Annotated in this window: 65 protein-coding genes and 1 tRNA gene (1 of these 66 running past the window's edge); 34 read left to right on the forward strand and 32 right to left on the reverse strand. The window is 62.5% G+C overall.

Going from position 1 to position 52,823, the window contains the following annotated elements:
- Positions 1 to 411 precede the first annotated feature (411 nt).
- On the reverse strand, positions 412 to 1,770 hold the full coding sequence (glmU, locus tag JQ609_RS21520; protein ID WP_212274881.1) for a bifunctional UDP-N-acetylglucosamine diphosphorylase/glucosamine-1-phosphate N-acetyltransferase GlmU: 1,359 nt from the start codon (positions 1,768 to 1,770) through the stop codon (positions 412 to 414).
- A 235-nt stretch (positions 1,771 to 2,005) separates the two neighbouring features.
- On the opposite strand from glmU, the gene JQ609_RS21525 reads away from it, so the two are divergent.
- Positions 2,006 to 3,439, forward strand: coding sequence for a hypothetical protein (locus JQ609_RS21525; RefSeq protein ID WP_212274882.1), 1,434 nt, complete (start codon positions 2,006 to 2,008; stop codon positions 3,437 to 3,439).
- Positions 3,440 to 3,580: 141 nt separating this feature from the next.
- Positions 3,581 to 3,961, forward strand: a complete 381-nt coding sequence (locus tag JQ609_RS21530) for a hypothetical protein (RefSeq protein ID WP_212210358.1) — start codon at positions 3,581 to 3,583, stop codon at positions 3,959 to 3,961.
- Here JQ609_RS21530 and JQ609_RS21535 read toward each other — a convergent pair.
- The gene (locus JQ609_RS21535; RefSeq protein WP_212210359.1) at positions 3,921 to 5,546 is read right to left on the reverse strand and encodes a beta-(1-6) glucans synthase; all 1,626 of its coding nucleotides are present in this window, start codon (positions 5,544 to 5,546) and stop codon (positions 3,921 to 3,923) included. The two genes, JQ609_RS21530 and JQ609_RS21535, sit on opposite strands and share 41 nt — an antisense overlap.
- Before the next feature lie 305 nt (positions 5,547 to 5,851).
- On the opposite strand from JQ609_RS21535, the gene JQ609_RS21540 reads away from it, so the two are divergent.
- From JQ609_RS21540 to JQ609_RS21555, 4 genes are all read left to right on the forward strand, one after another.
- Positions 5,852 to 6,427 carry a beta-1-3, beta-1-6-glucan biosynthesis protein gene (locus JQ609_RS21540; RefSeq protein ID WP_212210360.1) on the forward strand — a complete coding sequence of 192 codons (576 nt, stop codon included), beginning with the start codon at positions 5,852 to 5,854 and terminating at the stop codon, positions 6,425 to 6,427.
- A gap of 207 nt (positions 6,428 to 6,634) precedes the next feature.
- Positions 6,635 to 9,313 (forward strand): glycosyltransferase, encoded by a 2,679-nt coding sequence (locus tag JQ609_RS21545; protein ID WP_212274883.1) that lies wholly within the window; start codon positions 6,635 to 6,637, stop codon positions 9,311 to 9,313.
- A 148-nt stretch (positions 9,314 to 9,461) separates the two neighbouring features.
- Positions 9,462 to 9,537 (forward strand) — tRNA-Lys (locus JQ609_RS21550).
- Positions 9,538 to 9,717: 180 nt separating this feature from the next.
- Positions 9,718 to 10,062 (forward strand): hypothetical protein, encoded by a 345-nt coding sequence (locus JQ609_RS21555; protein WP_212274884.1) that lies wholly within the window; start codon positions 9,718 to 9,720, stop codon positions 10,060 to 10,062.
- A gap of 262 nt (positions 10,063 to 10,324) precedes the next feature.
- Here JQ609_RS21555 and JQ609_RS21560 read toward each other — a convergent pair whose 3' ends face one another.
- Both JQ609_RS21560 and JQ609_RS21565 read right to left on the reverse strand, forming a co-directional pair.
- Positions 10,325 to 10,783: a hypothetical protein gene (locus JQ609_RS21560; protein WP_212274885.1), complete on the reverse strand. Its 459-nt coding sequence runs from the start codon at positions 10,781 to 10,783 to the stop codon at positions 10,325 to 10,327.
- 826 nt (positions 10,784 to 11,609) lie between these two features.
- Entirely contained in the window at positions 11,610 to 11,783 is a 174-nt protein-coding gene (locus JQ609_RS21565; RefSeq protein WP_192736054.1) for a hypothetical protein, read from the reverse strand.
- A 332-nt stretch (positions 11,784 to 12,115) separates the two neighbouring features.
- Here JQ609_RS21565 and JQ609_RS21570 point away from each other — a divergent pair, with 332 nt between their 5' ends.
- Together JQ609_RS21570 and JQ609_RS21575 are read left to right on the forward strand one after the other, a co-directional pair.
- Complete coding sequence (locus tag JQ609_RS21570) at positions 12,116 to 12,433, forward strand: antibiotic biosynthesis monooxygenase (protein ID WP_212210364.1); 318 nt, start codon at positions 12,116 to 12,118, stop codon at positions 12,431 to 12,433.
- Between the two features lie 163 nt (positions 12,434 to 12,596).
- On the forward strand, positions 12,597 to 12,794 hold the full coding sequence (locus JQ609_RS21575) for a hypothetical protein (protein ID WP_212274886.1): 198 nt from the start codon (positions 12,597 to 12,599) through the stop codon (positions 12,792 to 12,794).
- Positions 12,795 to 13,204: 410 nt separating this feature from the next.
- Here JQ609_RS21575 and JQ609_RS21580 read toward each other — a convergent pair whose 3' ends face one another.
- The 9 genes from JQ609_RS21580 to phnG are packed head-to-tail and all read right to left on the reverse strand — an operon-like array spanning position 13,205 to position 20,134.
- A complete protein-coding gene (locus tag JQ609_RS21580; protein ID WP_212274887.1) occupies positions 13,205 to 13,816 on the reverse strand; it encodes a pyridoxamine 5'-phosphate oxidase family protein in 612 nt (203 codons plus the stop codon).
- A 13-nt stretch (positions 13,817 to 13,829) separates the two neighbouring features.
- Positions 13,830 to 14,420, reverse strand: a complete 591-nt coding sequence (gene phnN, locus JQ609_RS21585; protein ID WP_212274888.1) for a phosphonate metabolism protein/1,5-bisphosphokinase (PRPP-forming) PhnN — start codon at positions 14,418 to 14,420, stop codon at positions 13,830 to 13,832.
- Positions 14,417 to 15,574: an alpha-D-ribose 1-methylphosphonate 5-triphosphate diphosphatase gene (locus JQ609_RS21590; protein WP_212274889.1), complete on the reverse strand. Its 1,158-nt coding sequence runs from the start codon at positions 15,572 to 15,574 to the stop codon at positions 14,417 to 14,419. Before JQ609_RS21590 ends, phnN begins: the two co-directional genes overlap by 4 nt.
- Positions 15,575 to 15,588: 14 nt before the next feature.
- Positions 15,589 to 16,287, reverse strand: coding sequence for a phosphonate C-P lyase system protein PhnL (phnL, locus tag JQ609_RS21595; protein ID WP_212274890.1), 699 nt, complete (start codon positions 16,285 to 16,287; stop codon positions 15,589 to 15,591).
- Positions 16,288 to 16,296: 9 nt separating this feature from the next.
- Complete coding sequence (gene phnK, locus JQ609_RS21600) at positions 16,297 to 17,088, reverse strand: phosphonate C-P lyase system protein PhnK (RefSeq protein WP_212274891.1); 792 nt, start codon at positions 17,086 to 17,088, stop codon at positions 16,297 to 16,299.
- A complete protein-coding gene (locus JQ609_RS21605; protein ID WP_212210371.1) occupies positions 17,081 to 17,965 on the reverse strand; it encodes an alpha-D-ribose 1-methylphosphonate 5-phosphate C-P-lyase PhnJ in 885 nt (294 codons plus the stop codon). Before JQ609_RS21605 ends, phnK begins: the two co-directional genes overlap by 8 nt.
- Positions 17,962 to 19,065: a carbon-phosphorus lyase complex subunit PhnI gene (locus JQ609_RS21610; protein ID WP_212274892.1), complete on the reverse strand. Its 1,104-nt coding sequence runs from the start codon at positions 19,063 to 19,065 to the stop codon at positions 17,962 to 17,964. The genes JQ609_RS21605 and JQ609_RS21610 overlap by 4 nt, the downstream gene beginning before the upstream one ends.
- Positions 19,066 to 19,067: 2 nt before the next feature.
- Positions 19,068 to 19,676, reverse strand: coding sequence for a phosphonate C-P lyase system protein PhnH (gene phnH / locus JQ609_RS21615; protein WP_212274893.1), 609 nt, complete (start codon positions 19,674 to 19,676; stop codon positions 19,068 to 19,070).
- The gene (phnG, locus tag JQ609_RS21620; protein ID WP_212274894.1) at positions 19,676 to 20,134 is read right to left on the reverse strand and encodes a phosphonate C-P lyase system protein PhnG; all 459 of its coding nucleotides are present in this window, start codon (positions 20,132 to 20,134) and stop codon (positions 19,676 to 19,678) included. The genes phnH and phnG overlap by 1 nt, the downstream gene beginning before the upstream one ends.
- Positions 20,135 to 20,252: 118 nt before the next feature.
- On the opposite strand from phnG, the gene phnF reads away from it, so the two are divergent.
- A complete protein-coding gene (gene phnF, locus JQ609_RS21625; protein WP_212274895.1) occupies positions 20,253 to 20,981 on the forward strand; it encodes a phosphonate metabolism transcriptional regulator PhnF in 729 nt (242 codons plus the stop codon).
- Between the two features lie 103 nt (positions 20,982 to 21,084).
- Here phnF and phnE (JQ609_RS21630) read toward each other — a convergent pair whose 3' ends face one another.
- The 4 genes from phnE (JQ609_RS21630) to phnC all read right to left on the reverse strand — a co-directional run bounded on the left by phnE (JQ609_RS21630) (position 21,085) and on the right by phnC (position 24,731).
- Complete coding sequence (gene phnE, locus JQ609_RS21630; protein ID WP_212274896.1) at positions 21,085 to 21,933, reverse strand: phosphonate ABC transporter, permease protein PhnE; 849 nt, start codon at positions 21,931 to 21,933, stop codon at positions 21,085 to 21,087.
- Positions 21,930 to 22,814 (reverse strand): phosphonate ABC transporter, permease protein PhnE, encoded by an 885-nt coding sequence (gene phnE, locus JQ609_RS21635; protein ID WP_212274897.1) that lies wholly within the window; start codon positions 22,812 to 22,814, stop codon positions 21,930 to 21,932. Before phnE (JQ609_RS21635) ends, phnE (JQ609_RS21630) begins: the two co-directional genes overlap by 4 nt.
- Positions 22,815 to 22,896: 82 nt before the next feature.
- On the reverse strand, positions 22,897 to 23,835 hold the full coding sequence (phnD, locus tag JQ609_RS21640; RefSeq protein WP_212274898.1) for a phosphonate ABC transporter substrate-binding protein: 939 nt from the start codon (positions 23,833 to 23,835) through the stop codon (positions 22,897 to 22,899).
- An 80-nt stretch (positions 23,836 to 23,915) separates the two neighbouring features.
- On the reverse strand, positions 23,916 to 24,731 hold the full coding sequence (gene phnC, locus JQ609_RS21645; RefSeq protein WP_212274899.1) for a phosphonate ABC transporter ATP-binding protein: 816 nt from the start codon (positions 24,729 to 24,731) through the stop codon (positions 23,916 to 23,918).
- A gap of 198 nt (positions 24,732 to 24,929) precedes the next feature.
- Here phnC and JQ609_RS21650 point away from each other — a divergent pair, with 198 nt between their 5' ends.
- The 3 genes from JQ609_RS21650 (at position 24,930) to JQ609_RS21660 (ending at position 27,577) form a co-directional block, all read left to right on the forward strand.
- Entirely contained in the window at positions 24,930 to 25,598 is a 669-nt protein-coding gene (locus JQ609_RS21650) for a chloramphenicol acetyltransferase (protein ID WP_212274900.1), read from the forward strand.
- Positions 25,595 to 26,788 carry an alpha-D-ribose 1-methylphosphonate 5-triphosphate diphosphatase gene (locus tag JQ609_RS21655; RefSeq protein WP_212274901.1) on the forward strand — a complete coding sequence of 398 codons (1,194 nt, stop codon included), beginning with the start codon at positions 25,595 to 25,597 and terminating at the stop codon, positions 26,786 to 26,788. The genes JQ609_RS21650 and JQ609_RS21655 overlap by 4 nt, the downstream gene beginning before the upstream one ends.
- A gap of 81 nt (positions 26,789 to 26,869) precedes the next feature.
- The gene (locus JQ609_RS21660; protein ID WP_212274902.1) at positions 26,870 to 27,577 is read left to right on the forward strand and encodes a DUF1045 domain-containing protein; all 708 of its coding nucleotides are present in this window, start codon (positions 26,870 to 26,872) and stop codon (positions 27,575 to 27,577) included.
- A gap of 31 nt (positions 27,578 to 27,608) precedes the next feature.
- On the opposite strand, the gene JQ609_RS21665 is transcribed toward JQ609_RS21660, so the two are convergent.
- Entirely contained in the window at positions 27,609 to 29,210 is a 1,602-nt protein-coding gene (locus JQ609_RS21665; protein ID WP_212274903.1) for an alkaline phosphatase, read from the reverse strand.
- Positions 29,211 to 29,632: 422 nt separating this feature from the next.
- Here JQ609_RS21665 and JQ609_RS21670 point away from each other — a divergent pair, with 422 nt between their 5' ends.
- Both JQ609_RS21670 and JQ609_RS21675 read left to right on the forward strand, forming a co-directional pair.
- Positions 29,633 to 30,007, forward strand: coding sequence for a hypothetical protein (locus JQ609_RS21670; RefSeq protein WP_212274904.1), 375 nt, complete (start codon positions 29,633 to 29,635; stop codon positions 30,005 to 30,007).
- 406 nt (positions 30,008 to 30,413) lie between these two features.
- Positions 30,414 to 30,596 (forward strand): hypothetical protein, encoded by a 183-nt coding sequence (locus tag JQ609_RS21675; protein ID WP_212037414.1) that lies wholly within the window; start codon positions 30,414 to 30,416, stop codon positions 30,594 to 30,596.
- A gap of 72 nt (positions 30,597 to 30,668) precedes the next feature.
- On the opposite strand, the gene JQ609_RS21680 is transcribed toward JQ609_RS21675, so the two are convergent.
- A complete protein-coding gene (locus tag JQ609_RS21680; RefSeq protein ID WP_212274905.1) occupies positions 30,669 to 31,073 on the reverse strand; it encodes a hypothetical protein in 405 nt (134 codons plus the stop codon).
- 145 nt (positions 31,074 to 31,218) lie between these two features.
- Between JQ609_RS21680 and JQ609_RS21685 the strand changes: the two genes are divergently transcribed.
- The 6 genes from JQ609_RS21685 (at position 31,219) to JQ609_RS21705 (ending at position 34,040) form a co-directional block, all read left to right on the forward strand.
- Entirely contained in the window at positions 31,219 to 31,461 is a 243-nt protein-coding gene (locus tag JQ609_RS21685) for a hypothetical protein (protein ID WP_212274958.1), read from the forward strand.
- Positions 31,462 to 31,566: 105 nt separating this feature from the next.
- Positions 31,567 to 31,788 carry a hypothetical protein gene (locus JQ609_RS35165; protein ID WP_249128270.1) on the forward strand — a complete coding sequence of 74 codons (222 nt, stop codon included), beginning with the start codon at positions 31,567 to 31,569 and terminating at the stop codon, positions 31,786 to 31,788.
- A gap of 6 nt (positions 31,789 to 31,794) precedes the next feature.
- Positions 31,795 to 32,205: a hypothetical protein gene (locus JQ609_RS35170; protein ID WP_249128272.1), complete on the forward strand. Its 411-nt coding sequence runs from the start codon at positions 31,795 to 31,797 to the stop codon at positions 32,203 to 32,205.
- Positions 32,206 to 32,353: 148 nt separating this feature from the next.
- Positions 32,354 to 32,953 (forward strand): formyltransferase family protein, encoded by a 600-nt coding sequence (locus JQ609_RS21695; RefSeq protein ID WP_212210387.1) that lies wholly within the window; start codon positions 32,354 to 32,356, stop codon positions 32,951 to 32,953.
- Positions 32,954 to 33,181: 228 nt separating this feature from the next.
- Positions 33,182 to 33,538: a hypothetical protein gene (locus JQ609_RS21700; protein ID WP_212210388.1), complete on the forward strand. Its 357-nt coding sequence runs from the start codon at positions 33,182 to 33,184 to the stop codon at positions 33,536 to 33,538.
- Positions 33,483 to 34,040 carry a hypothetical protein gene (locus JQ609_RS21705; protein WP_409363423.1) on the forward strand — a complete coding sequence of 186 codons (558 nt, stop codon included), beginning with the start codon at positions 33,483 to 33,485 and terminating at the stop codon, positions 34,038 to 34,040. Before JQ609_RS21700 ends, JQ609_RS21705 begins: the two co-directional genes overlap by 56 nt.
- An 88-nt stretch (positions 34,041 to 34,128) precedes the next feature.
- Here the strand turns inward: JQ609_RS21705 and JQ609_RS21710 are convergent, their stop codons facing one another.
- Entirely contained in the window at positions 34,129 to 34,347 is a 219-nt protein-coding gene (locus tag JQ609_RS21710) for a hypothetical protein (RefSeq protein WP_212210390.1), read from the reverse strand.
- A 58-nt stretch (positions 34,348 to 34,405) separates the two neighbouring features.
- Positions 34,406 to 34,804: a RidA family protein gene (locus tag JQ609_RS21715; RefSeq protein ID WP_212274906.1), complete on the reverse strand. Its 399-nt coding sequence runs from the start codon at positions 34,802 to 34,804 to the stop codon at positions 34,406 to 34,408.
- 167 nt (positions 34,805 to 34,971) lie between these two features.
- Here JQ609_RS21715 and JQ609_RS21720 point away from each other — a divergent pair, with 167 nt between their 5' ends.
- Both JQ609_RS21720 and JQ609_RS21725 read left to right on the forward strand, forming a co-directional pair.
- Positions 34,972 to 35,850: a DMT family transporter gene (locus JQ609_RS21720; protein WP_212274907.1), complete on the forward strand. Its 879-nt coding sequence runs from the start codon at positions 34,972 to 34,974 to the stop codon at positions 35,848 to 35,850.
- Between the two features lie 198 nt (positions 35,851 to 36,048).
- Positions 36,049 to 37,464, forward strand: a complete 1,416-nt coding sequence (locus tag JQ609_RS21725) for a caspase family protein (protein WP_212210393.1) — start codon at positions 36,049 to 36,051, stop codon at positions 37,462 to 37,464.
- A 50-nt stretch (positions 37,465 to 37,514) separates the two neighbouring features.
- On the opposite strand, the gene JQ609_RS21730 is transcribed toward JQ609_RS21725, so the two are convergent.
- From JQ609_RS21730 to cysK, 3 genes are read right to left on the reverse strand one after another with little or no spacing between them, the layout of a single operon-like run.
- On the reverse strand, positions 37,515 to 37,877 hold the full coding sequence (locus JQ609_RS21730; RefSeq protein WP_249128274.1) for a hypothetical protein: 363 nt from the start codon (positions 37,875 to 37,877) through the stop codon (positions 37,515 to 37,517).
- A gap of 23 nt (positions 37,878 to 37,900) precedes the next feature.
- Entirely contained in the window at positions 37,901 to 38,140 is a 240-nt protein-coding gene (locus tag JQ609_RS21735; protein ID WP_192736086.1) for a BrnA antitoxin family protein, read from the reverse strand.
- A gap of 2 nt (positions 38,141 to 38,142) precedes the next feature.
- Positions 38,143 to 39,120 (reverse strand): cysteine synthase A, encoded by a 978-nt coding sequence (cysK, locus tag JQ609_RS21740; RefSeq protein WP_212274908.1) that lies wholly within the window; start codon positions 39,118 to 39,120, stop codon positions 38,143 to 38,145.
- Between the two features lie 231 nt (positions 39,121 to 39,351).
- Between cysK and JQ609_RS35175 the strand changes: the two genes are divergently transcribed.
- The gene (locus JQ609_RS35175) at positions 39,352 to 39,564 is read left to right on the forward strand and encodes a hypothetical protein (protein WP_249128275.1); all 213 of its coding nucleotides are present in this window, start codon (positions 39,352 to 39,354) and stop codon (positions 39,562 to 39,564) included.
- A gap of 5 nt (positions 39,565 to 39,569) precedes the next feature.
- Here the strand turns inward: JQ609_RS35175 and tgt are convergent, their stop codons facing one another.
- Complete coding sequence (gene tgt, locus JQ609_RS21745; RefSeq protein ID WP_212274909.1) at positions 39,570 to 40,703, reverse strand: tRNA guanosine(34) transglycosylase Tgt; 1,134 nt, start codon at positions 40,701 to 40,703, stop codon at positions 39,570 to 39,572.
- A 275-nt stretch (positions 40,704 to 40,978) separates the two neighbouring features.
- Here tgt and JQ609_RS21750 point away from each other — a divergent pair, with 275 nt between their 5' ends.
- From JQ609_RS21750 to JQ609_RS21765, 4 genes are all read left to right on the forward strand, one after another.
- A complete protein-coding gene (locus JQ609_RS21750; RefSeq protein ID WP_212274910.1) occupies positions 40,979 to 42,004 on the forward strand; it encodes an aspartate-semialdehyde dehydrogenase in 1,026 nt (341 codons plus the stop codon).
- Positions 42,005 to 42,108: 104 nt separating this feature from the next.
- Positions 42,109 to 42,750 carry a glutathione S-transferase family protein gene (locus JQ609_RS21755; protein ID WP_212274911.1) on the forward strand — a complete coding sequence of 214 codons (642 nt, stop codon included), beginning with the start codon at positions 42,109 to 42,111 and terminating at the stop codon, positions 42,748 to 42,750.
- Between the two features lie 129 nt (positions 42,751 to 42,879).
- Entirely contained in the window at positions 42,880 to 43,041 is a 162-nt protein-coding gene (locus JQ609_RS21760) for a hypothetical protein (RefSeq protein ID WP_212274912.1), read from the forward strand.
- 240 nt (positions 43,042 to 43,281) lie between these two features.
- Complete coding sequence (locus tag JQ609_RS21765; protein ID WP_212274913.1) at positions 43,282 to 43,872, forward strand: DedA family protein; 591 nt, start codon at positions 43,282 to 43,284, stop codon at positions 43,870 to 43,872.
- A gap of 75 nt (positions 43,873 to 43,947) precedes the next feature.
- Here the strand turns inward: JQ609_RS21765 and queA are convergent, their stop codons facing one another.
- The 5 genes from queA to coaD all read right to left on the reverse strand — a co-directional run bounded on the left by queA (position 43,948) and on the right by coaD (position 47,142).
- Positions 43,948 to 45,024, reverse strand: a complete 1,077-nt coding sequence (gene queA, locus JQ609_RS21770) for a tRNA preQ1(34) S-adenosylmethionine ribosyltransferase-isomerase QueA (RefSeq protein ID WP_212274914.1) — start codon at positions 45,022 to 45,024, stop codon at positions 43,948 to 43,950.
- A 123-nt stretch (positions 45,025 to 45,147) separates the two neighbouring features.
- Positions 45,148 to 45,612, reverse strand: a complete 465-nt coding sequence (locus tag JQ609_RS21775; RefSeq protein ID WP_212210403.1) for a peptidylprolyl isomerase — start codon at positions 45,610 to 45,612, stop codon at positions 45,148 to 45,150.
- On the reverse strand, positions 45,588 to 46,028 hold the full coding sequence (locus JQ609_RS21780) for a hypothetical protein (RefSeq protein ID WP_212210405.1): 441 nt from the start codon (positions 46,026 to 46,028) through the stop codon (positions 45,588 to 45,590). The genes JQ609_RS21775 and JQ609_RS21780 overlap by 25 nt, the downstream gene beginning before the upstream one ends.
- Positions 46,029 to 46,031: 3 nt before the next feature.
- Positions 46,032 to 46,595: a peptidylprolyl isomerase gene (locus JQ609_RS21785; protein ID WP_212210407.1), complete on the reverse strand. Its 564-nt coding sequence runs from the start codon at positions 46,593 to 46,595 to the stop codon at positions 46,032 to 46,034.
- Positions 46,596 to 46,644: 49 nt separating this feature from the next.
- Positions 46,645 to 47,142 carry a pantetheine-phosphate adenylyltransferase gene (gene coaD, locus JQ609_RS21790; RefSeq protein ID WP_212210409.1) on the reverse strand — a complete coding sequence of 166 codons (498 nt, stop codon included), beginning with the start codon at positions 47,140 to 47,142 and terminating at the stop codon, positions 46,645 to 46,647.
- A 358-nt stretch (positions 47,143 to 47,500) separates the two neighbouring features.
- Between coaD and JQ609_RS21795 the strand changes: the two genes are divergently transcribed.
- Positions 47,501 to 47,758, forward strand: a complete 258-nt coding sequence (locus tag JQ609_RS21795) for a hypothetical protein (RefSeq protein WP_212210411.1) — start codon at positions 47,501 to 47,503, stop codon at positions 47,756 to 47,758.
- A gap of 408 nt (positions 47,759 to 48,166) precedes the next feature.
- On the opposite strand, the gene JQ609_RS21800 is transcribed toward JQ609_RS21795, so the two are convergent.
- On the reverse strand, positions 48,167 to 48,490 hold the full coding sequence (locus JQ609_RS21800) for a hypothetical protein (RefSeq protein WP_212274915.1): 324 nt from the start codon (positions 48,488 to 48,490) through the stop codon (positions 48,167 to 48,169).
- A gap of 126 nt (positions 48,491 to 48,616) precedes the next feature.
- Positions 48,617 to 49,573: a formylglycine-generating enzyme family protein gene (locus JQ609_RS21805; RefSeq protein WP_212274916.1), complete on the reverse strand. Its 957-nt coding sequence runs from the start codon at positions 49,571 to 49,573 to the stop codon at positions 48,617 to 48,619.
- 84 nt (positions 49,574 to 49,657) lie between these two features.
- Here JQ609_RS21805 and JQ609_RS21810 point away from each other — a divergent pair, with 84 nt between their 5' ends.
- From JQ609_RS21810 to JQ609_RS35630, 6 genes are all read left to right on the forward strand, one after another.
- Positions 49,658 to 50,518 carry a hypothetical protein gene (locus JQ609_RS21810; protein ID WP_249128279.1) on the forward strand — a complete coding sequence of 287 codons (861 nt, stop codon included), beginning with the start codon at positions 49,658 to 49,660 and terminating at the stop codon, positions 50,516 to 50,518.
- Positions 50,519 to 50,671: 153 nt separating this feature from the next.
- Entirely contained in the window at positions 50,672 to 50,848 is a 177-nt protein-coding gene (locus JQ609_RS21815) for a hypothetical protein (protein ID WP_212274917.1), read from the forward strand.
- Complete coding sequence (locus JQ609_RS21820; protein ID WP_249128281.1) at positions 50,845 to 51,201, forward strand: hypothetical protein; 357 nt, start codon at positions 50,845 to 50,847, stop codon at positions 51,199 to 51,201. The genes JQ609_RS21815 and JQ609_RS21820 overlap by 4 nt, the downstream gene beginning before the upstream one ends.
- Before the next feature lie 112 nt (positions 51,202 to 51,313).
- On the forward strand, positions 51,314 to 51,955 hold the full coding sequence (locus JQ609_RS21825) for a bifunctional 2-polyprenyl-6-hydroxyphenol methylase/3-demethylubiquinol 3-O-methyltransferase UbiG (RefSeq protein ID WP_212210420.1): 642 nt from the start codon (positions 51,314 to 51,316) through the stop codon (positions 51,953 to 51,955).
- 133 nt (positions 51,956 to 52,088) lie between these two features.
- Positions 52,089 to 52,580, forward strand: a complete 492-nt coding sequence (locus JQ609_RS35185) for a DUF5939 domain-containing protein (RefSeq protein ID WP_249128283.1) — start codon at positions 52,089 to 52,091, stop codon at positions 52,578 to 52,580.
- Positions 52,577 to 52,823 carry the 5' portion of an adenylate/guanylate cyclase domain-containing protein gene (locus JQ609_RS35630; RefSeq protein WP_283813877.1) on the forward strand. The gene runs 455 nt beyond the window's last position, so 247 of the gene's 702 nt are visible here — the first part of the coding sequence; the start codon lies at positions 52,577 to 52,579; the stop codon falls past the right edge of the window. Before JQ609_RS35185 ends, JQ609_RS35630 begins: the two co-directional genes overlap by 4 nt.

Raw genomic sequence — 52,823 nt, forward strand, 5'->3', positions numbered from 1 at the left:
GTGCAGCTTTTTTAGCACAATCGCACATGAGACCGCGGGTGCAGCGCGCATCCGGCATTCCCTGCGCCCTCTGAATTGAGAGGGTGGGAAGTTTTCAGCAAACCTCGGGCGCAATGCGTCGCGAGAATGCGAACACACGCTCAGTTGTCATCGCCCGGCTTGACCGGGCGACCCAGTATCCCAGAGACGCCAATGATAGAACCGAGAAGCCGCGGCGTACTGGGTCCCCCGCTTTCGCGGAGGACGACAGCGTTGTGCGGAGCTGCTCTATCGCCGTCATTGCCTGCGACAAACGCGAAGCGTTTGCGCAAGGGAGCGACAGCGACGAAGCAATCCATGCCGCAGCTAGCCGAGCTATGGATTGCTTCGCTTACGCTCGCAATGACGTGGAGAGAGCTCGTGCCCTCGCCCTCAACCTTCCTTCTTCGCCTTCGCCCGCAGCTTCATCTCGCGGTAGCGCGCCGCGCCGCCGTCGCGGTTGTTCTGCGGGCTGCGCTCGACGGCCAGCGCATCGTCGGGCACGTCCTTGGTGATGACCGAGCCCGAACCGATATAGGCGCCCTTGCCGATTTTCACCGGCGCCACCAGCGACGAATTGGTGCCGACGAAAGCGCCCTCGCCGATCGTGGTCTTGTGCTTGAAGAAGCCGTCATAGTTGCAGGTGATGGTGCCGGCGCCGATATTGGAATTGGCGCCGACATGGGCGTCGCCGATGTAGGAGAGATGGTTGACCTTGACGCCGGCTTCGAGGTGAGCGGCCTTGGTCTCGACGAAATTGCCGATCCGCGCACCATCGCCGAGCGATGTGCCCGGCCGCAGCCGCGCATACGGGCCGACGGACGCCTTCTTGCCGATCGAGGCCTGCACGATGTGCGAGAACGAATGGATCACCGCGCCGTCGGCGATGCTGACACCGGGGCCGATCACCACGAACGGCTCGATGGTGACGTCGTTGCCGAAGGTGGTGTCGGCGGCAAGATGCACGGTTTCCGGCGCGATCAGCGTCACGCCGGCGTCGAGCGCTGCCTTGCGCAGCCGCGTCTGCATGACCGCTTCGGCTTCGGCGAGCTGCGCCTTGGTATTGATTCCGCGCACTTCATCCTCGCTGGTCTCAATCACGACGGCCTCCAATCCCATGTCCCTGACGAGTGCAACCGCATCGACGAGATAATACTCGCCCTTGCTGTTGGCATTGCCGATCCGATCGAGGATCGAGAGCGCCTTCTTGCCGTCGAACGCCATCACCCCGGCATTGCACAGCGTGACCTTGCGCTCCTCGGCGCTGGCATCCGAATGCTCGCGGATCGTCACCAGATGCTCGCCCTCGACGAGCAGCCGGCCGTAACCGGTGGGGTCGGCGGCGCGGAAGCCAAGTACGGCGATCGCGGCCCCCTTCTCCAGCGGCGCGCGCATTCGCGCAAACGTCTCGGCCGATATCAAAGGCGTATCGCCGAAGGCGACGATCAGGTCGTCGGCGTCGCGCGCCAGCGCCTCGCGCGCCGCCAGCACCGCATGCGCGGTGCCGAGGCGTTCGCGCTGGACGAAGGTCGCGGCATCGGGACGCCTCCGTGCAACCTCGTCGGCGACCGCCTTGTGATCGGGACCGATCACGACGGCGAGCGAGGCGCCCGCGCCTTTCGGGGCGGCATCCAGCACATGCGCCAGCAGCGACTGGCCGGCCACCGGGTGCAGCACTTTCGGCAGCGCGGACCGCATCCGCGTCCCCTCGCCGGCCGCGAGCACCACCGTCAGGCTGGATCGAGCAGTCATGAGAAGTCCTCTACTAGAGCGTTTTCCAGCGAAGTGGCATCCGGTTCGCGTGAAGAAAACGCGTCAAAACAAAAATCCCTATCGGGGCCAAAAGCAACGGCGCCGTCTTTAGGTGTTTTCGCTGTGAGTGGAAACCCGATTCGGCGTCCCGCAAAGTTCCGGATTCAAGATCATGGCAGAATTCCTGTTAATGTTTGACCTGTGATTCGGCAGGCCTCGGGAGGGCCAAAGACGTTTGGCCAAGAATTCCGACCATCGCGCTGGCGGCCTCGGGACGGACGATACCGGCGGCGTGCTGAGCGGTTTGCTGGCCGAGGAAGAGGATCTCGACCGCCGCGCGCTGTGGCGGCTCGGATCGTGGGGCGTCGGTGCGGTGGCCGCGGTCGTCGTCGCCGTGATGGCCAACCAGACCCAGTTTGGATGGAAGCGCGACCAGATGGCCGCGACCGATCTCAACCAGCGAGCACAGCAGATCCAGAATATTGCCAGTCAAACGGAACGCGAGGCGCGGCGGCTCGCAGCGGCCATCGATACGCTCAACAGCGATCGCGACCGGCTCTATAGCCGCGTCACCGGCCTGGAACGCGGGCTGGACTCCGTGACCGGATCCATCGCCCGCCAGAATTCCGCCGCGGCATCGCCCGCCCCGGCAGCGCCTTCGCCTGCCGAGCCCCAAGCTTCCCAGGCCGCGCAAACTCCCGCCCCCACCGTCGCGCCGGTGACGACGCAGACTGCTGCGGCCGCGCCTGACAAATCCGGTTCCAATCCGATCCCCGCCGAACCGGGTCCGGCGGCGGTTTCATCCGTTGCCAAGGATTCGGCCAAAGAACCTGGCAAGGAAACGGCCAAGGAAACCATCAAGCCCGAGTTACCGAAGATCGAAGCAAAGAAGACCGACCCGATAAGGCCTGAAGCCGCCAAGCCTGAATTGGCCAAAGCTGAGGCGGTAAAGCCTGAGACGGGCAAGCCTGAAGGGATAAAGTCCGATACGGCGAAAATCGATACCGTGAGGATCGAGGCTGCGAAGGCCGACGCTGCGGCGCCGGCGACGCCGCTGGTCGCCTCACAGTCCTTCATGGCGCCGCCCGATCCCTCCGCCACGAAACTGATCGAACCCGCCAGGCCCTTGAGTCCGGTGACAGCGAGCCCGATCCCGGAAGTGATGGCGGCCGCACCGGCCACGGACGCCGAGGCGGACGAGGAAACCGGCCCGAGGGTCCCGGTCCAGCGGACCCAATTCGGGGTCGATCTCGGCACCGCCAATTCGGTTCCCGGCCTGCGCGCGCTGTGGCGCGGGCTGTTGAAATCGAGATCGAACGCGCCGCTCGCCGCGCTGCGCCCGATCATCGTCATCAAGGAAAGCGCCAACGGGCTTGGTATGCAGCTTCGACTGGTGGCCGGTCCCATCAACGACGCCGGAGCTGCCGCCCGGATCTGCGCCGTCCTGACCGAAAACAAGCGGAACTGCGAGACGGCGATCTTCGACGGCCAGAGGCTGTCGCTGACCGGCGACAACCCATTGCCCGCGCCGAGCGCAAAACCCGCGCCGCACCGGCGGGGTGCGGTGGCGAAACGCGCCACTGTCGGAGCCGTGGAGGAGCCGGCAAGGAAGCCGGAAACAGCGGCAACGACCTCAGTCTCGTCCTGGTTCAGCAAGCGGGGCCAATAGATATTTACTTATAATACAAAGGGTTGCGGAAAAATTATGAACTGTTTTTGATGCCCCTTAATGTCCTGCAGTGACTTGTCCCGGCGGCCATTCCCGACCATATTCGCCCCGCCATCCCTCCGAGCTCGAGAAAATGCCGCTGTGAAAAAAACTCCGTTCCGCCTGACGCCCTATCAGGTGCAGTTCCTGTTGGTGGTCGGTTTCGTCACCGTCGGCTACGCGCTCTATCTGCGCTATCTCGCGGTCGAGTTCTCGACCGTCGCGCTGGCGTGCGACGCCGGGCTGCAGACGATGATCTGCAAGGCCCGCACGCTCGCCACCACGCTGTTCAAGAATTCGGTGTTCGGCATCGTCGCGCTGATCATTGCGGTGCTGCACGTGATGCGGCCGTCGATCGTGCTGTTGACCGGCGGGCTGATCGCGGCCGGGCTCGGGATCGTGCTCTATAATGTCGTGCTGTCGGGGCTCGCGATCGGGCTGCTTATTTTGGGCTTTGCGCGGCCCGCGCCCGCCACAGCGTAAGCGCGAGCAGGAAGTAGATCGCGCAGGTCCACATCGCCTGCCAGTTCTGCGGGCCTTCGTTGATTCCGATATAGAGCGTGGCCACCACGAGCAGTCCGGCAAAGGCCGATTCGGCGATCGGGCGAGTGCCCTCCTTCGGCCGGTTGACCAGCATCAAGGCGGCAAACGGCACCACGGCCATGGTCAGCGAAGCGAACGGAAAATCGCGATAGCGCGGATCGAACGCAAAACCGAGCGCGGTCTCCGCGCCGATCACCGTGGCGACAACCAGCGTCAGGCCGAGCAGCACTGACAGCACCGATCCGGTCCGGCCATCGCGCGGGCCGAGCAATTCGAGGAAGGTCGGCAGCGGCCGTCCCGACATCGCAGCGTTGGCGCAGAGCATCGGGGACGCGATCGCGGCCGCCAGCAGCGCCCCCCATTGCAGCCAGCCGCCGGTCCCGTAGCTCTCATAGAACATCTTGTCGGCGGCGACGCCGAGCAGCATGCCGGAAATCGTCGCCGAGGTGCCGACCGCGAGCCAGGCGGCCAGCCGCGGCTGCCATGGCCGCCGCCGCAACGTCAGCCAGCCCGCGAGAAACACGAAAAAGCTCAGCGCCATGCCGCATCCCATCTGCAGCTTCCAGAACGGAAAATTGCTGATGGCCTCGCCCGGCGGATATTTCACCGCCCGCTGCGCGGCGTCGATCAGGCCCCAATAGCCGCCGACGGTGCCCTCGAGCTGGCGCTTCCACGGCTGGTCGTAGGCCTCGATCAGGTTGACGCGAAAGCCTTCGCGCTTGGCGAGATCGAGAATTTCGGAAACCACCCGCGCCTGGTTGGTGCGCGACGGCAGCGCGCCCTCGCGCATCCGCCCGGCGCTCGGCCACCCGGTCTCGCCGATCAGGATCTCCTTGCCCGGAAAGGCGATCGCCATCCGCTTGCGGATCGAATCGACATGGGAGGCGGCGAACTTCGCGCGCACCGGCATGTCCTCCCAGTACGGCAGGATATGAATCGTGACGAAATCGACCGCGTCGTAGATCTCGCGGTTGCGCAGCCAGAATTCCCAGACATCGGCATAGGTGACGGGAATGGTGACCTGCGGCTTGACCGCACGGATGTAGGCCGCAAGATCCGACGTCGTCATCTCGCCGCGCAGCAGCACTTCGTTGCCGACCACCAGCGCGGTGATGACCCCCGGATATTCCTTGGTCAGGCCGACTGCGACGGCGATCTGCGAATAGTTCTTGATCCGGTTGCTGCTGAGCCAGATGCCCTGAATGACCTTGAGCCCGACCTTGGCGGCGATGGCGGGAACCTGGTCGAGCCCGTTCTCGATCGAATAGGTGCGCACGCAGTCGGTGATCTTGGCAAGTTGCGTCAGATCCTGCGTGATCTGTTCGGCATCGATATGCGTGGTGGGAATCAGCGGCGTCTGCTCGCCTCGGAACGGCGCATAGGAGACGCATTGCAGTTTGGCGTTGGGGTCGATCGGCGCGCGCACGAGCGTGATCGGGGTGGCCAGCCACCACCACAATGCTGCGATCATACCTAGCGATGTCAGGAGAAGCGCCAGCGGCGTACGAAAAGAAATCGGTTCCATCCTCCGGGCGGGGACCGTCGATTAGCCGGTCACCGGCGTTCTGCCAAGAGTGATCTATCAGGAGGATAGACCTAATCCAAACAGCTAGTCCAAAGTCCGCCCCGAGGTACTCCCTGCGACGATTTTACCACGCGACGATAAAGTTGTGACTTTGCTGGACAAAATCCGAAATAACCGTCATGGGAATCCGGCAGCGTCTCCGCCGCAATGGAGACCTATTTGGACGGCAACTAGCCAAGCCATCACGAGCCGTGGGAATTGCCTTTTCGGGAATTCCAGCGGCCATGTAACAAGTCGGGGAATGTATGCGTCGAAGTGGGCCTGATCTCAAAAGTGCGGTTTTGCGCCACCTCGCCGTTGCAGGCCTTGTCCTCCTGATCGGATCAGGCGGGGTTTTGGCCCAGAGCGGCACCCCTGCCCCGGACCAGCCCGGCAAGCCCCCGGCGGCCAATTCGGCAGACGTGAACCGGGACAACCAGCGCAAGACCGACGAATTCGTCGAAGCCACGCAGGCCATCAACGGTCCGGCCGGAAACCCGGAATGCGTCTGGCTCGGCCGCCGCGTGGTCCGCCTGATGTGGCTCGACGACCTCGATACCGCGTTCCGGCACCTCGACCTCTATGACCGGTTCGGCTGCCCCGGCGGCCATGTTCAGGCCACCTTCCGCTGTCTGACCCGGTTTGGCGGCCAGATCGACCCCAAGGTCGCCGAAACCCTGTCGAGCCGGATCCATGCCTGCTGGATCAATCCGGGCGCCCAGCCCCAGGCGGCGGCAGCTGCCGCCGGCCCGGCCGCGCCTGCGGCCGCCGGCAATGCGGCGCCAGCGCCAGCCGCATCCCCCTCGCCGGCCCCCAGCGCCAGCCCCGCACCGGCGAAGTAAATCGCCAGTCGGATCAACGGCAACGCTCGCGCGGAACGAACGGGATTATTCAGCGTTTGTTCAAGTCCGCGCCCTTAAAACGCCATCGCGTCATATCAGTTGTGAATTCGTGCGGCAGGATTATCCTTAATCTCGCCGCCGTGCCGGTCGAACCTAGGGGACGGGTTCGCTTTCCCACATGCAGGCCCCGTTATGGTTTAACCACCGATGCGCGCCGTCGTCGCCGTTCTGCTGTTTGTAACCGCAGCTCATGCTGCGTTGTGGGGTCTGTTCCAGGAAAAGCAGCCGGCGCCCGATTTCCGCGGCATTTTGCCGAGCGTCTCCTACGCACCGTTTGAGGGATCTGCGCATCCCGACGTCGACAATATTCCGCAAGTCGAGAAAATCCGCGCCGACCTGAAGAAGCTGTCGACGATGACGCGGGCGATTCGCCTTTACTCGTCGACCGGCGGCGTCGAACTGGTTCCGCCGATCGCTGCTGAGTTCGGCCTCAAGGTCACCGTCGGCGCCTGGATCGACAAGAATTCCGACCGCAACGAACGCGAAATCGACGCGGCGATCACCCTCGCCAAGCGCAACAGCAACGTCATCGGCGTCGTCGTCGGCAACGAAGTGATTTACCGCGGCGAGCAAAAGGTCGAGGACCTGATCGACCTCATCAAGCGGGTCAAGAAATCGGTCAATGTTCCCGTTACCACGGGCGAAATCTGGAACATCTGGCGCGACAATCCGGAACTGGCCTCCTCCGTCGACTTCATTGCCGCTCACGTGCTGCCCTATTGGGAAAATTTCACGGACAAGCAGGCCGTCGATCAGGCGGTCTACCTCTACCAGCTGCTGCGCGAGAAATTCCCGGGCAAGCGGATCGTCATCGCCGAATTCGGCTGGCCGAGCGCGGGCTATAATTTGCGGAATGCCGAACCCGGCCCGTTCCAACAGGCTTCCGTGCTGCGCAACTTCGTCGCCAGGGCCGATGCCATCGGCATGGATTACAACATCGTCGAGGCGATCGATCAGCCCTGGAAATTCTTCGAAGGCGGCGTCGGTCCCTATTGGGGCATCCTGAACGCGTCGCGCGAGCCGAAATTCGCCTGGACCGGCCCGATCGTAAACGAGAACTACTGGAAGCTCGCACTGATCGCCGTCCTCGTCGGCATCCTGCTGTCGCTGCCGATCCTGCGCCTCGACCGGCCGACGGTCATGCAGACCGTCATGCTATCGGCCGCGGCAAACGGTGTCGGCGCCTGGGTCGCCACCGTATTCGCCTATTGGGACGGGCACTATTTCGTGTTCGGCTCGGCCTTCGCGCTGACGCTGGGCCTGATCCTGCTGGTACCGCTGGTCCTGATCGCGATGGCGCGGATCGAGGAAATCGCGGCGGTCGCCTTCGGCCGCCGCCCGCGCCGGCTGATCACCAAGAGCGCGCCGCTGGCGCCCGCCACCATCGGCGAGAACGTAGCCTTCCCCAAGGTATCGATCCACATTCCCGCCTATTTCGAGCCGGTCGAGATGCTGAAGCAGACGCTCGATGCGGTGTCGCGGCTCGACTATCCGAACTTCGAATGCGTCTGCATCATCAACAACACGCCCGATCCGGCATTCTGGCAGCCGATCCAGGATCATTGCCGAACGCTCGGTGAACGCTTCAAGTTCATCAACGCCGAGAAGGTGCAGGGCTTCAAGGCCGGCGCGCTGCGCATCGCGATGGAGCGTACCGCAGCGGACGCCGAAATCATCGGCATCATCGATGCCGACTATGTCGTGCATCCGGACTGGCTGAAGGATCTCGTCCCTGTGTTCGCGGACTCACGCGTCGGCCTGGTGCAGGCGCCGCAGGAGCATCGCGACGGTGACCTGTCGCTGATGCACTACATCATGAACGGCGAGTATGCCGGCTTCTTCGACATCGGCATGGTCCAGCGCAACGAGTTCAATGCGATCATCGTGCACGGCACGATGTGCCTGATCCGCCGTTCCGCGATGGATATGGCTGGCGGCTGGTCCAGCGACACCATTTGCGAGGACACCGATCTCGGGCTGACCATCCAGCAACAGGGCTGGCTGACGCACTACACCAACGTCCGCTATGGCGAGGGTCTGCTGCCCGACACCTATGAAGCGTTCAAGAAGCAGCGCCATCGCTGGGCCTATGGCGGGTTCCAGATCGTCAAGAAGCACTGGCGGCGCTTCCTGCCCGGCGCGAGCCGGCTTACCCCCGATCAACGCCGGGAATTCTCGCTCGGCTGGCTGAACTGGCTCGGCGCCGAGAGCCTTGGCGTGGTGGTTGCGATCCTCAACCTGATCTGGGTTCCGATCGTGGCGTTTGCCGACATCGCCGTTCCTGACAAGATCCTGACGTTTCCGATCATCGCCTCGTTCGTCGTCTCGCTGGTGCATTTCATTGCGCTCTATCGCCTGCGCGTGAAGATCAAGGCCGGCCAGATGCTGGGCGCCATGATCGCGGCGATGAGCGTGCAGTGGACCGTGTCGCGCGCCGTTGCCCAGGGCCTGATCACCGAGCACCTCGCCTTTGCCCGCACCTCCAAGGGCGGTCTGTCGCGGATGTCGATCGAATTCCAGGCGTTCTGGGAAGCCGTGATCGGCGTGCTGCTCCTGATCGGCGCTGCCGTGCTGGTGGTCACGAACGGGTACAAGCAGGTGCACGAAATCTACGTGTTCGCTGCCGTGCTGGTGTTGCAAAGCCTGCCGTTCCTGGCCGCGGTCGCGATCGCGCTGTTGGAGAACTCCCGCACCAACTCGTTCGCCTTCTGGCGCAACAGCGCGGTGCGGACGGCGGAACTGATCGGCATCCGCCCGGTCCGGCTGCCGACGGTCGCGCGCCCCTCCCAGCCGGTCGCATCCGAGATTCGCCGGGAAGCCAATTAACGGACGGTGAATCGATCAGCGCAGCCTGCTTGAAGAAGCCGGACTAACCGCAAGCCGAACCTCAGGAATTTGGATCGCACGGCCCAACATTTTCTGGCGCCGGCGCTATTGACCCGCAGGGGCCCGCCCCCTACACAGCGCGTCGAGTGAGCGCGTAGCTCAGGCGGTAGAGCACGTGACTTTTAATCATGGGGTCGAGGGTTCGAGTCCCTCCGCGCTCACCATGAAATCGGGCAAAACTTGAATTTTCGCGGTTTTGCCGAACGTGCTGTGTCGGCACTGTGTCAGCACCCGACATCTCGCCCCATGAATCCAGGAACAGGTTCTTTTGATCTACATCAATGCCCCGCACTGACAGCGCAGCAATTTCCTGTCCGGCAGGGTTTGTAGAAAGAGGTTCGGCCATGCTTCGCTATGTTCTTGCGGCTTTGGCGGCACTTGTTCTGCTCGCCGCCAGTTTGATCCCAGACGATGCCGACGCCCGCGGTCGCGGCGGTGGCGCTTATCGCGGTGGTGGCGGATTTCACGGTGGTGGCTACCGCGGCGGCGCGGTCGCAGTTCGAGGTGCTCGGGGTAGCGCTGTCGCAGTGCGCGGCGGTCGCTACGGTTATGCCGGCTACGGGTATCGTCGGGGCTACGGTGCGGCAGCGGTCGGCGCGGCTGCTGTTGGCGCTGCGGCGGCTGGGGCCTATTACGGCGGCGGCTGCGGCTACGATACCTACGGCAACTGGGTTTGCCCGCGCTACTAATCCGTGTTGAGGCGGCCGTGCGCCAATGGCACGGCGCTCGGCTGCCAGCGTTAAGTCAGGCACCATCCGAGACCCCGCCTATCGCGGTGGCCGTTTGGACGCCAAGAGCGGGTGCATCCGGTGGCGAGCCGCGAGTTTTAAGTCGCCGGCTGCCGCTTTAGCCGCCTGCGAACAATAGGACAGCAACCAGCCCGACGTTCATCAGGCCAAGGGCGATGATGCCTGCGCGATAGAGGAATTCGACTGCCATGGCAGGGTGCTCTCACGGGGCATTGCTCGCGAATTCAACACGATATACCCGCTTGCATCCCTTGGCATGTGCAGTTTGTGCCATTCGCTGTTGAGGCAAAACAACAAAAAATTGGCGCACTTTAACAAGCGCGTTTGGCGTAATTCTGCTCATATCTGCGCGCGCTTCGAGCGCGCAATGACAGCCGCGCGGGGGTGGATAGGGACCATGTCTTCCATCGATCTGATTGCTATCGCGATCGATTGGCTCGATGCCTATCGCGCGGGCGACCTTTTCATTGTTGATTGTTATGCCGATGATGCTTCCCTGCAATGCGACTGCGGGGACAAGAAAGAATTGCGCGGCGCGCACGCTATCGCTGCGTACTGGCACCAACGGTTCGTTGAAACGTGTGCCGGCGATCTCATCGATCTGCAATGGAACGGCAGCGATGTTGTCCTGCACTTCCGCGCGTCGGATGAGATTTTGCAAGCGGTTCTCACGTTCAATCCCGACGGGTCGCTTCAGCGTAGTCGGTGCGCTTTGTTCAATAACCAGGCAGCTATAGGGACTGAAAACCCATGAAGGATTATCAAGCCTCTCGAAAACTTCCTAGGGACGCAGCCGAAGCGGAATTGATCCGCGATCTTGCCACCGCAGAAAACGAAGCGCGACACGTTTGACCGGCTGCATCGGCAATTGCCAAGCTCATTCCGATGATGACTTCACCTATCACTTTAAGTCCGGCTCCCGACATAACAAGTTAGGGCAACTTTGAAGCGGCCGGGCGGCAGTTGCCGGCCGTCTGACGGCAAAAGGCGTTGCGGCGGCGCTATTGCTTTTCTGTCGACACGAAGGTTGACGACCCGAGCGTGGCGGCACGCGGCGGTGGATTGCTGTGGACAACCGACCTTCATCCTTAACTTTGTCGCCCGGGGCAACAGTTGTTGCCCATTTACGCCTCACGAAACCGGCGCTCCGTACCCTACCCTTTGTGGGAAGGGGGCGTCATGGAGTTATTTCGAGCTGAGAAGATCGCCACTGCTCGGGATCAATCAAACCACGACTGCCGCTTCTGCGCAGGAAAACTCACGCTTCTCAAAACGATCATGGAATCTGAAAGCGGAGTGGTCACTCATATGTTTGAGTGCAAGCAGTGCGGAGAGCGCATTTGGACCGAATAGGCCGGCAGGCACGGGGCACGTAGCCAATAGCCCGGCAACCCACCGACGCCCCTCGGGAACGATAGCATCCGCATTTGCGCCGACGACAACTTGTAGACGCTCAGCAGCACAGGTGTCTGGCTGATCAATCGGAGCTAACCGAAGTTGCGGAATCCCCACATCAGGATTCCCAACGTCACCACCAAAATGCACAGACTGCCGACTGCGACCATGAGGAAGACCTCCCAGCCGGAGAGGCCTGCCTTTTTGGCTTTGACAGCCCCGACGCCCAGCAAGACAAACAACAGTGGGGCGACGAGCAGTGTCATTTGCGCTTCTTGGGCGCCTGTACCGGCAGATCGAGCACGCCAAACAATGCGAGCAGCAGGGCAACTTCTTCCTTCGAGCTAACTTTAATCATCGTCATCATCTCCTGTTCGATGGTTAGTCGGCCTAGGATTTCGCGGGGTTCATGGCGATTTGGTTTCGCGATTGTTTCAACCGCGTTTCGTCGGCGGAATTCTTAACAACCGGTTCATGTGCCTGGATGGCAGGCCCCCAACAAGGAGGGGTCAACTCCCTCCGCGCCCGGCATGAATAGAGCAGCCGTTTAGATTGGAACGGTTTATCCGCATGCGGGTTTTCCGACCGGAGGCCGTACATGACCAAACCCCAGATCGCCCGCGTTTGGCGCGGAAGGACCACTCCAGACGTGGCAGACGAATACGAGGCCTATAATTACGAGGTCGGCATCAAGCCGCTGATCGAGAAAGCCCTCGCCGTCCAGACGTTCAGGGAGGACAGACAAAACGAGACCGAGTTCGTCACCATCTCGTATTGGGAAAGCCTGGAATCGATGAGCGGGTTCACGGGCGGAGACCCATCCAGGATCCATCACCTGGAGCGCGACAGGGTTTTTCTGATCGAGCTTCCGAAGTCAGTTCAGATTCTGAAGATACGGCATAGCCACGGAATCTAGCGCCCGTCCTGCGGACCCATTCAGAACACTCAACCGGGCAAGAAACGTGAAAGAAGCCACCACTCCGGCAGCCTCCTTCGTTTCGTGATTTACGTCACATCTCCGTTGATTGTGGTCCGCCATGATCGCAGCCTGCGAGACATCGCAAAAATGGTGCGAGACAATGACCAGTGAAAATCACGAACTGAGCGTTGAGGAACTTGGGTCCGTTGTGGGTGGCGGGCTTGTGGACAATGTCTTGCCCGAAGCCGAGGCGAGCACGGCCGAGTTTCTGAAGAGATTTGCCGAGGCCTCCTTGCGGTTCAATGCATTCATCAGCAGCGCCGCAAGTCAGGGTCCCGCAGCAACTAATCAAGGGTAGTACCCGACGAAAATGGGCTCACCGGCATGGCCGGCGAGCCCAGGACAGCCAGCGCTACGCACTGGCCGATCGAAATCAAATCAGCATTTTTGTCCGTTTGAAAGCCGGCACTGGCCGCTACCGGGCTGGCTCTTTGGGTCTGAGGCCTTCTGGGCCTGCGCAAGCGATCCCCCGACGAAAACAGCAAGCGCGAACGTAATTGCAACGACAGCTGAAAAACGAACCATCAAAACCTCCCTGTTGGAAATACCACCTCCGCCCCTTCGGAGACTGGTGATCCGAAGTGTCACGATAATCGTGAGGCCGGGTCAAGCCGGGCGGCTTCCTTCAAAGAGTGAAGGGAAGCCGACCTGCCGGAGTAGAGGCCGGATTGCTAAACCGGAAAGCGAGCGGCGCTTGCGAACCAGCAATCACCACATCGTCTGCCGCGCGCGCTCCGGCCATTCCCGGTCGTATTTCTCGCCGCCCACGGTGTTGTCGCTCATCTCGGCCAGGATATCGCCTGGTGTCGGCAAGGTCTTCGGATCGACGCGCTTGTCGGGATTCCAGAGATCGGCGCGGACGATGGCGCGGGCGCACTGGAAATAGATCTCCTCCACCGTCATGACGATCACGGTGCGCGGCGCCTTGCCGTCCATCTTGAACGACGCCAGCAGCTCGGGCTCGGCGGAAACATGCGCGCGGCCGTTGACGCGCAGCGTGCTGCCCGAGCCCGGAATCAGGAACAGCAGCGCGATCCTCGGGTCTCGCACGATGTTGCGGAGGGAGTCGCAGCGGTTGTTCCCGCGCCGGTCCGGCATCATCAGCGTCTTTTCATCGTGAATACGCACGAAGCCGGCGAGATCGCCGCGCGGCGAGCAATCCAGCCCTTCCGGCCCGCAGGTCGCCAGCGCCGCGAACGGCGACTGATCCATCAGCGCCCAGTAGGACGGGGTCACGCGGTCGGCGACCTTCACCGTCGAAGCGTCGTTGGGAAAGCCGTAGATGGCCTCGAGTTGTTCGATCGTCGAGACGACGGTCATTGCTTCTCCTATTCTACTCGTCCCACTTCTCGCCCTTGATCGCGCGCACAAGCTGACGTGCGTGAAATTCGGCGCTGCCGGTATTGACGATGGTGACGTCGGGCGCGGCTTCATCGACCGTGCGGCTCAAGCGCTGTTCGATCCTGCCGTCGCTGCTGCGGTTTCGCATCGCCAGCCGGTCCGCAAGCACGTTCGGCGGCGCGGTGATCGAGATCACCGTGACGTCGGCATAGGCCTGGCGCATCGCTGGAATGATGGTGCGCGAAACATTGGCGACAACAGTGTGCCCGGCGCGGATTTCGTCGTCGATGGCGCGCGATATTGCATAGCGGTGGCCGTGCGCTTCCCAATGCATGGCGTATTCGTCGCGCGCCAGCGCCGCCTCGAAAGTGCCGGCGCTGACCTCTTCATTGTCCTCGGAGGCCGAGGCCTGCCGCGTGATCACGCGGCGCGGGAATGCGATGGTGCCATCGTCGGCGCAGGCGGCCCTGGCAAGCCCGAGCAGCGTATCCTTGCCGGCGCCGCTCGGTCCGACCAACAGAATGAGTCGGCCCGGCCCGATTGCGTCCGCATGGCCCGTTGATGTCGTGAGTATGTCGCTCATGCCACACGCTGCCCTTCCCGCCAGACGCTGCGCACCACCGGGATGTCGCGCGCCACATGGACTCGGATCAGGTCGGCGCGCTTGCCGACCGCGATTTCGCCGCGGTCCGAAAGCCCCACAGCCTCGGCCGGCGTCTTGGTGACGGTGCGGACGGCGGAAGCAAGATCAATGGCGGGAACATGCCGCGACAATTGCAGGGCTGCCATCAGCAGGCTCGAGGGAATGTAGTCGGACGACAGGATGTCCAGCAGTCCCTCGCGGGCGAGATCGACGGCGGCGATGTTTCCGGAATGCGAACCACCACGCACCACATTCGGCGCGCCCATCAGGATGCCGATGCCGGCCTGGTGCAGGCCGCGCGCGGCTTCCATCGTGGTCGGAAACTCGGCCACCGCGACGCGGTCGCGCACGGCGTCGATGACGTTTTCCTCGGTCGTGTCGTCATGGCTGGCGAGCGGTATTTTGTACTGATGCGCCAATGCTACGATCTCGCGCATGTTGGCCGCGGCATAGGTCTTCTGGTAGGCAAAGCGCCGCTCGAACAGCACGTCGAGCTCGGCGTCGGTCATGCCGCCGCCCTTGCCGCGGTAATAGTCGCGCAGCTTGACCTCGTCGCGGAACTGGCGCTGCCCCGGCGTGTGGTCCATCAACGACATCAGCCGGATGTCCGGCCGGTCGATCAGTTCCTTTGCCTCCTCGACGACGCTCGGCATTGGTATTTCGCAGCGCAGATGCAGGAAATGATCGGCGCGCAGCAGGTTTTCCTCACGCGCCGTTGTGATCGCCTTCGCGAGCACGCCTGCCCTGCCATCGACCTCCTCGGCGCCGTCCTCGCGCCAGACCCGCAGCGAGTCCAGCACCGTGGTGATGCCCGAAGTCGCCAACTGTCCGTCATAAGAGACGACCGCGGCGATCGGATCCCAGAACACTTTTGGTCGCGGCACGTAGTGCGCTTCGAGATGGTCGGTGTGCAGCTCGATCAAGCCGGGCATGATCAGATCGCCGGCGGCGTCCTCTGCTTGCCCGGGGGCATCGCCTTCGCCGAATTCGGCGATACGGCCATCTGATATGGCGACCCAGCCGCGCGCGATCACGCGATCGGCGAGGATGATGCCGGCATTGCCCAAAATGGTTTCGTGCTTCGTTGCGCTCATCTCACGTCTCTTCCCTATGCCGCCGAGGCAAACGACGTCACATCGACGATCCGGTCCGCGATCAAATGGCGTATCTCGTCGTCATGGACGATCGCCACCATCGCCACCCCCTGATGTTTCTTCTGATCGATCAATTCGACCACGACCGCGCGATTGGCGGCGTCGAGCGATGCCGTCGGCTCGTCCAGCAGCAGGATCGGCAGATCGGATATGAAGCCGCGCGCGATATTGACGCGCTGCTGCTCGCCGCCCGAGAACGTCGAGGGCGGCAGCGCCCACAGCCGTTCGGGGATATTCAGCCGGCGCAACAGGGAGCCGGCCTGCTCGCGCGCTTCTGCGCGGGCGATCCCGTTCACGATCAGGGGCTCGGCCACCACGTCGATGGTCGCTACCCGCGGCACCGCCCGCAAGAACTGGCTGACATAGCCGATGGTGGAACGGCGCACGCTCAGCACCTGCCGCGGTTCGGCGGTGGCGAGATCGATCACGGTGCCCTGGTGGCGGATGCCGATCCGGCCGCCGTCGCAGCGATAATTGCCGAAGATCATCTTCAGGATCGAGGATTTGCCGGCGCCCGACGGGCCCGACAGCACCACGCATTCGCCTGATACAACGTGGAACGAGACCCCGCGTACGACGGGCAGCTCGACCCCGCCCTGCAGATGCATGGTGAAGGTTTTTTCGGCGTTGGTGATGTCGATCATCGCGTTCATTGGCCTAACTCATGCCGGCAAAATCGAGGAGACGAGCAACTGGGTGTAGGGTTCGCGGGGATCGTCGAGCACCTGATCGGTCAACCCGGTTTCAATCACCCGGCCCCCCTTCATCACCATCACGCGATGCGACAGCAGCCGCGCCACCGCAAGATCGTGGGTGACGACGATGGCTGCGAGGCCCAATTCGCTGACGAGGTTGCGCATCAGGTCGAGCAGCCGCGCCTGCACCGATACGTCGAGGCCGCCGGTCGGCTCGTCCATGAACACCAGCCGCGGTTCTGTGACGAGGTTGCGCGCGATCTGCAGGCGCTGGCGCATGCCGCCGGAATAGGTCCGCGGCGCGTCGTCGATACGGTCGTTGTCGATCTCGACCCGCTCCAGCCAGGATGACGCGGTGTCGCGGATGCGGCCGTAATGATTCCAGCCCACCGCCATCAGCCGCTCGCCAACATTGGCTCCGGCCGAGACCGCCATCCGCAGGCCCTGCGCGGGATCCTGGTGCACAAAGCCCCAGTCGGTACGGAACAGGAAGCGCCGCTCGGCTTCGCCCAAAGCAGCAAGATCGCGCAGCACGCCGTCACGCATCCGGTACGCGACGCTGCCCGCGGTCGGCGCCAGTTGCGCTGATAGCAATTGCAGCAGCGTCGACTTGCCCGAGCCGGACTCGCCGACCACGGCCAGCACCTCGCCGGGATAGAGCGCAAAGGAGACGTCGCGGCAGGCAATCAGCTTCCCATAGGTCTTGCCGAGGTCTTCGGCGACCAGCAGCGGTTGATCGTCGAGGGTTTGCTCAGCCATGCGCCCTCTCCTTGTGCGGTGCCGCGCTTTCGCTGCCGCGATGGCCGGCCGATTGGCGGCTCTCGCAATAATCGGTATCCGAACAGACGAACATCCGGCCGCCCTTGTCGTCGGTAACGATTTCGTCGAGGTAGGAATCGCCGGCGCCGCACAACGCACAGGGCGCGTCGAAACGGTAGCGCGTGAAGGGATGGTCCTCGAAATCGAGCGAGACCACTGACGTATGCGGCGGGATCGCATAGATCCGCTTCTCGCGCCCGGCGCCGAACAATTGCAACGCCGCGCAATTGTCCATCTTCGGATTGTCGAATTTCGGCGTCGGCGACGGGTCCATCACGTAACGCGCGTTCACCTTGACCGGATAGGCGTAGGACGTCGCGATGTGGCCGAAGCGCGCGATGTCTTCATACAGCTTGACGTGCATCAGGCCGTATTCGCCAAGGGCATGCATGCGCCTCGTCTCGGTCTCGCGTGGCTCGAGGAAGCGCAACGGCTCGGGGATCGGCACCTGGTAGACCAGCACCTGACCGCCATGCAGCGCCGCTTCGGGAATCCGGTGCCTTGTCTGGATCACGGTGGCATCCGCCGTGGCGGTCGTGGTCGCCACGCCGGCGGTCTTGCCGAAGAATTTTCGGATCGAGATCGCGTTGGTGGTGTCATCGGAACCCTGGTCGATCACCTTCAGCACGTCCTCGGGTCCGAGGATCGCGGCCGTGACCTGCACGCCGCCGGTGCCCCAGCCATAGGGCATCGGCATTTCCCGGCTGGCAAACGGGACCTGATAGCCGGGGATCGCGATCGCTTTCAGGATCGCGCGGCGGATCATCCGCTTGGTCTGTTCGTCGAGATAGGCGAAATTATACGTCGGCGCGTTCATTCGGCGGCCTCCTGCATCGGCGGCGATTCCGTGGCCTCAGTGAACTCCTTGCGCAGTTTGCGCAGCAGGCCGAGTTCGGACTGGAAGTCCACGTAATGCGGCAGCTTGAGATGTTCGACGAAACCGGTCGCCTGCACATTGTCCGAATGCGACATCACGAACTCTTCGTCCTGGGCGGGTGCGATCACCTCCTCGCCGAGTTCCCGGGCACGCAGCGTACGGTCGACCAGCGCCATCGACATGGTCTTGCGCTCGCTCTGCCCGAACGCCAGCCCATAGCCGCGCGTAAAGCACGGCGCCTCGGTGGCCGAGCCCTTGAACTGGTTGACCATCTGGCATTCGGTCATCGCAATCGCGCCGAGCGGCACGGCGAAACCGACATCCTCGGCCATGAATTCGATCTCGACTTCGCCGAAGCGGATTTCACCGGCAAACGGATGGTTGCGGCCATAGCCGCGCTGCGAGGAATAGCCAAGCGCCAGCAGAAAGCCTTCGTCGGCGCGCGCCAGGTTCTGCAGGCGCAGGTCGCGATCCGCCGGGAAGCTGAGCGGCTCGCGCGTGAGATCGCCGACCGGCGTCTCGGCATCCGCTGCCGGCGACGGCTCGATCAGGCCGTCACGGCCAAGAATGTCGGTCACGCGCGGCGTCGCCGCGAGCGAGGCTTCGCTGGTCTCCGGCGTTTCCGGAGAAAACCCCTCAGCAAGCTGTGGGTCCAGCAAACGATGGGTATAATCGAACGTCGGGCCGAGGATTTGCCCGCCCGGAATGTCCTTGAAGGTCGAGGAAATCCGCCGCCGCACCTGCATCGCGCCGGTATCGACCGGCTCGGTGGTGCCGAAGCGCGGCAGCGTGGCGCGGAACGCGCGGACCAGGAAGATCGCCTCGATCATGTCGCCGCGCGCCTGCTTGATCGCGAGCGCCGCGAGCTCGCGATCGTACAGCGAACCCTCGGTCATGACCCGGTCGACGCCGAGCGACAACTGCTCGGAGATCTGGGACAGCGAGACCTCGGGAACGTCACGGTCGCCGCGCCGCTCATGCGCCAGCAGCCGATGAGCGTTCTCGATGGCGCGTTCGCCTCCCTTGACGGCAACGTACATAACTAGCCTCCCCTCGCTACCAGCCGCGTGGTGCGCGGTATCGCGACGATCGCATCGTCATGGACCAGCACCACGTCGATGCCGCGCGGAAACAGCGCCACGTTGGTGGCGAGCCGTTCGAACAGATCATGCGGCTGGATCGCGGCTTGCAGGATCGCTGTGCCGTCGATGCCGGGGCCGCGCAGCTCGAGGGCGGGACCCTGCGTCAGGCTGTCGATCTGCAGGATCAGCGTCGTCGAACGATCCGGGTATTCATTGCTGCCGAACGCGAAGCGGTCGAGCGCCGGAAGTTCGCGGGGGCTGCCGATCAGGGCAAAGCTGCTGATCGAGGAATCCGCGATCACAGGCGCGCTGGTGTGGAACTTGAGCCATTTGGCAACGTCGGATATTTCCGACATCCGGCTGTCGAGCCAGATCGGCGTATCATGGTCGAACAAGGTCAGCGCAATAGCCGCGGTGCCGCGCATCATGGCGGCGGGCGTGCCGGCGACGGCCGCAATGCGCTGCACGCTGCCGGGACGCGCCATCGCGTCCATCACGGAGCGGAAGGTTGATTGCGCCGACAACACCTTGTCGGCAAATCCTGCGGGCAGTTCGGCAACCGTCGTCATCAGCCCTCTCCCCGCACCAAGGTGTAGAAATCGACCCGCGTCGCCGCGGCCTCGGCCGCCTTGCGGCTCCGTTTCGCAGATATCGCCGCGCGCAGCGGCGCGATCACCTTCGTCTCAATGAGGCCAGCGAATTCATCCGACTGCACCATGGCGTCGCACAGCGCGATCATGCGCGCCTTTTCCCTGTCGCGGCCGAGCGTGTAGCCGAAGCCGACCTGGCCGGTCGAAAGCCGCACCGCCGCGCGCGATACCGTGGCTTCGCCGAGATTGAAGGCAGAGCCGTCGCCGCCGATACGGCCGCGCACCATCACAAGGCCGTTCTCCGGCTCACGCAGATTCTCGTGATCAGGCAGCGTGATCGCCGCCAGACGGCCGGATATCTCTGATGGATCGGAATGCGCCAGCACCGCCATGACCGCCTTGCGCTGCGCCTGCTTGTCGTTCTCGGTTGCCGTCATATCCACCTTGCCGGAATCAAGTTGTCTATGCTAATAGACAACTTCATAACCAAACGCCATGACTGTTTGGTGACAACAGGGTTGTTTTTCGGATGACCGTCCCGGATATATTTGCAGCATGAGCATGCAGGATGCGGCCACCGGTGTGGCGTTGTGGCGGCAGGTCGCCGACGGGATCGAACGCGGCATTGCCGAGGGCCGCTTCGCCGCGGGTGAGAAGCTGCCGGGCGAGATGGAGATCGCCGAGACCTATCGGGTCAACCGCCATACCGTGCGCCGAGCGCTGGCGACGCTCGCCGAACGCGGGCTGGTGCGCGCCGAGCGCGGCAGCGGTACTTATGTCGAGGCCCAACGCCTCGCCTATCCCTTGCGCTCGCGGACGCGGTTTTCCGAAATCGTCGGCGCCGGCGGCCATGAACCGCGTGGCCAGTTGATCGCAGCGTCCGACGATGTCGCTACACGTGAACTGGCGCGGGAACTCGGACTGAAGACGGGCGCACCCCTGGTCCGGATCGAGGCGCTGCGGCTGGCCGACCGGACGCCGATCTGCGTCAGCACCTCATGGCTCTCCGCCGTGCGCTTCCCTGACGCGGGACGGGTCTTTGCCAGCGTGCGCTCGATGACCAAGCTGGTCGCACATTACGGCATCCGCGATTACCGCAGATCTTCCACCCGCATCACCGCCGCCATAGCCGACGCCAGCGACGCCGCACGGCTCGATCTCGCGCTCGGCCGCCCGGTGCTGGTGGTCGACAGCACCGACGTCGATCCTGACGGCAGGCCGATCGTTACCAAGCGCTCACGCTTTGCCGCCGAGCGCGTCGAGTTCCTGGTGGAAAGCGATTAGGCTTGTAGGGTGGGCAAAGCGAAGCGTGCCCACCTCTTGCTTCCCCAACAAAGGATTGGTGGGCACGGCGCAAGTGCGCCTTTGCCCACCCTACGGGCTGCCATCAAACCACCGCGCGCTGGCCGATGATCGCAAACCGCAGCTTGCCCGAAATCCAGTCGATGGCGGCGACTGCCACCAGGATCATCAGGATCAAGAATGAGACTTTCTGCCATTCCAGCACCCGGATCTGCTCGGCCAGCTGCAATCCAATGCCGCCGGCGCCGACGATGCCGATGATGGTGGCCGAGCGGGTGTTCGACTCGATGAAATAGAGCACCTGCCCTGCGATCACAGGCAGCACCTGCGGCATCAGCCCAAACCGTATTTCGTGCAGCGCATTGCCGCCGGAGGCCCGGATGCCCTCGACCTGTTTCTTGTCGGCGGCCTCGATCGCTTCGGAGAACAATTTGCCGAACGCGCCAAAGTCCGCCACCGCAATCGCCAGCACGCCCGCGAACGGCCCAAGCCCGACAACGTTGATCCAGACCAGCGCCCAGATCAGCGTGTCGACGCCGCGGATCGAATCGAGAAAGCGGCGGACCGGGAAGCGGAAGATGCTCGACGGCACGATGTTCTTTGCCGCCAGCAGACTGACCGGCAGCGCGAGCAACGCGGCAAGGGTGGTGCCCAGCAGCGCGATCGACAGTGTTTCACCGAGCGCAACGAGATAGACCGGGAGCGAACCGCCGGGATCGGGCGGGATCATCATCATCGTGATCCAGCCGAGCTGGCTCAACCCGGCCAGCATCCGCGCCGGCGAAAACTCCAGCTCTACCAGCCCGAACACGAAGATCCCGAATGCTGCGAGCAGCATCGCGGGGATCGCGAGACGGGAGGAAACCGGCCGGTCAAAAACCTCGGGATAGCGGCCGCGCAGCTCTCCGGAGTCCGGTGCAGGAAACCGTGTCATGCCCGTGCCTCCTTGCCGAACAGCCGCCCGCGCGCCCATCCGGTGCCGATATCAATCAGGAACACGGTGACAATGATCATCAGCAGGATCGCACTGACGTCGGAATAAAAGAACTTTCTGACGGCGACGACGAGTTCCTGGCCGATGCCGCCGGCTCCGACGAAACCCATCACCGACGCGCCGCGCACATTGATCTCAAAGCGCAGCAATGTGTAGCTGGCAAAACCCGCCGCGACCTGCGGCACGACGGCGAAGCGGATGCACGCGATCCAGCTCGCGCCGGTCGATCGCACCCCCTCGACCGGCTTCATGTCGATGTTCTCGACGATTTCGGAATACAATTTGCCGAGCGCGCCGACCGAATGGATCATGATGGCGAGAACCCCGGCCATCGGCCCGAGACCGAACGCAATCACGAAGATCAACGCGAACACGATGTCCGGAACGGTACGGCAGAATTCCATCAGGCGGCGAATGGTAAACCGCAGCCATGGCGCCGGCGAGGTATTTTCGGCGGCCAGAAAATTGAGCGCAAAAGCAAGGATCGCCCCGGCCAGGGTACCGACGTAACTGATCAGGACGGTCTCGCCGAGCAGCGCCAGCCATTTTTTCCAACCCCAGAACCACTCGCCGATATCGGACCAGACCCGCGCGCCGCTTTCCAGCGTGCCGATGCGGTCGAAGTAGCTGACGAAATTTCCGATCTTGTTGACGAACGTGACCGGATTCACCTCGGCGCCGATGGCGGCGATGACGAGAACGGCAAAGAATACCGCCGTTGCCAGCGTCATCCGCAGCCGCTTGCGCGCCACCGCCGCACGATAAGCGTCGTTGAGCACCGCGAGTTGCTGGGCTGGAAGGATGGATACGGCTGATGTCATGGAAGGCTGCTGTGCCGGTTATGTCCTGAACGGAAAAAGGCCGGGTCGCATGGACCCGGCCTGGTCTCGCTCCGCCGATCGATCAGGACGCCTTCTTCTTGCGAAGATTGTCCACGAACTTGATCAGGTCGATCATGCCGTCCCAATCCTTTGTCGTGGCGGGATTGAAGGCCTTTTTCTGGCCGTCGGAAAGACGCTCAAAGGCGGCCTTGTCCTTGGTCGGTGCATCCGCAAACGCCTTGGCGATGGCGGCCTTCAAATCTGCCGGAAGGTCCGAATTATAGGCATAGGGCCCATTGAGAATGGGCGCGGACTTATGGACGATCCGGAAATCATCCTTCTTCATCGCTGTGCCGTCGGCGTTCTTCAGCATGCCCTTGGTCAGCATCTGGGCCAGCGTGGAGTCGTCGTCGGTGGTCCATTGATTGGCGGCGACTTCGACGGTGCCCTGCGTGAGTGCCAGGATGGCATTCTCATGGCTGCCGCTGAACACGACCTTGCCAAAATACGTGTCGGCATCGGAGACGCCCAGCTTGTCGAGTTCGAAGCGCGGCACGTTGTTGCCCGACGTCGAATTCGGATCGACCAAAGCCAGATTCTTGCCCTTCAGCTGGTCGATGTTCTTGTACGGGCTCGACGCCTTGACGAAGAACACCGAGTAATAACCCGTAGAGCCATCGGCATTGATGTCGTTGGCGAACGCGTCGGTCTTGACGCCGGTCATCCGCGCGCGCGCGAACGACGCCGAGCCGTAGCTGGCGATATGGATGTTGCCGGAACGCTGCCCTTCGATGACGGCGGCATAATCGTTGGCAATGCGCAGCGTGACTTTCACGCCGAGCTCCTTGGAGAGATAGGCGACGAACGGCGCCCAGCGTTCGGTCACGCCCGAAGCGTTTTCCGCCGGCACGACGGCGAAGGTCAGTTCCGGATATTTGCCCTTCCAGTCCTGCGCAGAAGCGGCGGAGGCCGAAAACGCCAGCGCGGCCGCGCCGGCCAGAACGATACGACGATTGATCATGGTGTGCCCTCTTGTTGTGTTACGCATTTTTTCGGCGGTTTGCAGCTTTGCAAGCGGCCGCCCTGTTACAGACGAAACGCTCAGGCCGCCGCCGCAGTGCCCAGCTCAGGGACGGCGGCTCCATCGGGCGCATGTGCGGGTGCTGCGCCCATGACGTCGTTGGCTTCGAGATCGTAAAGCTCGCGCGCAATGAGGTCGGTCAGCGTCGCCGGCGCCCCGTCGAACACGATGCGACCCGCGGACATGCCGATCAGGCGGTCGCAATAGGCTCGCGCCAGATCGAGTGAATGCAGATTGCAGATCACGGTGATGCCGAAATGCTTGTTGATGCGCAGCAGTGCATCCATCACGATCCTCGTGTTGCGTGGATCGAGCGAAGCGATCGGCTCGTCGGCGAGAATGATATCCGGCTCCTGCACCAGCGCACGCGCGATCGCGACCCGCTGCTGCTGACCTCCGGAGAGCTGGTCGGCGCGCTGGGCTGCAAGCGAAGCCATGTCGAACTGCTCGAGCGCCGACATCGCCAGCGCCTTGTCCCGTTCGGGCCAGGTTTGCGTCAGCGAACGCCAGGACGGGATTTCGGCGAGCCGCCCCATCAGCACATTGGTCAGCACATCGAGCCGGCCGACCAGATTGAACTGCTGAAAGATCATCGCCGAGCGCGCGCGCCACTGCCGCAAATCCTTGCCGCGCAGCGCGGTCACGTCGACGCCTTCAAACAGGATGCGGCCTTCGGAAGGCTCCGCGAGGCGATTGATCATCCGCAGCAGCGTCGACTTGCCGGCGCCGGAGCGGCCGATCACGCCGACGAAGCTGCCGGGCGCGATTGAGAATGACGCATCATCCACTGCGGCTTTTGTGCCGAAACGGCACGTCAAACCTTCCACTACCAGCATGCAATGCTCCAGAATCCCACTCGTGGATCATCGCTAGCGATTGGACTTTACAGTTGTGTGACAATCACGCTGCGGTGCGGCGTCGTCCACACCCTCATCGCCCACGCGATATCCGTCATGCAACCGTCACGAAGATGTCATCATGCCCATTGATGACGTGCCATCGTGACACCACCTTTGTCGCGGAGAGACGCCCGTATGGCCGGCAAAATGCTTTCAGTCGACCCGACCGTCGATCCCACGGCGAAATTGCACGACACCCGGCTCGGTGCCTATTGCGAAGTCGGCGCGCGCACGATCCTGCATGAAGTGTCGATAGACGACTATTCCTACGTCGTCAATGACGCCCAGATCACCTACACTTCCATCGGCAAATTCTGCTCGATCGCGGCAATGACCAGGATCAATCCGGGCAATCACCCGATGCACCGCGCGACTCAGGCGCACTTCACGTACCGGGCCAGGGCCTATTTTTCCGGCGAGAGCGACGACGCCGCGTTCTTCGAATGGCGGCGCGCGCACCAAATCCATATCGGCCATGACGTCTGGATCGGCCATGGCGCGATCATCCTGCCCGGCCGCAACGTCGGCACCGGCGCCGTGGTCGCCGCCGGCGCGATCGTGACCAAGGACGTCCCGGCCTACACCATCGTCGGCGGCAATCCGGCGCGGCCGATCAAGCGGCGGTTTTCGGAAGAGGTCGCCGGCCGGCTCGCCGAGCTTGCCTGGTGGAATTGGGACCATGAGACGCTGCGCTGCGCCCTGCCCGATTTCCGCAAGCTCACGGTAGAGGATTTTCTGGCAAAATACGAAGCAGGCACGGGCTCGGTCCGCGCGCAGATCAGGCATCAGGGGGCAGCATCGTGACTGACATTTTCATCGAAGGCGGCCGGGCCCTGCTCGGCCAAGAAATCCACGAGGCCTCGCTGCGGATCGCTGGCCGTGACATCAGCGCCATCGGCGTCGACCAGGGCCGCGCTTCGCTGGGCATCGACGCCGGCGGCTTGCTGGTGTTGCCGGGGATCGTCGATCTTCATGGCGATGCGTTCGAACGGCAGATGATGCCGCGCCCGGGCGTCGATTTCCCGATCGACGTCGCCCTTGGTGACAGCGACCGGCAGGCGATCAGCAACGGGATCACCACCGTCTATCACGGCACGACGTGGTCGTGGGAGCCGGGCCTGCGCTCTGGCGATAATGCAAGGCGGCTCCTGGAAGCGATCGAGTCGATGCGGCCGCAGCTTTCGGCCGACACCCGCTTCCATCTGCGTCACGAGACCTACAATCTCGACGCCGAAGCCGAGATCATCGAATGGTTGTCGGACGGGCGCATCGACCTGTTCGCGTTCAACGACCATATGGATGCGACGGTCGCCAACCTCGACAAGCCGCAAAAGCGCAGCCGCATGGTCGAGCGCACCGGGCTTTCGAACGAGGCGTTCGATTTGCTGGTGGCGAGCGTCGTCGGCCGCGCGCACGAGGTGCCGGCCTCGATCGCCCGGCTGGCGAAAGCGGCGCGTGACGCCAACGTGCGCATGCTTTCGCATGACGACGAGAGCCCCGAGATGCGGAAGGCGTTTCGGGCGCAGGGCGTCGGCATCGCCGAGTTTCCGGTCAACGAGGAAACCGCACGTGAGGCGGCAGAGGCCGGCGACTTCATCGTGTTCGGCGCGCCCAATGTCGTCCGCGGCGGCAGTCATACCGGCTGGACCAAGGCCTCCGACATGATCGCCAAGGGCTTATGCTCGGTGCTGGCGTCGGACTATTATTATCCGGCGCAGCTATTGGCAGCGTTCCGTCTTGCTGCGGATGGCGTGCTGCCGCTGGCCGAGGCCTGGCAGCTGACATCGTCAGCCCCCGCCCGCGCCGCCGGCCTCACCGATCGCGGCGTTCTCGCCGCCGGCCAGCGTGCCGACATCATCTTCGTCGATGACAGGGTGCCGTTGCGGCCGCGTGTCGTCGCCGTCATGGCCGCGGGACGCCTCGTGCATCTGACAGAGGCTGGCCGCCTGCGCAGTCCCTCAACGGCGCCGCGCAAGACGGTTGCGGCCGCCTGACGCGCCGAGTCTTTTGTCTTGACGCGTTTTCTTCACGCGAACCGGGCTCCACTTCGCTCGAAAACGCTTTAGTCTGCACCGATGTCGAATTATCCGCGTTACGCGATCTACTACGCCCCGGCGCAGGCCAGCGATCTCAACCGCTTCGGCTCGCAGTTGCTTGGCTATGACGCCTTCGGCGGCGAAGACCTGCCGTTTCCGGTAGATGTCGCCAGCGCTGCGCCGGATTGGCAGGACCTGACCGCCGATCCCCGCAAATACGGCTTTCACGCCACGCTGAAGGCACCCTTCTCGCTGGCACAAGGCAGGACTGAAGCAGAACTCCTCGCGGCGTGTGCCGCCTTCGCCGCAACGGCCCGGGCGATTCCAGTGATCAGGCCGGTGGTCGGCTCGATCAGCGGCTTCATTGCTGTCATCCCGGCAGAGCCGCCGCGTGATTTGATCCGGCTTGCGGCCGACAGCGTCAGCGAATTCGATATGTTCCGTGCGCCGCTCACTGAAGCGGACCGTGCGCGCCGCAATCCTTCCCGCCTGACATCGGCGCAGCGCGCTCATCTCGACCGCTGGGGCTATCCCTACGTGATGGAAGAGTTTCGATTCCACATGACGTTAACAGGCCGGCTTGACGCAAGCCGGCTGGAGACCGTTCTGGCGATGCTGAGGAATAGGTTTTCCACGCTCGGCCTCGATACGCTCGCGATCGACCGGCTCGCGCTATTCCGTCAGGACAGCGCGGATTCCCGCTTCCGGATCGCCAGGCAATTCGTCCTCATGCCAGGCCAGGGTTAGGCGCAACCGCATTGCCGCCGCGTCAGGCGGATCAGATGTGTTGAGACAGCACTTGCTTCTGCCGTCCATCCGGCCGCGGGTCGATATCCACCGACCATAGATCCAGATTGTCGACATCCTTCAAGGTCACCGTCATGACCTCCGATTGGCCATCGATATCAACCCGGCCGAAGAACTGAAGTCCGAAACACGGCGCGAGGTTTTCGCCCTGCTCCGCGCTGCAGCCTTTTTGGAACGCCACCGCCGGTCCGAACGTATTGTCCAGCGGGGCCGGCGCCCAGGTCCCCGCATGCAGCGGTCCGGAGACGAACTCCCAGAACGGCTCGAAATCCTGAAACACCGCGCGGTTCGGATGGTAGCGATGTGCGGCCGTGTAATGCATGTCGGCCGTCAGCCACACGGTGTTGCTGATGCCCATGCGTTTCATGAAGGACAGCAGATCGGCAATCTCGCATTCGCGCCGCTCCGGCGGGCCGTCGCCAAGCGCGATCGCATCCTCGCTGATCAATCCGATCGGCATGTCGGCGGCGATGACCTTCCAGGTCGCATCGGACGCCGTGAGTTCACGCTTCAGCCAGGCCAGTTGCGCCGGGCCGAGAATGCAGGTGTCGCTGCGGTCGTCGCGATTATTCCACGTCGAATCGCGGTAGCTGCGCATGTCGATCAGAAAGACGTCGAGCAGCGGCCCATAGGCGACCTTGCGATAGATCCGCCCCGCCTGCCCAGCCAGGTTGCGGATCGGCATGAATTCATGGAACGCGCGGGCCGCCCGCGCCACCAGGTGAGAGCTGCCGTCTTCGGCGTAGCCGGTCTCGTCGGCGGTGCCGATCGGCGCCCAGTCATTGGTCACTTCATGATCGTCCCACTGCGCGAGCATCGGCACTTGCGCGTTGAAGGCGCGCAGATTCTCGTCGAGCAGATTGTATTTGTAGTTGGCGCGATATTGCGCGAGGCTGTGGGCAACGACGGATTTGTCCTCGGTGACGATGTTCCGCCACAAGCCTCCGTCCGGCAGCTTCAATTCGGCTTCGATCGGACAGTCGGCGTAGATGTGATCGCCGGAATGGATGAAGAAGTCCGGGCGGTTTACGAGCATGGTCTTGTAAGTCCGCATGCCGCCGCGGGCGGGATCGATGCCCCAGCCCTGGCCAGCGGTATCGCCCGACCACACGAACGAGACCGCATGTCGCGCCACCGGCGCGGTACGGAAATGGCCGACCTGTGCCTCACCCGAAACCCCGAACTCGCCGATATCAGCGAAACGCACCCGGTAGAAAATATCCCGCCCCGGAGGAAGGCCATCGAGCAAAAGCTTCGAGGTGAAGTCATGCTCGGGCAGCGCTTCCGACCATGCGACGCGAAGGATGGACTTGAAGCTCTCGTCGATCGAGCACTCCACCTGCATGCGTGCGGCCCGATCGGCCCTTGCCCATATCACCGCGGAATCGGCCGAGACGTCGCCTGACGCGATCCCGCCGGCGATGTGCGGACGATCCGCGGCGCGGCTGACATAGGGCTTGGCAACACTTCCCAACGCTGCGACCGCGGCGGTGGATGCGGATCGAACCAGCAATTGACGTCTGGTCAAGCCTTGTCCAGTCAGGTCTTGCGTCGCGCGTATTCCAATCGGCATTCAAGGCATCCTCGTCGAATCGCGACGAAGGGTGCCTGTCCAAATTGACCGCAGCCCGAAGGTTTTGCGACAGTCGGATGAACCGCGCGGCCGCTACAGAATGAAGGTGTTCGCAATCTCAGCGGTGAACTCGCCGTCGGTTGCTGAGCGGATGTGCGGATGTGTGGGGGAGGTAGACGAGGCCCGGAGTGCCTAGGAGTCCGGGCCTCGTGAGCCTCCAGTGGAATGGCGTTCACTGTGATGAGCGAACGCCCTGCCCCCCGCTGTTAGCGAGGCCGTTATAGATTGCGAAACCGCGCGCCGCTAACCCGGACGAATACGGATGTCCAAATTGCGATCATCGTGCGCTGCGTGAGAGGACCGCCAACGCAAAGGTTGCTAAACGCGTCGCCGCACGCCTTGTGCCGCCAGGAGCATTTCAAATGAAAACGATTTTATCCGTGTTGATTGTGCTTGGACTATCGCTCGCCGCCGCGCCCGCCTTGGCCGCCGACAACCGCAACGTCTCGGTCATCAACGAGACCGGCTATGCGATCAAGTTTTTGGGTTTCAATTCGCCCGATGACGGCCTCGACGAATGGGAGAACGAACTCGACAAGACCCTGAAGAACCAGGACACCGCTTACGTTGAATTCGATGAGGACGAGGATGAGGACGGCTGCGTCTGGAACATCAAGGTGGATTGGGCGAATTACGATGAATCGGTGCTCTGGAAGAACGTCAATCTGTGCAAATTCAACGTGCTCAGGCTGCGCTACGATTCCGGGACCAAGACGACGTCATTCATCGCGGAGTAATCGATTGGTCGAGTGTGCACGAAACGCAGGCAGCATTGCTTACAAAATCGTCTTGCCCGGAACTGTTCGATAGGGCTGATTTCACGCGGGTCCTTGGCGCGACACCTGGGCACCGCCCAGCCTCGCACCATCTTTCCCATACCCCCCGCCATCCTCAGGGACGGCGGGGGTTTCATTCTTGGAATCTCCGGAATCCGCAGCGGCGGGCAACAACACCGTGCCCCGTTGAGCCAGCCCCCACGATCCGCAATCAAGCCTGCGAATCGGATATTTTGGAAGAGAATCGGCCATAACGCGTTGAACGTTCCTCCCGCTCTCAATCGGAGCAGCGCACGCCATGAACCGAAACATGCATTGCCCGCATTTTCTTTGGAATAATGGGCCCCGCGCGGTGTTCCGGCCTCCGATGCTGCAATTTGTGATCTTCAAGCGCCGCCGGAACTTTTGCTGGCAAGTGCGCGATCAGAGCGGGAAAATGATTGCAGGCGGACGGGAGAAAACCCGGCCCGCCGCCCGCTATCACGCGTATCGCGCCTTGTTCCTTGTGCTTTCCACCGGCTGGAAGGCGAACGATCTGCAACCGCATTAGGCAGGGCTCCTGCCGATCGCATGGCCTTGTCCCAAGGCAGCGTCAAGGCAGCGTCCCGAGGCAACGCGCCCCCTAGCAGCCCCGACATATCCCGGTGAACTTGCTGGTCTCAACCCGGCCGCGCGGGCGCACGGGTGGCCTCTTTGACCTTGCCTGGCGCGGAACGGTGATCCGTTGCGACGCCCCCGCATAGGGCGGCACGACGACGCGCGAACCCGACGGCGACGCATTGACCGAACCGTAGCTGGGGGACGGCGCAGGACTGTTGGTGCCGGGCGGCGGGATCCGGGAGGCGTTTCCGATTCCGCTGGGGTCGCCGACCGCGCTGGGATTGGCCGGACCGTAAGGTATGCCGCTGATCGCAGAACGGCCCGCTCCGGCCGAGCCGGCGGGCGGCGGGAACTGCGCGAACGCGGTGCCGGGCACGATCAGGCTGACAAGCATCGCAAAGCCAACAAGCGCCGAATGGCCGGACATTGAATCTCCAGGGAAAGCTGTGGGCCCAACGTTCATGTGGGGCGCTCGTTCCGGGGGTAAGGTCGCGCCCGTCAATTACCGGAGTAGGCATCTGTAAACGAATCAGACCTAACTTGGCGGCGATCACATCTGGAGATTCGGCGGCATGAACCAGCCCGTAATCCTTGATAATGATATCCGCGCCCTGCAGGAATGGCTGCGCTCGGCCTGGCAGCAACTGGCCGATCCCTCCCTCACCGCCTTTACGCGCCGCGAACTGCGCAATCAGATGAAGCAATGCAGCGCCGACCTGCGAACCCAGCTTCAATTGGTGGCGACGCGCCAGTCACAGCCGGCCAAGGACCAGCCCCGCACCCGCGGCCGGCCGGAGCTTCGTATCCTCACTTGACCCCTTGGGGATCCCATTGGGATCACGCGCCAACCGGCAGCGCGCCGTCGCGGGCCTATGATCGAACGCGCGGATTGCACGGCGAAGTCGGCGAGGAAGCTGCCAATGACGAGAGTGACAGTTTTCTCGGCGGCCTTGTGCGCGCTGCTCGCGACGTCGGCATCGGCCCAAGGCCCGGCCCCCACGACTTTCAAGGTGATCTCGCCGATCTTCGGTCAACTCGTCATGTTCAGCTTGCCCGCCAGTTTCGCCACGGTGTTCGAGAACACCAAGGGGACGAACTATGTTCGCGAGGCCGTGCTGAAGGGCGAGACCGTCAAGAGCTGAACCCAGATGATCACGGTGACCGGCGCCAAGGGGGCCGCCGGCAACGCCGGGGTTTCGCCGGAGCGCTTTGCGGGCTCGATGGTCGGTGGCTTCAAGTCGGCCTGCCCCGACACCTTCGCAGCGCAAGGATTTGGCCCGGCCAAATTCGGCGATCAAGATGCGTATGTCGCGGTGGCAAGCTGCGGCCGGGTCGAAACCAGCGCCGACAAACACAGCGAAACCACCCTGATCGTCACCGTCAAAGGCAGCGCCGATTACTACACAGTGCAATGGGCCGAACGCACGCCGGCGACTGGGCGAAGCACAATTGACGAGACCAAATGGCTGGAGCGGTTGCGCCAATTGCAGCCGATTCGTGTCTGTCCGATCGTGCCCGGCGAGCCCGCGCCCTACCAGAGCTGTGCCAGCAGGAACTAATTGCGGCGTCGGCAGGCCGACTTGCCCGGTGCGCCCTTTCGTTGATAACCCTGACTGTTGATAACCCGGACTAGCCGACCCCGGCGGCGAGTCTGACGGCTTTGGTGTGCTATCCGCATATCGGCCTGACTAACGACGGACGGAACATATGCGGATCACCCTCGTCGGCTCCCGCCATTTCGGCGTGACGACCTTCACCATGCTGCGCGAACACGGCGTCGAAATCGCGAGGATCGTCGTCCACGACAACGAAGACCGGCTGGCCGCCGCAGCGAGGGCCGCCGGCGTTGAGGTCGTCGTGCAGGCCGACGCCAGATTCGTCTCAGCAGCGGAAATCGCCCCCGACAGCGACCTGATCGTGACGGCCCACAGCCACGCCCGCATCACCCGCGAGGCGCTCGCCGTCGCCAAGCTCGGCGGCATCGGCTATCACCCCTCGCTGCTGCCCCGGCACCGCGGCATCGCCGCGGTCGAATGGACCATCAAGGAAGGCGATCCGATCGCCGGCGGTACCATCTACCACCTCGCCGACCGGATGGACGCCGGCGCGATCGCGGCGCAGGAGTGGGTTTTCGTCAAGAAAGGCGAGACCGCACGCGAGCTCTGGGAGCGCGCGCTGGCTCCCCTCGGCCAAAAGCTGCTCGGCGAAGTCATCGATTACGCCAGGATCCACAAGACCCTGCCGGCCCGGCCCCAGGACGAGCAATTCGCCACCCTCGCGCCAAAGCTATCCGACGCAAGGCACTGACCAAACGGGGGAATATCCGGCCGTTTCACCCAGCTAAGCATTTCGGCCCGAATCATGGCCCGAAAAAGAGCCCATTATGCGCTTTTATTCGTTCCGAGGCCGGAACCGGATTCACCTTGATGTGTTTGAGTGCACAGGAACTTTCCGCGTTTTTGCGGCGCACCAAAGTTTGAACACATTGTGACCGGATAACGCGCTCATCACACACATCTTTCGGGGATTTGATCCATGCGTTCGAACCGCATCAGCAAGCTTTTTTTGACTTCGTTTCTTGCCACCGCAGCCTTCGCGGCCGCTCCCGCCGCCGCCGCGCAGCCCTATGACGGGCTTTGGCAGGTTACCGTCGTCACCAAAACCGGCAGCTGCGATGCGCGCACCGCCTCAACCGTCACGGTCAGCGACGGCAAGGTAACGGGGTCCGGCGCCCCGGTTTCCGGAACCGTCAGTTCCGGGGGACTTGTGCGAGTCTCGATCAATGGTGCATATGCGAACGGTCAACTCAGTGGCAACTCCGGATCGGGGAAATGGAATGGGGCATCAGCTGGTGTACCGTGTAGCGGTCGATGGGAAGCCTCCCGTCAGTAAGACAGGCCGAACATCAGATTTCTTCGCCTATCCGCGGCGGCTGACAATTGCAGCCGTCGCGTTTTTTATGACTTCGCTTGCAGTCCCAGCAAGTTATGCCCAGTCCTCCGGGCCCTACGCCGGCATGGCCGGCAAGTGGGCCGGCGCCGGCACCGTCACGCTGGACGACGGATCGAACGAACGCATCCGCTGCCGCGCGGTCTATGACGTTGCGGGCGCCAAGATGGACATGAGCCTCACCTGCGCGAGCGACGCCTATCGGTTCAACCTGACGGCCAACGTGGTCGACCAGGGCGGCGCGATTGTCGGGCAGTGGAGCGAAACCAGCCGCGGCATCACCGGCAGCCTGCAGGGCCGCGGCGGCGGTGGCAATTTCCAGGTCACGGCCGTCACCGCCGGCTTCAACGCGAACATCGCGCTCAAGACAGCCGGCAACAAGCAGTCCGTCAGCATCCGGGCCGACAGCCAGTTCCGCGCCGCCAATATTTCGCTTTCGAAGTAAAATCGCAGCGGTCCGCCCGCACTCTCCCGAATACCAAATCGCCCGCTGCAGAGCGGGCGATTTTCGTTATGAGCGGTATTTGCGGTGACTAGCCGGTTTTGGGCGTCTCCAGCCTCGCAGCAGTATCCTTGATGGTCTTTGCGATCAGCAGGGCCTGTTCCTTGTTGAAGGCAAAATCCTGCACCCCGTTATGGGTCGTGAGCGACAGCACCATGATGTCGGGTTGGGCTTCGGGCCAGCCGGTTGCAAAGGCCGTCACGAAACTCGCTGAAGTCGATCGGGCTTCTGAAGTCGAGCGGTTGGTCATGGACTATGTTTCCTGTGTTGTTCGGGTGCGCCTCAAGTCCGATTCAGGATTTGGGCACTTAAGATCTGGGCACGTAAGCGGTGACTTCGAGTTCGACCTTGGCCCTGACATCGACCAGTCCGTCGATATAGAGCAGCGTCGATGGCGGGAAGTTGCGACCGAGCGTCTCCTTCCAGGCCGCGCCGATGCCGGCGCCCGCCGCCTCATATTCGCTGCGGCTGGTCAGATACCAGGTCAGGCGGACGATGTGTTCGGGACCGGCCCCTGCCTCGCCGAGCAGCTTGATGACCCGTTTCAGCGCCGTGCCGACCTGCGCGGCCATGTCGGGGTGATAATCGCCCTTCTCGTCGCCGCCGGTCTGGCCGGCCAGCACGATCCATTTGCCTGGACCGTCGACCTCGACACCGTGTGAAAAGCCGCGGGGTTTCGACCATTCGGCCGGTTGTAGGATACGCATGGATGAGTCCTCCTGAGACGGGCGATCCTTAGCACCGATCCGGCGCCGCCTCCCACAGCGAAATTGGCGCCCGCGCATCGCTGCGTCCGCAGATTTGCACGTTGCAAATCGCCGGGCGCTCGCCGATACCGGCCTGCCCCTCCAAGTCAACCAACTCAGCCGTCAGCATGGACCGCACACCTTCCAAATCACTGGCTGCGCTGTGGATGTCGGGCTGGCTCGCCTTGATGCTGATTATCGTGGTCGCTGGCCGCGAGGCGATGCGGGAACTGAATGTGTTCCAGCTGATGGAGATGCGCACCATCCTCGGGTTCTTCATGCTGTATCCGCTGATCCGGGCCAGCGGCGGGTTCTCGGTGTTGAAGACCGCTCGGCTGCACATGCATGTCGTGCGCAACATCATTCACTACGGCGCGCAACTCGGCTGGTTCTTCGCGCTGACGCTGATCCCGATCGGTCAAGTCGTTGCGATCGAATTCACGATGCCGATTTGGACCGCGATCCTGGCGGCAATGTTTCTCGGCGAACGCATGACGGTGTGGAAGATCGCCGCCATTGTGCTCGGAGTCGTAGGCGTCGTGATCATCGTTCGTCCCGCCACCGGCGAAGTCAATCCGGGACAATTGATTGCGCTCGCCGCCGCCGTGGGCTTCGGCGTTTCGGTCGCGATGGTGAAGTCGCTGACCCGCACCGAGCAGGCGGTCGCGATCATCTTCTGGATGCTGGTGGTGCAATCTGTGGCCGGATTTATTCCCGCGCTCTACGTCTGGAAGTGGCCCCCGGCCTATATCTGGGGTTGGGCGGCAGTGATCGCGTTTTGCGGCACATTCTCGCATTACTGCATGGCGCGGGCGTTGCGGCACGCCGATGCAACGGTCGTGATCCCGATGGATTTCCTGCGGGTTCCCTTGACCGCCACCGCGGGCTGGCTGATCTATTCGGAGCGGCTCGACCTGTTCACCGTGCTCGGCGCCATCCTGATCCTAGCCGGCAATCTGCTGAACTTGCGCCCGACCAATCCGGTTCCCGCGCGGGCAGCAACCTGAATTTGGATTTTACCCACCAAATTGTGATCTGGATCTCATGAGATATTGGATAGATTCAATAGCTTAAGAGCGAATCATACGGCTCCCGGATCTGGGCAGGCTGCCCATTTTTCTGGCGCGGTGTGTATTTTTTTCGTGTAACCTGCGGCCAACGTTGCCGCCGAAATCTTTTTCGATTCTGCCAGGGGGATTTTTCTGATGCGCTTCCCAACCCTTGTCCTTTCCTTGATCTGCATGGTCTTCACCGCCGGCGCCGCCAGCGCCGAAAGGCGAGTTGCCTTCGTGGTCGGGAACGGCACCTACAAGCACGTCGCCGCGTTGCCCAATCCGTCGATCGACGCGAAGGCGATGGCGGCCGCGTTGCGCAATGTCGGTTTTGAAGTGGTGGAAGGCTCCAACCTGACCCGCGACAAGATGACGGAGAAGCTGCTCGACTTCGGCAAAAAGGCGCAGGGCGCCGACGTGGCCGTGTTCTTCTACGCCGGCCACGGCATCGCCGTCGGCGGCACCAATTACCTGCTGCCGATCGACGCCGACATCAAATCGGAAATGGACGTCAAGCTCGGCGCAGCCATCAATATCGATCTCACGCTCGACCAGACCATGAGCGACGCCAAGGTCAAGCTGGTGCTGCTCGATGCCTGCCGCGACAATCCGTTCGCCGCCAAGATCAAGTCCAACGCGCCGTCGACCCGTAGCGTGTCGGTGCAGACCGGCCTTGCCGAAATGAAATCCGGCGAAGGCACGCTGATCGCGTTTGCGACAGGCCCCGGCCAGACCGCGCTTGACGGCAAGGAAGGCGGCAACAGCCCGTTCACCCGCGCGCTGCTCGCCAACCTCACCCAGCCTGGCGTCGAGCTTCAGCAGGCGATGACCAAGGTCCGCGCTCAGGTCCAGGAGGAAACCAACAAGGGTCAATTGCCCTGGGGCAACACCAACCTGACCGGTGCGGTTTACCTGAACGGCGCGCCCGCGCCTGCCGCGCCCGGAACCGCGCCGGCGGTAGCCGCCGCTGCACCGGGCAGCGACGTCGAGCTCGAGTTCTGGCGCTCGATCAAGGATTCGAGCAAGCCGGAAGAGCTCAACGCTTACGTGGCTCAGTATCCCAACGGTCAGTTCAAATCGCTGGCGCTGGCACGGATCGCCTCACTTGAGAGCAAACCGGACAATGCCACGCGCAACCTGACCGCCGGCATCGATCCGGCGACGTTCAAGGAAGAAGCCAACCAGACCACCGAGGACCAGATTGGCCTCGACAAGGGCCAGCGCCGCGACGTGCAGCGCCGCCTGAACGGTCTCGGCTTCGACACCAAGGTGTCCGGCAATTTCGATGCCCCGACCCGGGCCGTGATCACGCGATGGCAGGCCGCCCGTGGCTACCCCAAGACCGGCTACCTCAACAGGCTGCAGCACAAAGCCCTGTTGACCGAGATCGTGGCGGCGCCGCCGACCGCGAGTTCTGACGAAGAGCGGCCGAAGCGCCGCGCTACCAGCGGCGGTGGCCAGCAGCAGGCACAGCCCCAACCTCAGCCTCAACGCCAGTATCAGAGTAATCCCGATCCGGCCGGCGCCGGGCGCTTCATCGGCGGCGTCGTGGGCGGCATGCTGCGCTAAGCGCTCAAAGACAATTCACGGCAAAAAGCCCGGGATCATCCCGGGCTTTTTCATTCGGAGCTGGGGTTGGATAGCCCCAAGCAATCCGCGCGGCCTTCGGCAAGTTTGACGAACTTGTCGCCGCCCGACGTCAGCCGGCACATCTCCACTTCCTTGCCCGCGGGCACCGACTTGGCACAGGTGATCTGCGGATTGTTATCGTATTTGGTGGTCGAGAATCTGCACGTGACGATGCAGGAAGCGTGGCGGGCGAGCGGGTTCGTCATCGAGATGCTGGCGATCTCCTCGCCCGGCAGGATCGTGCAGGTGAACGGCGCCTGATCCGCGATCGCCGGATCGGCGAGGCAGCCGCCGATCGCCAATCCGAAGCAGCTCAGGACAACCAGCCGGAAGTGGGCCAGGACAGGACGCATTCGCGCGGATCTGTTTCGCGGGGCTATTTGCCGGCGGCCTTGCGCAACGCCGCGTTGATCCGGTCCTGCCAGCCGGCGCCGCCTTCCTGGAAATATTCGAGCACATCCTGGTCGATGCGTAGCGACACGAGTTCCTTCACGCCGGGAAGCGCCGTCGGCTTCGGTGGCGCCTCCACCACCTTGGTGGTGGTGCGCTTGAACGCCGCTTCGGCCTCGCTGCGGGCGTCGTTCAGGGTCCTCGGCCGTCTCGGCTGGTCCGCCATCGCTAAATTCCTTCAAACAATACAGTCGACAGATAGCGTTCGGAGAATGACGGCACAATGGCGAGAATGGTCTTGCCGGCGGCCTCCGGCCGCTTGCCGATCTCGAGCGCGGCGGCGATCGCCGCGCCTGAGGAGATGCCGCCCGGAATGCCTTCGTTGCGTGCCAGCGCGCGCGACATCTCGATCGCAGTCGCCGAGTTGATCTTGACGATTTCGTCGATCACCGAACGATCCAGAATGTCCGGAATGAAGCCGGCGCCGATGCCCTGGATCTTGTGCGGCGTATGCTGCCCGCCCGACAGCACCGGGCTTTCCTCCGGCTCGACGGCGATCACCCGCAGCGAAGGCTTGCGCGGCTTCAGCACCTGGCCGACGCCGGTGATGGTGCCGCCGGTTCCGACGCCTGCGACAAAGAAATCGATATTGCCGCCGGTGTCGTTCCAAATTTCCTCCGCGGTGGTGCGGCGGTGAATTTCGGGATTGGCGAGGTTCTTGAACTGCTGTGGCATCACGGCGTTCGGCGTCGTGCGCACCAGCTCTTCGGCGGTCGCGATCGAGCCCTTCATGCCCTGCGCCGCCGGCGTCAGCACGATCTCGGCGCCGAGGAAGGCCAGCATTTTGCGCCGCTCGATCGACATCGATTCCGGCATCACCAGTTTCAACCGGTAGCCTCGTGAGGCCGCAACGAATGCCAGCGCAATGCCGGTATTGCCGGAGGTCGGCTCGATCAGCACGGTGTCGGCGTTGATCACGCCGGCCTTCTCCATGGCGATCACCATCGCCGCGCCGATGCGGTCTTTGACGCTTGCCGCCGGGCTGAAATATTCAAGTTTAGCTAAAATGGTAGCGCTGACACCGTGGGCTTGCGGCAGTTTGCGCAAGCGGACGATCGGCGTGTCGCCGACGGCATCGATGATGCTGTCGAACACCCTGCCCCGCCCGGGACGATGCACTGCACCCGTGGCTGACGATGCCTCCATTACAACGCTCCCATAGTGATAATATGCCCGGAATTCGGGGCTCTCTTACTTAGGAGGTGGCCGAGCTGATGCGCAAGTCCGAAACGTCAGTGTCAAAATTCGCTGCATCGCAAAATCGAAAGTTCGCCAATAAAGTCGTTCCAACGCATTTGTGTTGCGACAACGTCAAATAAATCGGTTTATACTTTCGTCGTGAGTTGAGCTTCCGCTTCAGGTCGCAAGGAGGTCACGATGCCAGCAATTGCTGAAGTCCTGTCCGTCGCGTCTAGGCCCGACCCGCGTGGCTGTGATTTACCAGCCTGCCCGGTATGTGCGGACTCCATGGTGGCCGCGGAAGCTTCCGCCTACATGTATGACCACGTCATCGGTTATCTCTGGACCTGCGATACCTGCGGTTACGGCTTCGTGACCAAGCATTCGATCCGGAGGTTCGCCTGTAACTGAGGTCTTCACCTCACAGCAATGTCACCGCGCGCCCATCCGGCGCGCGTTTGTTTTTTGAACGCTTCAAAGCTGCCGTTGCCGATCGCGTCCCGCATGCCCTGCATCAGGCTCTGATAGTACGCGATATTGATTTCAGACAGCAGCATCGCGCCCAGCGTTTCGCCCGACCGCACCAGATGATGCAGGTATGCGCGCGAGTATTCGCGCGTCGCCGGCCACGTGCTCTCCTCGTCCAGCGGCCTCGGATCGTCGGCGTGGCGGGCATTGCGCAGATTGATCTGGCCGAAGCGGGTAAACGCCATGCCGTGCCGGCCGTTACGGGTCGGCATGACGCAGTCGAACATGTCGATGCCGCGCGCCACCGCCTCCAGCAGATCCTCGGGCGTGCCGACGCCCATCAGATAGCGCGGACGATCCCGTGGCAGCCGGGGCGCGGTCTCCTCGATCATGGCAAGCATCACCGCCTGGGGTTCGCCGACCGCAAGACCGCCAATCGCGTAGCCGTGGAACCCGATCTCGACCAGCCCGCGCGCACTGGCGTGGCGAAGCTCGGGCACATCGCCGCCCTGCACGATGCCGAACAGCATGTAGCCGGGAGGCGCGCTCTCGAAGGCGCGTTTTGAGCGCTCGGCCCAGCGCAACGAGAGCTGCATCGCGCGTTCGATGTCGGCGCGTTCGGCCGGCAGCCGAACGCATTCGTCCATCTGCATGGCGATGTCGGAGCCGAGCAGCCGCTGCACCTCGATCGATCGTTCCGGCGACAGTTCGACCTTGGCGCCGTCGATATGTGAGCGGAAGGTCACGGCGTGCTCGGTCACTTTGCGCAGCTCTGAAAGCGACATCACCTGGAAGCCGCCGGAATCGGTCAGCATCGGCCCCTGCCAGCCGGTGAATTTCTGCAAGCCGCCAAAGGCGGCGATCCGCTCGGCCCCCGGCCGCAGCATCAGATGGTAGGTATTGCCGAGCACGATATCGGCGCCGGCATCGCGCACCTCGCGCCAGTGCATGCCCTTCATCGCGCCCGCGGTGCCGACCGGCATGAAGGCCGGCGTCCGCACCATGCCGTGTGGGGTGGAGAGCCGGCCGAGCCGGGCCTGGCCGTTGGTGGTGAGCAGCTCGAAATGATTGGGAACGTCCATGGGTGAGCTTATGGCGTAACAAGCGCGCCCTGTTCAACAGGCCATTCGGCCTCTTTTTCCCTCCAAAACCCGTTGACGACGGCAAAAGTCTCCCGCATAAGTCCGCCCCATGAACGCGACCACCAAACGTACCGCGAAAACCAAAGCACCCTTGGGGGGCTCGGGAGCCGTGCGCGCGTAACCTGACGATCGCATCATCTGAACCGAAGCCCCGCCTGAAAAGGACCGGGGCTTTTTTATTGCCTGCAGCCTACTCAAACCAAAGGAAGACGAACGTGAGCAACGATCCAGTAGTGGCCATTGTCGGCGTAACCGGCGCCGTCGGGGCCGAATTCATCGCCACCATGGACAAGCGCAATTTCCGCGTCGGCAAGCTGAAGGCGCTGGCGAGCGCGCGCTCGGCCGGCCAGACCGTCAACTTCCGCGGCGAGCAGGTGATGATCGAAGAGCTCACCCCGCACTCCTTCCACGGCGTCGACATCGCGCTGTTCTCGGCCGGCGGCAGCATTTCGAAGAAGTATGCGCCGATCGCGGTGAAGTCGGGCGCCGTCGTGGTCGACAATTCGTCCGCCTTCCGGATGGATCCGGACGTGCCGCTGGTCATTCCCGAAATCAACGCGGGCCGCATCCGCTACCACAAGGGCATCATCGCCAACCCGAACTGCTCGGCGATCACGGCGCTGGTGCCGCTGTGGCCGATCCACCGGCAAAACCGCATCAAGCGCATGATCATCTCGACCTATCAGGCCGCCAGCGGTGCCGGTGCGGCGGCGATGGAGGAACTCAAGGAATCGACCCGCGCCAACCTCGAGAGGCGGCCGTTTACGCCCAAGGTGATCCCGCTCCCCTACGCGTTCAACGTGTTCAGCCACAACACCGCGATCGATCCTGACACCGGCTACAACGACGAAGAGACCAAGGTCATCAAGGAGACGCGGAAGATTTTCGAGGACGAGAAGATTGCGATCGGCGTCACCTGCGTGCGGGTGCCGGTGCTGCGCGCGCATTGCGAGGCCATCACTTTCGAATGCGAGCGCCCGATCTCGGAGGACGAGGTACGCGCGATCCTGTCGAAGGCGCCGGGTGTCAGAATCGTCGATGATCGGACGAAGAATTACTTCCCGATGCCGATCGACGCGTCAGGCCAGGACGACGTGCTGGTCGGCCGCATCCGCAAGGATCTTAGCGATCCATCAGGTCATTCGATCGCGATGTTCGTCTCGGCGGACCAGCTGTTGAAGGGCGCCGCGCTGAACGCCGTCCAGATTGCGGAATTGCTGCCGCAGCGCGCGATGGCGTGAGGTGAACGCGTGGAGTAGGTTAGACGTCGCTAACCAACTCCACGCTTCGCGCATCATTTTTATGCGGCGAAGCATGCTCGTTTTTGTGCGCGAGGAGATCGCTGATGATGCGGCTCTACTACTATCCCGGCTTCATCAGCCTCGTTCCGCATATATTGCTGGAAGAAATCGGGGCTCCGTATCAGCTCATTTTTGTCAATCTGAGCGGCGGCGCGCACAAGGGCCCCGATCATCTCCGGCTGAATCCAAACGGTCTGATCCCGGTCCTCGTGCAGGATGACCTGGTCTTGTACGAATCCGCAGCCATCTGCCTGCATTTGGTCGATACCTATCCAGGTTGCGAGCTGGCTCCGGCTACAGGGACTGGCGAACGCGCGCACTTTTATAAGTGGCTGATCTGGTCCTCCAGTACGTTACAGCCTGCATTGTCGATGTATCTGCATCCCCATAAATGGGCCAACGATCCAGCCATGTTTCCCGAGTTGCGAGCGTGTGCCGAACAGAAGGTGTATGGCTTGTTCGATTTGCTCGACGGTGCGCTCGAATCTCACGGTGGCCAGTGGCTGTTGGGTGATGCTTACTCGGCAGTTGACGCCTGCGCGCTTACCCTGTGTCGATGGTCACGTGGAATGCCGCGTTCGGGAACAAGCTGGCCTCATGTCGGTCCGTACATGAATCGCATTCTGGCCAGACCGGCGGTTCAACGCGCGCTGCAACAGGAGCATTTGCAAGAACCCTGGATTTGAGCTGACGCGCCTTCGTTGCGTCGTCGGAAATGAGAAATTCCTGACATCGATGAGAGGCGCGTCGCCTGCTGGCTTCACGGCGAATCGTTGGTTTAAGTTCGCGATCGCTACCGAAATTGAAGGCTGACGATGCCGAAACGAAGCTGGGTCTATCTCGTCGGGCTGGTCTTGATCTGCGCGATAGCCGGGTCGTGGTACTATTATTACAAGAGCAAGTGCCACGGCATGGATGAATGCGCCGCCCAGGCCGCCGAAAGTCGGGAGCGGGACAAGCCGAGCGAGCCGCGTTGATCGACATAGGAAGGATCGACGGACCGCCGTTGTAGCGCGTATCCTGCGCCCCTAGGCACGCGACCGCGTAAATGTGTTGGTGGGTGCGCTGCGTTCTGGCCGCCCTGCGCCCTGCGCGAATATGCCCATAAAACCAGCCCGCCTTTTGCTTTCAAATGCTCCGGCCGCGTAGTAGCGTTCGCCCCGGTCCCCCGGCGACAGGACGTGTCACCGGGGGATAGTCGTCAAAGCGGAGCTGATTTGCTGTTTCCGACCGATCTCGCATCGTTTCTCGATCTCATACGCCAGCACGGCGATGCGGCCTACAGCCTCATGTTTGCTTATGCGGCCTCGCACAGCCTGCTGCTAACGCTGTTCGCAGGCTACGCCGCGCATGCAGGCGCACTTAATTTCGGCACGCTGATCGTGATTTGCTGGCTCGGCACCTTTACCGGCGACGTGATCCGGTTCTGGGTCGGGCGGCGTTATGGCACACGCTGGCTCGGATCCTTTCCGAGGCTGGAACGTGCCGTCCAGATCGCAGCCCGGCTGGCCGACCGCCACTATGCCTGGATGATCCTGTTCCATCGTTTTCCGCACGGCATTCGCGGCGTCGCGGGCTTTGCGTATGGGATATCGCAGCTGCCCTGGTCCACTTTCCTGGCGTTCAATTTCGTCGCGGCGGGCCTGTGGTCCTGCACGGTCGTCACGGCCGGCTACGCTTTTGGTCAGGTCTCGGAGAAAATGATGAGCGATGCTTCCTCCGGCGTCGCCTTCGCGCTGCTGGTCGTGTTCCTCGGCCTGTCCTGGTTCTTGAGCAAGAAGCTCGAGCGCGCCGTCGAGCGAAGCTAGACGAGAGCGTTTTCGAGCGAAGTGGATACCGGTTCGCGTGAAGAAAACGCGTCAAAAAAAAGCTAGCAGCGTCGATCACTCCCGCGCGCGAAACAACAGGCAGGCGTCGCCATAGGAATAGAAGCGATAGCCGTCGGCGATGGCGTGGGCATAGGCCTGCTTCATGGTCTCCAGCCCGCTGAACGCCGACACCAGCATGAACAGGGTCGAGCGCGGCAAATGGAAGTTGGTCAGCAAAATATCGACCGCGCGAAAGCGATAGCCCGGCGTGATGAAGATCGCGGTCTCCGCGCCAAACGGCTGGATGGTGCCGTCCTCGGTGGCCGCACTCTCGAGCAGCCGCAACGATGTGGTCCCGACCGCGACGATGCGGCCGCCTTTGGCGCGCGCCGCATTGAGTGCCGCCGCGGTCTCGGCCGAGATCGAGCCCCATTCGGCATGCATCCGGTGTTCCGACGTTTCTTCCACCTTGACCGGCAGGAAGGTCCCTGCCCCGACATGCAGCGTGATCCGGTGCAGTCCGACGCCGCGCTCGCGCAGCGCCGCCTCCAGCGCCGGCGTGAAATGCAGCCCTGCGGTGGGTGCGGCGACCGCCCCCTCATTGGCCGCGAACATGGTCTGGTAATCGGCGGCATCGCGATCGTCCGGCGTTCGCTTGGAGGCGATGTAGGGCGGCAATGGCGGCGTGCCGAGGTCGGCGATCGCCTGGTCGAGCACAGGTCCATGAAACGAGAACGACAGCGTGATCTCGCCCTCTTCGCCCTTGGCCTCGACCTCGGCGTCGAGATGGCCGAGCAGGCAGACCTTGCCTTCATTGCCGAAGCGCACCACGTCGCCCGGCGCCAGCTTCTTGGCCGGCTTGACCAGCGCCTGCCAGCGCGAGCCGTCGAGCCGCTTGATCAGTGTGGCCTCGATCTTCGGTTCGGTCTCGCGGCCAATGCGGCGTCCCTTGAGCTGGGCCGAAATGACCTTGGTATCGTTCACGACGAGTTGGTCGCCTGGCTGCAGCCATTGCGGCAGTTCGGCCACGGCCCGGTCGTGCAACACGCCGTCCGGCTGCACCACCAGCATCCGCGCGGAATCGCGCGGGCTCGCCGGCCGCAGCGCGATGTTGGCGGGGGGCAGTTCGAAGTCGAAGAGATCGGTGCGCATGGCGCAATGCGCTCCAGCGTTGCCTCTCAGCGTCATTCCGGAGGCCGCGTGAAACGCGGCAATCCGGAATCTCGAGATTCCGGGTTCGCATCTTCGATGCGCCCCGGAATGACGGCGTCGGCGTTACGCCGCGTCAGCCGCCATATGCGCCTTGACGATCTTGTCCGGGTTCTGCACCGGCTCGCCGCGCTTGATCTTGTCGACGTTCTCCATACCGTCAGTGACCTTGCCCCAGACCGTGTACTGGCCGTTGAGGAAGGATGCGTCGTCGAAGCAGATGAAGAACTGGCTGTCGCCGGAATCCGGGCTCGCCGCGCGCGCCATCGAGGTGGTGCCGCGCACATGCGGCTCCTTGTTGAATTCGGCCTTCAGCTTCTTGCCGGAACCGCCGGTGCCGGTGCCCTGCGGGCAACCGGTCTGCGCCATGAAGCCCTCGATCACGCGATGGAACACGATGCCATCGTAAAACCCTTCGCGCACCAGTTCCTTGATGCGGGCGACGTGGCCCGGCGCCAGATCCGGGCGCATCTCGATGGTGACGGGGCCCTGCGTGGTCTCAAGGATCAAAGTATTTTCTGTGGCTGCCATGCTCTTCTCTCATCAGGTTTGGGTGGACGTTTGCGGGTTCGAAAAGGGACCGCTAAAGGCCGGCCGGCAACGGCACCGCCCAGTCCCTCGGTAAATGGCAACGGCGTACAGCGTTGCAATGTTTCCATCACCGCGATGCGGTATTTGAGCCGGTCGTTATCGCTGGCGTGTTCCGATTCATAGGTAATCTTGGGCTGGCCGAGAATGGCGCCTTGACGGTTGAAGCTGACGACCACGGTGATGTCGATCGGGTTGGCTTGCGACAGCGGCGGTGGCTTCCAGCACGAATGCAGCCGCACAAAGATGTCCTTGAGCGTGTCGAGTTGCACCGGTTGTGCCGGCGCCTGCGCCGTCGATACCAGGCACAACAGCAGCGCGGCAAACCCGAGGAGCGGTTTGCTGCGTGACGCTCTCATGGCTCACTTGATGTCGGATGCGACTTGCACCTTCACCATCTTGTCAGGGTCGGTGACCTGTCCACCGGACGATCCCGGTGGCGCCTTTTTCAGCTTGTCGACCACATCCATGCCGGACACGACCTCGCCGATCACGGTGTACTGGCCGTTCAGGCTCGAGCCTTCCGCGAACATAATGAAGAATTGCGAGTTCGCGGTATCGACGCTGTCGCCGCGCCGCGCCATACCGACGATGCCGCGGGTGAACGGCACCTTGGAGAACTCCTGCTTCAGGTTCGGATATTTCGAGCCGCCGGTGCCGTTGAAGTTTTGGCCGTCGCCGGTCTGCGCCATGAAGCCGTCCATGACGCGGTGGAACGGCACGTTGTTGTAATAGCCCTCGCGTGCCAGCTGCTTGATGCGCTCGGCATGCTGGGGCGCGAGGTCGGCCCGCAGCTTGATCACGATGCGGCCTTTCGTCGTGTCGATCACGACCGCATTGGCCTTGTCGAGATTGGCCGGCAGCGGCTGGGCGATCGCGGGAGCCGCGCAGATCAGCGCGGCGACAAAAGCGAGAATGCGGATCATGAAAACTCCGGGATCGAGAGAGTAAGGCTTTGAGAGCGCAGAACAGGCGCTAGCTGGCGAATTTGGCCTTGAGTTTGGCTGCGATCGAGGGCGGCACGAACGCGGAAAAGTCGCCGCCCATGCCCGCGATTTGGCGTACCAGTGTGGCGGTGATCGGGCGGACCGCGGGGGACGCCGGGACGAACACCGTATGCACCTCAGGCGCCATAGTCTGGTTCATGCCGGCAAGCTGCATCTCGTAGTCCAGATCGGTGCCGTCGCGCAGGCCCCTGATCATGATGGTGGCGCCGGCCGCGCGGGCCGCCGTGACCGTCAGATTGTCGTAGGTGGAGGCCTCGAAGGCGCAACCGGCGCTCTTCGCGATGGGGGCGCATACCTCCTTGAGCATCTCCAGGCGTTCATCGGTCGAAAACAGCGACTTTTTGCCGGGATGGACGGCAACGGCGACGATCAGGCGGTCGCACAGGGTCACAGCGTGCTGGACCACGTCCAGATGGCCGTTGGTGACGGGGTCAAAAGAGCCGGGATAGAGCGCGATACGGGGCATAGAACCCTCCTAACCCGCCCCGGGCGGCCCGGCAAGCCGGCCACTCTCTTGTTTTGACCCGTTTTCTTCACGCGAACCGGTACCCGCCCCGGATCAAGCCCGGGGCAGGCTTCGCTCGAAAACGCTCCGGTTCCCCGCAAACCCGCCTTTTTATTTGGGATCGGCCGATGAACCACTGTGGGGGTCCGCGCGTCTGCTTAGGCGAGCCGGCAATGTTTCGTCCTCTCCGGGGCGACGAAACAAAACTCGGCCCGGACGAAACCATTTTCGGGCTTGGCGAAGACACCCGGAAACGCCGCCTGGGTACACATCCATCCAACGAAACGACGGGCCGAACGGCCCATGACAGGGGACCGTCATGATCAAGGCACTTTCCGCAATCGCCTTTGCCGCGCTGATCGCCACCGCATTGACCATTTTGCCCGGCTTTGCCCCCTCGGTCGAAGCCAGCGTGCCGCAGGCGCTTGCCAAGGGTGACCGCCTCGACATCCGTACCGTCGGCAAGGATTGCTCGCAGCAGGCTTGGCCGAATTTCGAGGCTTCCTGCCTCCGCGCCGCCGGCTCCAAGTCGTTTATCCGGGAAGCGCGCTTGGTTACCGCCGACCGCACCCCATAAGACGCCAACCTTTCCAATTAGCCGTCAGATTGCTCTGATTTGAAGGCCTCGGGATGCCCCCCGAGGACTTCGGCGTTTCAGGATGCAATCAGCATCCATTTTAGGGAAGGATCAGTGCTGCAATCGACGCGCTCGGGCCCTGTCATCCCAGCGGCTCAGCATTTGAGCGAGATCGCCATGCGCCTGTTTGGCGGGAGCCTGGTTGGTATTCGCGGGCTGCGGCCGCCCCGCCTCTACGTAGTTCTTCCATCTGCGGGCGCTCTCACGCCGTTTTCGGGACATACGGTCACGCGTATAATATCCAGCAGCGTAGGCCGCTCCGAGCAAAACCAAAATAACAAGGACGTCCAGCATCTCATGTGCTCCGCGCGCAGGGCCTGAGGGGGCCGGACAGACAATCGGGCATGATCAAGCAATCATCCAGATCATGACCTTCCAGAACGACAAGCCGAGCACGTACAACCACCCCGTCATCACAGGAACGACCAGCACAGCGTAAAGTGCGGCGACGAAGACGCTGTCGAGATCGGATCGGCCCGCCGTCTCTACACGACTTTCCTCGACGCCTGGATGACGCGGCTCTCTATCGATCGTGACGCTCGGGTATGCCGACATGATTGAGTTCCACAATTTTATCGCGACCGCCAGCCGGCGGTCGAGGTAGCGGCGACGTTTGGCAAAAGTTTGATTGCATGGAACCAGGTTCTCGAATGTCGCCGCGTTCCCCTGCATCAAATCCTCGCGGGGCGTGCCGCGTTCTTCGGCGTGCCGGCCATCGATGCCGCGGACAACGGGATCGGATGATCGAGGCTTGCCTGCTCAATGAAGACTCGCTTTAGCCCCGGCGCCACCAGCGGCTCACGGCCTCATTGTCCTGGCCACGCGGAACCCAAGCGTGTCGAACTGAACCTTGCGGTGACGTGCGAAGCGAACCGCCGCCCGAGCTAGCTCCGTCTCGTTGTGCCAGGACGCACCGCGAATGGTCCTATAATCCCGATCGCCCTCGATCCATGCCGAGCCGTCTGCAGGCGCGCCGTGGTAGCTGTCGTGCCAAACGTCTTCAGTCCATTCCCATACATTCCCGTGCATGTCGTTCAGGCCGAAGGCATTGGGCTTGAACGATCCAACGGGCGCGGTCTGCAAGCTCCACTTGTCGCTGCAGCCGGCGCAGTTGGCGTTTTCCGCGCCGGGTTCATCGCCCCAGGCGTAGCGGCTGCTGGTGCCGGCGCGCGCGGCGTATTCCCATTCAGCCTCGGTCGGCAGTCGATACTCTCTGCCGGTCAATTGCGAAAGCCAGCTCACATACTGCCTGGCGTCGTCCCAGCTCACATTGACCACCGGCATCGCGCCACGACCCCATGCATCGGTTGCGCGCGCACACGCCGAGGCGGCCACGCAAGCGTCCCATTGCTCGAACGTCACCTCGAATCTGGAAACAGCGAAAGGTACGCGAAATATCACTTCGTGCTGCGGACCTTCGCTGGTCCTGCGGTCTGGTTCGTGATCGGGTGAGCCCATCATGAACCTGCCCGCGGGGATCACAGCCATCACCGGGCATCCGCGCGCGCATTCTCTGAATTCAGAGCCCGGCGTTGACGCCATTGCTCTCTCTGCGTCGGCGGAGAGCACAGTCGGCTGCGGAGCGGAACGGTGCGGTCCGATAGCTTCCTGTGCGATGAGGCGTGCATAGGGGAATTGAGCCCCTGCAAGCAGCAGCGCAGAGAGACCAATCAGGATTCCCTTTGTCGCAGCGCGCGGCTGTCGCTTTCGAGCCGGGACGGCCAGAAAGGTCAACATCGCTTCCAGGCGATCCATCGAATACACTTTCGAAAGGATAGCTCTCAATCTGTCATATCGCGGCAAATTCGGACGGCGTAACTTAGAACCGCACAAAGGGGTATGTCCACGAGCACCGCTACCCGGGGGGCGCCGCCCTCGTCACCGGCGCGCCCACATATCCCGGCGCTACCAACTATCGGCGCTACCAACGCCGACCGCCTAACCGGACTGAACTTCGGCCTGATCCTGACCGATTTCTCCCGGGGATTGGAGACGAAAGCCATGAACGAGCTGCTTGCGAGAGTTCTCGATGCGCACGGCGGTCTGGAGCGCTGGCAAAGATACAATAAGGTCGAGGCCACCATGGTCACAGGCGGCGGCCTCTTTCCCCTCAAAGGCCTGTTGCAGGATAGCAATCCGCGGCGCATGACCGTGTGGCTGCATGAGGAGCGCTCGTCCGTCACGCCGTTCGGGGCTCCCGATCAGCGGACGATGTTCACGCCGGATCGGATCGCCATCGAGAAGCTCGACGGTACGCTGGTCGCCGAGCGATACGCGCCTCGGGATTCGTTCGCGGGCCACCAGATGCACACACCCTGGGATCCGCTGCACCGTGCCTACTTCAACGGCGAAGCAGTATGGACATATCTGACGACGCCATTCCTGCTGGTGATGGACGGGGTCCGTGTCGAAGAGACCGAGGCCTGGCGCGTGCTGCGCGCCCGCTTCCCCGGCTGGATGGAAACCCACTGCATGGTGCAGGACTTCTTCTTCGGCGAGGACATGATGCTGCGCCGTCATGATTACAGCGTGAACATCGCGGGCGGCTTTCCGGCCGCACAGCTCACGTCTGCGCATATCGAAGCGGACGGTATTCGCCTTCCGAGCATGCGGCGCGCCTACGCACGCGGTCCCGATCGCAGACCCGTCACTGACATGCTGCTGGTCTCAATCGATTTCAGTGCGGTCGCCTTCACGTAATCATCCGCCGGTCGAGGCTGGATCGCGCGCTGAGGTTCCACATTGAAACAAAAATTGATCAAATAAGGCAAAATAACGGGGATATTTCCCAAAAGCGTCTTGATTTTTCGCTCCGCTTTTATGGGGCGCGTTCTGTTTGATGGGTAAGAAGACATGACCGATCAACAATTGACTGTTCAGGCGATTAGCGAAGCGCAACGCATACTGGAAGAATACCTTCGGCCCCGGCCGCAGAACAATGAAACTATCCTCGACAGCTTGGTGGAAGTTCTCGGCCGCCCCGACTTGGTAGTCGCTGTAAGCCGCTTGCAGCAACAAGTGCGCAAATGAGGAAACTCTCACCAATCGCGCTGGCCGTTTGGATTGCTACGCTCTTGCCAGTTGGGATGCCAAACGCGCAGGCCAAACAACAATGCAGCGCCGCGATGCCGTCGAATACGCACGGGCGTTGGTGGTCCTATCGCCTGATCGATGGACGAAAGTGCTGGTACGAAGGCAAGCCCATGCTGTCGAAATCGTTGCTGGAATGGCCAAGGGAAGCATCCACGCAACCCGTTTCCGCCGCAGCAGTTACAAGCGCGGTTACAGCGAAGCCTGGCAATCCATTGGACTCGCAAGCCTGGGCACTGAAGGAGTTTGATACTTTCGAAGCGCGATGGCGCGAAAGGGTGAGCCTGCAATAGGCGTTGCCGCCAAAGGCAAGGCTTGAAGCGCCGGGATCTCGCTAACGCGCCACGGACATTCGGTTCTTGGCGACTGGGACGATTGCTTGTCTTTCAAAAGCGGAAATCAGCCATGCGAACGGCTGCAGATTTCAATCTCTATTACGCCACCCCTGACCCCTGGCATATTTCCCACGCCCAATTCAGGGACAAGGTGTTGCGCCGATGCCTGAAGCCATTCATCCGGGACAAATCCGTTCTTGAACTCGGATGCGGCGAAGGCCACTTGACGCAAGCTGTCTTTGACAAGGCACGCTCGGTGGTTGGCATCGACATCAGCGACGTAGCAATTGCTCGCGCCAAATCGCTGAACCTGCCAAACGCCAGATTTGAAAGCGCCGATTTTTTGCAAGCCTCATTCGAGGGGTACGACGTGATCGCAGCCCTCGAATGCGTCTACTATCTGTCCCTGCCCGAGCGAGAAGCGTTTTGGGAGAAGGTCGCCAAAGAACACTCCGGCAAGATACTTTTGCTTTCGGGTCCAATCGTCGACTACCGAAGACACTTCAGTCATAAGCGATTGATGTACGAGTTCACTAGTCTGGGGTTCGCTCCCCTTAAATTTCATAACCTGTCCGTTTACTGGCATCCGCCTTCATCTCGAATTATCGCCAGCCTGATCAAGCTGCCACTTGGACACATCGTGCTCGATTGGATACCGGAGCCGATGATCTATCAACGGCTGTATGCGCTTCGAGCACCGAAGCAGCGCTGACTGGGTTTATCCGATAACCCGACAACGCGATTTTCGTGTGGTCTCTGCCGGACCTCGTCGACGCGGGCGACTGCCGTGTCCAAGTTGGTTCTTTAGCGCATGTAATCGCTTCCCTTCGCCATGAGGTGGCAAGATGAACGAGCTATCGCTGGTCAATGACAGCCTTCTGAAGCAGCGCCTCACGGAGTTGGACTCAATAGCGAGCTGGACGCCGCATATCCTTTCGGACCTTGAGCGATTTGTGCGCACCGCCGGCGACTATGATCTCTTTCGCGTCAATCCTATCAAATACGCGACAGCAAACGGCCTAAGTGAGTCCGAAGGAATCCAGCTGTTTGTGAACGCCGCAAAAGTCGGCCTGTTCGAGATGCAGTGGCTGCTCACCTGCGCCTATTGCCCGCAGGTTGCAGGCAGTTTTCGGGAGCTAGACCAGGTCCACCCACGTTTCCAGTGCGAGTTCTGCAATGCGCTCAACGATGTGGCGCTCGACGACTACATCCACGTCACCTTTACGATCTCGAATGCCGTCCGCGATATCGTATTTCGTCATCCTGAGATGCTGTCCGTGGAGGACTACTACCTGCGTTATAACTTTCCAAGGACTTCAAGCCTCCGCACGGAATGACGCACGAGCAACTCGTCGCAGCACTGTCACGGGGATTTGCCGATATCGAGGCCAATCAGCAGAGCAGGTTCGAATTTGACGTAACCGCCGGCCGTTTCGAGGTGCTCGATCTCAGCCACAAGCTGCTTCTGGTTTTCTTTGCGAACGGTGAGCCGGCGGAACCCCAGGGAACGCTGGTCCGGCTCGAATCGGGTCGATTCATAGTTCCCGATCGGCCGACTGGACCGAGAGAAATGGATCTTG

Origin of the sequence: Bradyrhizobium sp. AUGA SZCCT0169, assembly GCF_018130085.1 — a bacterium.
Classification (GTDB): domain Bacteria; phylum Pseudomonadota; class Alphaproteobacteria; order Rhizobiales; family Xanthobacteraceae; genus Bradyrhizobium.

Bases quoted from the DNA above. Each gene is read 5' to 3' on its own strand.
- tgt (WP_212274909.1), bottom strand. From the start codon at position 40,703: ATGGACGTTCCCAATCATTTCGAGCTGCTCACCACCAACGGCCAGGCC.
- JQ609_RS21675 (WP_212037414.1), top strand. From the start codon at position 30,414: ATGCTGCAATTTGTGATCTTCAAGCGCCGCCGGAACTTTTGCTGGCAA.
- phnD (WP_212274898.1), bottom strand. From the start codon at position 23,835: ATGATCAATCGTCGTATCGTTCTGGCCGGCGCGGCCGCGCTGGCGTTT.
- JQ609_RS21565 (WP_192736054.1), bottom strand. From the start codon at position 11,783: ATGACACTGCTCGTCGCCCCACTGTTGTTTGTCTTGCTGGGCGTCGGG.
- JQ609_RS21680 (WP_212274905.1), bottom strand. From the start codon at position 31,073: ATGTCCGGCCATTCGGCGCTTGTTGGCTTTGCGATGCTTGTCAGCCTG.
- JQ609_RS21760 (WP_212274912.1), top strand. From the start codon at position 42,880: ATGCCGAAACGAAGCTGGGTCTATCTCGTCGGGCTGGTCTTGATCTGC.
- JQ609_RS21825 (WP_212210420.1), top strand. From the start codon at position 51,314: ATGCGAACGGCTGCAGATTTCAATCTCTATTACGCCACCCCTGACCCC.
- phnG (WP_212274894.1), bottom strand. From the start codon at position 20,134: ATGACGGCAACCGAGAACGACAAGCAGGCGCAGCGCAAGGCGGTCATG.
- JQ609_RS21780 (WP_212210405.1), bottom strand. From the start codon at position 46,028: ATGAGAGCGTCACGCAGCAAACCGCTCCTCGGGTTTGCCGCGCTGCTG.
- JQ609_RS21800 (WP_212274915.1), bottom strand. From the start codon at position 48,490: ATGCAGGGGAACGCGGCGACATTCGAGAACCTGGTTCCATGCAATCAA.
- JQ609_RS21685 (WP_212274958.1), top strand. From the start codon at position 31,219: ATGAACCAGCCCGTAATCCTTGATAATGATATCCGCGCCCTGCAGGAA.
- JQ609_RS35185 (WP_249128283.1), top strand. From the start codon at position 52,089: ATGAACGAGCTATCGCTGGTCAATGACAGCCTTCTGAAGCAGCGCCTC.
- glmU (WP_212274881.1), bottom strand. From the start codon at position 1,770: ATGACTGCTCGATCCAGCCTGACGGTGGTGCTCGCGGCCGGCGAGGGG.
- JQ609_RS21575 (WP_212274886.1), top strand. From the start codon at position 12,597: ATGACCAGTGAAAATCACGAACTGAGCGTTGAGGAACTTGGGTCCGTT.
- JQ609_RS35170 (WP_249128272.1), top strand. From the start codon at position 31,795: ATGATCACGGTGACCGGCGCCAAGGGGGCCGCCGGCAACGCCGGGGTT.
- queA (WP_212274914.1), bottom strand. From the start codon at position 45,024: ATGCGCACCGATCTCTTCGACTTCGAACTGCCCCCCGCCAACATCGCG.
- JQ609_RS21535 (WP_212210359.1), bottom strand. From the start codon at position 5,546: ATGGAACCGATTTCTTTTCGTACGCCGCTGGCGCTTCTCCTGACATCG.
- JQ609_RS35165 (WP_249128270.1), top strand. From the start codon at position 31,567: ATGACGAGAGTGACAGTTTTCTCGGCGGCCTTGTGCGCGCTGCTCGCG.
- JQ609_RS21815 (WP_212274917.1), top strand. From the start codon at position 50,672: ATGACCGATCAACAATTGACTGTTCAGGCGATTAGCGAAGCGCAACGC.
- JQ609_RS21580 (WP_212274887.1), bottom strand. From the start codon at position 13,816: ATGACCGTCGTCTCGACGATCGAACAACTCGAGGCCATCTACGGCTTT.
- JQ609_RS21795 (WP_212210411.1), top strand. From the start codon at position 47,501: ATGATCAAGGCACTTTCCGCAATCGCCTTTGCCGCGCTGATCGCCACC.
- JQ609_RS21660 (WP_212274902.1), top strand. From the start codon at position 26,870: ATGTCGAATTATCCGCGTTACGCGATCTACTACGCCCCGGCGCAGGCC.
- JQ609_RS21725 (WP_212210393.1), top strand. From the start codon at position 36,049: ATGCGCTTCCCAACCCTTGTCCTTTCCTTGATCTGCATGGTCTTCACC.
- phnC (WP_212274899.1), bottom strand. From the start codon at position 24,731: ATGCTGGTAGTGGAAGGTTTGACGTGCCGTTTCGGCACAAAAGCCGCA.
- phnN (WP_212274888.1), bottom strand. From the start codon at position 14,420: ATGAGCGACATACTCACGACATCAACGGGCCATGCGGACGCAATCGGG.
- JQ609_RS21695 (WP_212210387.1), top strand. From the start codon at position 32,354: ATGCGGATCACCCTCGTCGGCTCCCGCCATTTCGGCGTGACGACCTTC.
- JQ609_RS21720 (WP_212274907.1), top strand. From the start codon at position 34,972: ATGGACCGCACACCTTCCAAATCACTGGCTGCGCTGTGGATGTCGGGC.
- JQ609_RS21710 (WP_212210390.1), bottom strand. From the start codon at position 34,347: ATGACCAACCGCTCGACTTCAGAAGCCCGATCGACTTCAGCGAGTTTC.
- JQ609_RS21810 (WP_249128279.1), top strand. From the start codon at position 49,658: ATGTCCACGAGCACCGCTACCCGGGGGGCGCCGCCCTCGTCACCGGCG.
- phnE (WP_212274896.1), bottom strand. From the start codon at position 21,933: ATGACACGGTTTCCTGCACCGGACTCCGGAGAGCTGCGCGGCCGCTAT.
- phnE (WP_212274897.1), bottom strand. From the start codon at position 22,814: ATGACATCAGCCGTATCCATCCTTCCAGCCCAGCAACTCGCGGTGCTC.
- JQ609_RS21820 (WP_249128281.1), top strand. From the start codon at position 50,845: ATGAGGAAACTCTCACCAATCGCGCTGGCCGTTTGGATTGCTACGCTC.
- JQ609_RS21785 (WP_212210407.1), bottom strand. From the start codon at position 46,595: ATGATCCGCATTCTCGCTTTTGTCGCCGCGCTGATCTGCGCGGCTCCC.
- JQ609_RS35175 (WP_249128275.1), top strand. From the start codon at position 39,352: ATGCCAGCAATTGCTGAAGTCCTGTCCGTCGCGTCTAGGCCCGACCCG.
- coaD (WP_212210409.1), bottom strand. From the start codon at position 47,142: ATGCCCCGTATCGCGCTCTATCCCGGCTCTTTTGACCCCGTCACCAAC.
- JQ609_RS21545 (WP_212274883.1), top strand. From the start codon at position 6,635: ATGCGCGCCGTCGTCGCCGTTCTGCTGTTTGTAACCGCAGCTCATGCT.
- JQ609_RS21755 (WP_212274911.1), top strand. From the start codon at position 42,109: ATGATGCGGCTCTACTACTATCCCGGCTTCATCAGCCTCGTTCCGCAT.
- JQ609_RS21700 (WP_212210388.1), top strand. From the start codon at position 33,182: ATGCGTTCGAACCGCATCAGCAAGCTTTTTTTGACTTCGTTTCTTGCC.
- phnL (WP_212274890.1), bottom strand. From the start codon at position 16,287: ATGAACGCGATGATCGACATCACCAACGCCGAAAAAACCTTCACCATG.
- JQ609_RS21705 (WP_409363423.1), top strand. From the start codon at position 33,483: ATGGGGCATCAGCTGGTGTACCGTGTAGCGGTCGATGGGAAGCCTCCC.
- JQ609_RS21735 (WP_192736086.1), bottom strand. From the start codon at position 38,140: ATGGCGGACCAGCCGAGACGGCCGAGGACCCTGAACGACGCCCGCAGC.
- phnH (WP_212274893.1), bottom strand. From the start codon at position 19,676: ATGACGACGGTTGCCGAACTGCCCGCAGGATTTGCCGACAAGGTGTTG.
- JQ609_RS21610 (WP_212274892.1), bottom strand. From the start codon at position 19,065: ATGTACGTTGCCGTCAAGGGAGGCGAACGCGCCATCGAGAACGCTCAT.
- JQ609_RS21605 (WP_212210371.1), bottom strand. From the start codon at position 17,965: ATGAACGCGCCGACGTATAATTTCGCCTATCTCGACGAACAGACCAAG.
- JQ609_RS21665 (WP_212274903.1), bottom strand. From the start codon at position 29,210: ATGCCGATTGGAATACGCGCGACGCAAGACCTGACTGGACAAGGCTTG.
- JQ609_RS21670 (WP_212274904.1), top strand. From the start codon at position 29,633: ATGAAAACGATTTTATCCGTGTTGATTGTGCTTGGACTATCGCTCGCC.
- JQ609_RS21570 (WP_212210364.1), top strand. From the start codon at position 12,116: ATGACCAAACCCCAGATCGCCCGCGTTTGGCGCGGAAGGACCACTCCA.
- JQ609_RS21590 (WP_212274889.1), bottom strand. From the start codon at position 15,574: ATGAGCGCAACGAAGCACGAAACCATTTTGGGCAATGCCGGCATCATC.
- JQ609_RS21805 (WP_212274916.1), bottom strand. From the start codon at position 49,573: ATGGATCGCCTGGAAGCGATGTTGACCTTTCTGGCCGTCCCGGCTCGA.
- phnK (WP_212274891.1), bottom strand. From the start codon at position 17,088: ATGGCTGAGCAAACCCTCGACGATCAACCGCTGCTGGTCGCCGAAGAC.
- JQ609_RS21715 (WP_212274906.1), bottom strand. From the start codon at position 34,804: ATGCGTATCCTACAACCGGCCGAATGGTCGAAACCCCGCGGCTTTTCA.
- phnF (WP_212274895.1), top strand. From the start codon at position 20,253: ATGAGCATGCAGGATGCGGCCACCGGTGTGGCGTTGTGGCGGCAGGTC.
- cysK (WP_212274908.1), bottom strand. From the start codon at position 39,120: ATGGAGGCATCGTCAGCCACGGGTGCAGTGCATCGTCCCGGGCGGGGC.
- JQ609_RS21775 (WP_212210403.1), bottom strand. From the start codon at position 45,612: ATGGCAGCCACAGAAAATACTTTGATCCTTGAGACCACGCAGGGCCCC.
- JQ609_RS21540 (WP_212210360.1), top strand. From the start codon at position 5,852: ATGCGTCGAAGTGGGCCTGATCTCAAAAGTGCGGTTTTGCGCCACCTC.
- JQ609_RS21555 (WP_212274884.1), top strand. From the start codon at position 9,718: ATGCTTCGCTATGTTCTTGCGGCTTTGGCGGCACTTGTTCTGCTCGCC.
- JQ609_RS21730 (WP_249128274.1), bottom strand. From the start codon at position 37,877: ATGCGTCCTGTCCTGGCCCACTTCCGGCTGGTTGTCCTGAGCTGCTTC.
- JQ609_RS21650 (WP_212274900.1), top strand. From the start codon at position 24,930: ATGGCCGGCAAAATGCTTTCAGTCGACCCGACCGTCGATCCCACGGCG.